This window comes from Chryseobacterium pennae, assembly GCF_003385515.1.
Classification (GTDB): Bacteria; Bacteroidota; Bacteroidia; order Flavobacteriales; family Weeksellaceae; genus Chryseobacterium; species Chryseobacterium pennae.
Genome location: NZ_QNVT01000005.1, coordinates 1 through 57,671 on the forward strand (window position 1 = coordinate 1; position 57,671 = coordinate 57,671).

At 33.9% G+C, this 57,671-nt stretch carries 54 protein-coding genes, 1 tRNA gene and 1 pseudogene (1 of these 56 running past the window's edge); 42 read left to right on the plus strand and 14 right to left on the minus strand.

Translation table 11 applies throughout. From position 1 onward, the window contains the following. Nucleotides 1–502: 502 nt before the first annotated feature. The 3 genes from DRF65_RS06870 to DRF65_RS06880 all read left to right on the plus strand — a co-directional run bounded on the left by DRF65_RS06870 (nucleotide 503) and on the right by DRF65_RS06880 (nucleotide 4,024). Nucleotides 503–1,813: a phage integrase SAM-like domain-containing protein gene (locus DRF65_RS06870; protein WP_115970032.1), complete on the plus strand. Its 1,311-nt coding sequence runs from the start codon at nucleotides 503–505 to the stop codon at nucleotides 1,811–1,813. Between the two features lie 837 nt (nucleotides 1,814–2,650). After that, nucleotides 2,651–2,917, plus strand: coding sequence for a helix-turn-helix domain-containing protein (locus tag DRF65_RS06875; protein ID WP_165852184.1), 267 nt, complete (start codon nucleotides 2,651–2,653; stop codon nucleotides 2,915–2,917). Nucleotides 2,918–3,127: 210 nt separating this feature from the next. Further along, nucleotides 3,128–4,024 carry a hypothetical protein gene (locus tag DRF65_RS06880; protein WP_123947291.1) on the plus strand — a complete coding sequence of 299 codons (897 nt, stop codon included), beginning with the start codon at nucleotides 3,128–3,130 and terminating at the stop codon, nucleotides 4,022–4,024. A gap of 151 nt (nucleotides 4,025–4,175) precedes the next feature. Here the strand turns inward: DRF65_RS06880 and DRF65_RS06885 are convergent, their stop codons facing one another. Further along, the gene (locus DRF65_RS06885) at nucleotides 4,176–5,354 is read right to left on the minus strand and encodes a T9SS type A sorting domain-containing protein (RefSeq protein ID WP_115970035.1); all 1,179 of its coding nucleotides are present in this window, start codon (nucleotides 5,352–5,354) and stop codon (nucleotides 4,176–4,178) included. Nucleotides 5,355–5,453: 99 nt separating this feature from the next. Here DRF65_RS06885 and DRF65_RS06890 point away from each other — a divergent pair, with 99 nt between their 5' ends. The 8 genes from DRF65_RS06890 to DRF65_RS06920 all read left to right on the plus strand — a co-directional run bounded on the left by DRF65_RS06890 (nucleotide 5,454) and on the right by DRF65_RS06920 (nucleotide 13,796). Next, nucleotides 5,454–5,831, plus strand: a complete 378-nt coding sequence (locus DRF65_RS06890) for a helix-turn-helix domain-containing protein (RefSeq protein ID WP_228438563.1) — start codon at nucleotides 5,454–5,456, stop codon at nucleotides 5,829–5,831. Between the two features lie 140 nt (nucleotides 5,832–5,971). Continuing rightward, nucleotides 5,972–6,760 (plus strand): hypothetical protein, encoded by a 789-nt coding sequence (locus tag DRF65_RS06895; protein WP_115970037.1) that lies wholly within the window; start codon nucleotides 5,972–5,974, stop codon nucleotides 6,758–6,760. Nucleotides 6,761–6,881: 121 nt separating this feature from the next. Continuing rightward, the gene (locus DRF65_RS28395) at nucleotides 6,882–7,043 is read left to right on the plus strand and encodes a bacteriocin-like protein (protein ID WP_165852185.1); all 162 of its coding nucleotides are present in this window, start codon (nucleotides 6,882–6,884) and stop codon (nucleotides 7,041–7,043) included. 69 nt (nucleotides 7,044–7,112) lie between these two features. Beyond that, entirely contained in the window at nucleotides 7,113–8,195 is a 1,083-nt protein-coding gene (locus DRF65_RS06900) for a hypothetical protein (protein WP_115970038.1), read from the plus strand. Between the two features lie 9 nt (nucleotides 8,196–8,204). Continuing rightward, nucleotides 8,205–9,761, plus strand: a complete 1,557-nt coding sequence (locus DRF65_RS06905) for a vitamin K epoxide reductase family protein (protein WP_115970039.1) — start codon at nucleotides 8,205–8,207, stop codon at nucleotides 9,759–9,761. Then, a complete protein-coding gene (locus DRF65_RS06910; protein ID WP_115970040.1) occupies nucleotides 9,761–11,950 on the plus strand; it encodes a peptidase domain-containing ABC transporter in 2,190 nt (729 codons plus the stop codon). The genes DRF65_RS06905 and DRF65_RS06910 overlap by 1 nt, the downstream gene beginning before the upstream one ends. Before the next feature lie 3 nt (nucleotides 11,951–11,953). After that, complete coding sequence (locus DRF65_RS06915; protein ID WP_115970041.1) at nucleotides 11,954–12,472, plus strand: HlyD family efflux transporter periplasmic adaptor subunit; 519 nt, start codon at nucleotides 11,954–11,956, stop codon at nucleotides 12,470–12,472. A 796-nt stretch (nucleotides 12,473–13,268) separates the two neighbouring features. Then, on the plus strand, nucleotides 13,269–13,796 hold the full coding sequence (locus DRF65_RS06920; protein ID WP_115970042.1) for an antirestriction protein ArdA: 528 nt from the start codon (nucleotides 13,269–13,271) through the stop codon (nucleotides 13,794–13,796). A gap of 113 nt (nucleotides 13,797–13,909) precedes the next feature. Here the strand turns inward: DRF65_RS06920 and DRF65_RS06925 are convergent. Further along, nucleotides 13,910–13,980 (minus strand) — tRNA-Gln (locus DRF65_RS06925). A gap of 370 nt (nucleotides 13,981–14,350) precedes the next feature. Between DRF65_RS06925 and der the strand changes: the two genes are divergently transcribed. Beyond that, nucleotides 14,351–15,661, plus strand: a complete 1,311-nt coding sequence (der, locus tag DRF65_RS06930; RefSeq protein ID WP_115970043.1) for a ribosome biogenesis GTPase Der — start codon at nucleotides 14,351–14,353, stop codon at nucleotides 15,659–15,661. Nucleotides 15,662–15,915: 254 nt separating this feature from the next. Continuing rightward, nucleotides 15,916–16,566 (plus strand): uracil phosphoribosyltransferase, encoded by a 651-nt coding sequence (upp, locus tag DRF65_RS06935; RefSeq protein WP_115970044.1) that lies wholly within the window; start codon nucleotides 15,916–15,918, stop codon nucleotides 16,564–16,566. Between the two features lie 2 nt (nucleotides 16,567–16,568). On the opposite strand, the gene DRF65_RS06940 is transcribed toward upp, so the two are convergent. From DRF65_RS06940 to DRF65_RS06950, 3 genes are all read right to left on the minus strand, one after another. Further along, nucleotides 16,569–17,255, minus strand: coding sequence for an alpha/beta fold hydrolase (locus DRF65_RS06940; RefSeq protein WP_115970045.1), 687 nt, complete (start codon nucleotides 17,253–17,255; stop codon nucleotides 16,569–16,571). A gap of 122 nt (nucleotides 17,256–17,377) precedes the next feature. After that, complete coding sequence (locus tag DRF65_RS06945; protein ID WP_115970046.1) at nucleotides 17,378–18,034, minus strand: ComF family protein; 657 nt, start codon at nucleotides 18,032–18,034, stop codon at nucleotides 17,378–17,380. A gap of 58 nt (nucleotides 18,035–18,092) precedes the next feature. Next, nucleotides 18,093–19,565 carry a helix-turn-helix domain-containing protein gene (locus tag DRF65_RS06950; protein ID WP_115970047.1) on the minus strand — a complete coding sequence of 491 codons (1,473 nt, stop codon included), beginning with the start codon at nucleotides 19,563–19,565 and terminating at the stop codon, nucleotides 18,093–18,095. 126 nt (nucleotides 19,566–19,691) lie between these two features. Between DRF65_RS06950 and aceB the strand changes: the two genes are divergently transcribed. The 12 genes and pseudogenes from aceB to DRF65_RS29230 form a co-directional block, all read left to right on the plus strand. Beyond that, nucleotides 19,692–21,266: a malate synthase A gene (gene aceB, locus DRF65_RS06955; RefSeq protein ID WP_115970048.1), complete on the plus strand. Its 1,575-nt coding sequence runs from the start codon at nucleotides 19,692–19,694 to the stop codon at nucleotides 21,264–21,266. A gap of 117 nt (nucleotides 21,267–21,383) precedes the next feature. Further along, nucleotides 21,384–22,664: an isocitrate lyase gene (aceA, locus tag DRF65_RS06960; protein WP_115970049.1), complete on the plus strand. Its 1,281-nt coding sequence runs from the start codon at nucleotides 21,384–21,386 to the stop codon at nucleotides 22,662–22,664. Between the two features lie 229 nt (nucleotides 22,665–22,893). Further along, nucleotides 22,894–23,466, plus strand: coding sequence for an OmpH family outer membrane protein (locus DRF65_RS06965; RefSeq protein WP_115970222.1), 573 nt, complete (start codon nucleotides 22,894–22,896; stop codon nucleotides 23,464–23,466). A gap of 78 nt (nucleotides 23,467–23,544) precedes the next feature. After that, nucleotides 23,545–23,955 (plus strand): acyl-CoA thioesterase, encoded by a 411-nt coding sequence (locus tag DRF65_RS06970; RefSeq protein WP_228438565.1) that lies wholly within the window; start codon nucleotides 23,545–23,547, stop codon nucleotides 23,953–23,955. A gap of 39 nt (nucleotides 23,956–23,994) precedes the next feature. Beyond that, nucleotides 23,995–24,660, plus strand: coding sequence for a DUF6624 domain-containing protein (locus DRF65_RS06975; RefSeq protein ID WP_115970051.1), 666 nt, complete (start codon nucleotides 23,995–23,997; stop codon nucleotides 24,658–24,660). A gap of 96 nt (nucleotides 24,661–24,756) precedes the next feature. After that, nucleotides 24,757–26,199, plus strand: a complete 1,443-nt coding sequence (locus DRF65_RS06980) for a serine hydrolase (RefSeq protein ID WP_165852186.1) — start codon at nucleotides 24,757–24,759, stop codon at nucleotides 26,197–26,199. A gap of 72 nt (nucleotides 26,200–26,271) precedes the next feature. After that, nucleotides 26,272–26,718, plus strand: coding sequence for a 6-pyruvoyl trahydropterin synthase family protein (locus DRF65_RS06985; protein ID WP_115970053.1), 447 nt, complete (start codon nucleotides 26,272–26,274; stop codon nucleotides 26,716–26,718). Nucleotides 26,719–26,742: 24 nt separating this feature from the next. Continuing rightward, on the plus strand, nucleotides 26,743–27,513 hold the full coding sequence (locus DRF65_RS06990) for a UDP-2,3-diacylglucosamine diphosphatase (RefSeq protein ID WP_115970054.1): 771 nt from the start codon (nucleotides 26,743–26,745) through the stop codon (nucleotides 27,511–27,513). 194 nt (nucleotides 27,514–27,707) lie between these two features. Further along, entirely contained in the window at nucleotides 27,708–28,700 is a 993-nt protein-coding gene (locus DRF65_RS06995) for a LuxE/PaaK family acyltransferase (RefSeq protein ID WP_115970055.1), read from the plus strand. A 52-nt stretch (nucleotides 28,701–28,752) separates the two neighbouring features. Then, nucleotides 28,753–29,298, plus strand: a complete 546-nt coding sequence (locus DRF65_RS07000; protein WP_115970056.1) for a hypothetical protein — start codon at nucleotides 28,753–28,755, stop codon at nucleotides 29,296–29,298. Between the two features lie 156 nt (nucleotides 29,299–29,454). Beyond that, nucleotides 29,455–30,123 carry a hypothetical protein gene (locus DRF65_RS07005; RefSeq protein ID WP_115970057.1) on the plus strand — a complete coding sequence of 223 codons (669 nt, stop codon included), beginning with the start codon at nucleotides 29,455–29,457 and terminating at the stop codon, nucleotides 30,121–30,123. A gap of 127 nt (nucleotides 30,124–30,250) precedes the next feature. Beyond that, a pseudogene (locus DRF65_RS29230) lies at nucleotides 30,251–30,399 on the plus strand (penicillin-binding transpeptidase domain-containing protein); the annotation flags it as partial. A 180-nt stretch (nucleotides 30,400–30,579) separates the two neighbouring features. On the opposite strand, the gene aqpZ reads toward DRF65_RS29230, so the two are convergent. After that, nucleotides 30,580–31,296: an aquaporin Z gene (gene aqpZ / locus DRF65_RS07010; RefSeq protein WP_115970223.1), complete on the minus strand. Its 717-nt coding sequence runs from the start codon at nucleotides 31,294–31,296 to the stop codon at nucleotides 30,580–30,582. A gap of 220 nt (nucleotides 31,297–31,516) precedes the next feature. On the opposite strand from aqpZ, the gene DRF65_RS28400 reads away from it, so the two are divergent. The 15 genes from DRF65_RS28400 (at nucleotide 31,517) to DRF65_RS07085 (ending at nucleotide 49,542) form a co-directional block, all read left to right on the plus strand. Next, a complete protein-coding gene (locus DRF65_RS28400) occupies nucleotides 31,517–32,137 on the plus strand; it encodes a DUF5715 family protein (protein ID WP_165852187.1) in 621 nt (206 codons plus the stop codon). Between the two features lie 66 nt (nucleotides 32,138–32,203). Further along, complete coding sequence (locus DRF65_RS07020; protein WP_228438567.1) at nucleotides 32,204–32,974, plus strand: hypothetical protein; 771 nt, start codon at nucleotides 32,204–32,206, stop codon at nucleotides 32,972–32,974. Between the two features lie 16 nt (nucleotides 32,975–32,990). Further along, nucleotides 32,991–33,614, plus strand: coding sequence for a hypothetical protein (locus tag DRF65_RS07025; RefSeq protein ID WP_115970059.1), 624 nt, complete (start codon nucleotides 32,991–32,993; stop codon nucleotides 33,612–33,614). Nucleotides 33,615–33,709: 95 nt separating this feature from the next. After that, on the plus strand, nucleotides 33,710–34,396 hold the full coding sequence (locus DRF65_RS07030) for a sensor histidine kinase (RefSeq protein WP_115970060.1): 687 nt from the start codon (nucleotides 33,710–33,712) through the stop codon (nucleotides 34,394–34,396). Next, a complete protein-coding gene (locus tag DRF65_RS07035) occupies nucleotides 34,365–35,042 on the plus strand; it encodes a response regulator transcription factor (protein WP_115970061.1) in 678 nt (225 codons plus the stop codon). The genes DRF65_RS07030 and DRF65_RS07035 overlap by 32 nt, the downstream gene beginning before the upstream one ends. A 153-nt stretch (nucleotides 35,043–35,195) precedes the next feature. Beyond that, entirely contained in the window at nucleotides 35,196–36,539 is a 1,344-nt protein-coding gene (locus DRF65_RS07040) for a T6SS phospholipase effector Tle1-like catalytic domain-containing protein (RefSeq protein WP_115970062.1), read from the plus strand. Nucleotides 36,540–36,801: 262 nt separating this feature from the next. Further along, nucleotides 36,802–37,533 carry a hypothetical protein gene (locus DRF65_RS07045; RefSeq protein ID WP_115970063.1) on the plus strand — a complete coding sequence of 244 codons (732 nt, stop codon included), beginning with the start codon at nucleotides 36,802–36,804 and terminating at the stop codon, nucleotides 37,531–37,533. Nucleotides 37,534–37,560: 27 nt separating this feature from the next. Then, complete coding sequence (locus DRF65_RS07050; RefSeq protein ID WP_115970064.1) at nucleotides 37,561–37,809, plus strand: hypothetical protein; 249 nt, start codon at nucleotides 37,561–37,563, stop codon at nucleotides 37,807–37,809. 138 nt (nucleotides 37,810–37,947) lie between these two features. Further along, nucleotides 37,948–39,876: an ABC-F family ATP-binding cassette domain-containing protein gene (locus DRF65_RS07055; protein ID WP_115970065.1), complete on the plus strand. Its 1,929-nt coding sequence runs from the start codon at nucleotides 37,948–37,950 to the stop codon at nucleotides 39,874–39,876. 439 nt (nucleotides 39,877–40,315) lie between these two features. Further along, a complete protein-coding gene (locus DRF65_RS07060) occupies nucleotides 40,316–40,669 on the plus strand; it encodes a hypothetical protein (RefSeq protein ID WP_115970066.1) in 354 nt (117 codons plus the stop codon). 271 nt (nucleotides 40,670–40,940) lie between these two features. Beyond that, nucleotides 40,941–43,325: a TonB-dependent receptor gene (locus DRF65_RS07065; RefSeq protein ID WP_185148456.1), complete on the plus strand. Its 2,385-nt coding sequence runs from the start codon at nucleotides 40,941–40,943 to the stop codon at nucleotides 43,323–43,325. A gap of 20 nt (nucleotides 43,326–43,345) precedes the next feature. Then, the gene (locus DRF65_RS07070) at nucleotides 43,346–43,900 is read left to right on the plus strand and encodes a hypothetical protein (RefSeq protein WP_115970067.1); all 555 of its coding nucleotides are present in this window, start codon (nucleotides 43,346–43,348) and stop codon (nucleotides 43,898–43,900) included. A 176-nt stretch (nucleotides 43,901–44,076) separates the two neighbouring features. Then, nucleotides 44,077–45,411, plus strand: coding sequence for a trigger factor (locus DRF65_RS07075; RefSeq protein ID WP_115970068.1), 1,335 nt, complete (start codon nucleotides 44,077–44,079; stop codon nucleotides 45,409–45,411). Nucleotides 45,412–45,618: 207 nt separating this feature from the next. Continuing rightward, nucleotides 45,619–46,305: a hypothetical protein gene (locus tag DRF65_RS07080; RefSeq protein ID WP_115970069.1), complete on the plus strand. Its 687-nt coding sequence runs from the start codon at nucleotides 45,619–45,621 to the stop codon at nucleotides 46,303–46,305. A gap of 393 nt (nucleotides 46,306–46,698) precedes the next feature. Beyond that, a complete protein-coding gene (locus tag DRF65_RS07085) occupies nucleotides 46,699–49,542 on the plus strand; it encodes a M16 family metallopeptidase (RefSeq protein ID WP_115970226.1) in 2,844 nt (947 codons plus the stop codon). 81 nt (nucleotides 49,543–49,623) lie between these two features. Here the strand turns inward: DRF65_RS07085 and DRF65_RS07090 are convergent, their stop codons facing one another. Both DRF65_RS07090 and DRF65_RS07095 read right to left on the minus strand, forming a co-directional pair. Beyond that, a complete protein-coding gene (locus tag DRF65_RS07090) occupies nucleotides 49,624–50,208 on the minus strand; it encodes a DUF3109 family protein (RefSeq protein WP_115970070.1) in 585 nt (194 codons plus the stop codon). Nucleotides 50,209–50,214: 6 nt separating this feature from the next. Further along, entirely contained in the window at nucleotides 50,215–51,120 is a 906-nt protein-coding gene (locus DRF65_RS07095; protein WP_115970071.1) for a DUF6427 family protein, read from the minus strand. Nucleotides 51,121–51,162: 42 nt separating this feature from the next. On the opposite strand from DRF65_RS07095, the gene DRF65_RS07100 reads away from it, so the two are divergent. Continuing rightward, nucleotides 51,163–51,396 carry a DUF6341 family protein gene (locus tag DRF65_RS07100; protein ID WP_115970072.1) on the plus strand — a complete coding sequence of 78 codons (234 nt, stop codon included), beginning with the start codon at nucleotides 51,163–51,165 and terminating at the stop codon, nucleotides 51,394–51,396. Nucleotides 51,397–51,478: 82 nt separating this feature from the next. On the opposite strand, the gene DRF65_RS07105 is transcribed toward DRF65_RS07100, so the two are convergent. The 6 genes from DRF65_RS07105 to DRF65_RS07130 all read right to left on the minus strand — a co-directional run bounded on the left by DRF65_RS07105 (nucleotide 51,479) and on the right by DRF65_RS07130 (nucleotide 57,179). Next, a complete protein-coding gene (locus DRF65_RS07105) occupies nucleotides 51,479–51,916 on the minus strand; it encodes a universal stress protein (protein WP_115970073.1) in 438 nt (145 codons plus the stop codon). A 120-nt stretch (nucleotides 51,917–52,036) separates the two neighbouring features. Then, nucleotides 52,037–54,202, minus strand: coding sequence for a UvrD-helicase domain-containing protein (locus DRF65_RS07110; protein ID WP_228438569.1), 2,166 nt, complete (start codon nucleotides 54,200–54,202; stop codon nucleotides 52,037–52,039). Between the two features lie 354 nt (nucleotides 54,203–54,556). Further along, entirely contained in the window at nucleotides 54,557–55,162 is a 606-nt protein-coding gene (locus tag DRF65_RS07115) for a fumarylacetoacetate hydrolase family protein (protein ID WP_115970074.1), read from the minus strand. A 77-nt stretch (nucleotides 55,163–55,239) separates the two neighbouring features. Further along, a complete protein-coding gene (locus DRF65_RS07120) occupies nucleotides 55,240–55,641 on the minus strand; it encodes a putative signal transducing protein (RefSeq protein ID WP_115970075.1) in 402 nt (133 codons plus the stop codon). Nucleotides 55,642–55,643: 2 nt separating this feature from the next. Next, nucleotides 55,644–56,408 carry a 3'-5' exonuclease gene (locus DRF65_RS07125; protein ID WP_115970076.1) on the minus strand — a complete coding sequence of 255 codons (765 nt, stop codon included), beginning with the start codon at nucleotides 56,406–56,408 and terminating at the stop codon, nucleotides 55,644–55,646. Nucleotides 56,409–56,465: 57 nt separating this feature from the next. Further along, on the minus strand, nucleotides 56,466–57,179 hold the full coding sequence (locus DRF65_RS07130) for a CDP-alcohol phosphatidyltransferase family protein (protein ID WP_115970077.1): 714 nt from the start codon (nucleotides 57,177–57,179) through the stop codon (nucleotides 56,466–56,468). Nucleotides 57,180–57,268: 89 nt separating this feature from the next. Here DRF65_RS07130 and DRF65_RS07135 point away from each other — a divergent pair, with 89 nt between their 5' ends. Next, nucleotides 57,269–57,671: the start of an LTA synthase family protein gene (locus DRF65_RS07135; protein ID WP_115970078.1), read on the plus strand. Its footprint extends 1,526 nt past the window's final position; only the first 403 of its 1,929 coding nucleotides appear in the window; its start codon is at nucleotides 57,269–57,271; its stop codon lies off the right edge, out of view.

Consider the following 57,671-nt stretch of genomic DNA (forward strand, 5'->3'; position numbering starts at 1 on the left):
AAAATCAAAAACTTTAGATTACAGCTCAGAGGAGTAAAAGATAAATCTTTTTTTCTTTTTAGATTAACCAAACTTTTTGCGTAATCCACAACTTTTGGTACTGATCCGTTTTTACCTCTTCATTAAAATTTTATTTTGAATAGGATATTATCTTTCTGTGGAATCTGATGACAGGAATTTTTTGAATTTAAAACTGGAACGATATCATTAGCTTTACAGTTTGTTAATTAGATATTGTAGAAAGTGAATCTAATGCTTGATTGCTTTGAATGAAAATAAAAAAGCCTTGTAAATCAAATGATTAACAAGGCTTTTTGTAGACCCACAGGGTTTAACCGTTGAATTTAGCTGTATTTGAATGAATCTTTAAAAGCCCTAATAATGGGCTTTTTTACTGATTTGAATTAAAATGAATACAACTGAATTTAATATGATAAAGTATAAATTCGGGAGTAGGTCGGGAAAATTAATTATCTTTGTATAACCCTAAAACAGGCGATTTATGGCAAATATAGAATTCGGAGTTTACAGTAAAAAAATACCTGTAAATCTCAATATAAGGTTTTATCACAATAAAATCGATATTAACGCAAAAACTAACATCTTTGTTTTTGATACGGATTTCAAATATAAGAAAATTGCGAAAGGCAAGAAAAGTTCACGGAGCGTAGATATTACCAACGATTCTGTAAAAGCGAAAACGGATAAACTAAAAAAGCTAGTGTATGAAAGGTTTATCGAAGATTTTCCGAAAGGTCATCCCATCACTCCGATTTGGTTACTCAAAATTATTAATGAGTTCCACGAGCGACCAGACGGAGAAAACGACCCTAAATTTTTTGTTATCCCACTTTTCGACCAATACATTGCCAATCAAAAAAAACAAATCAATACTGTAACAGGTGAGCCGTTGGCAGAAGGGACAATAACGAGGTTTGAGTACACTAAAACACATATTCAGCAGGTCGAAAAGCACCTGGGCAAAAAAATAAGAATCTCGGAGGTAGATTTGGTTTTCTGTAATGAGTTCATCCGTTATCATAAGGAAGTCAGTAAATACAGCAATACCACCATCTATAAGTCTATCAGTCAGATAAAGCAGGTTTTGAATGCTTCCGTAGCAAAGGGCGTTAAAATAAATCCTGAATTGAACAGTGACAAATTTACCATTAAAAAAGATGAAACCATTGATACCTACCTGAATGAGAGTGAAATTGAAAGAATCTTTAACTACGACCTTTCGGATAATGACAGACTAGATAAAGTCAGAGACTTGTTCATTACGGGGCTGTGGACGGGACTCAGAATCTCGGATTTGAAACGTATTAACAGTTTTGATATTTCCAATAACAGAATCAAAATTGTAGAAACAGAGAAAACAAACAGTTTTATTGAAATTCCCATCCATCCACAGTTAAAACAGATTATCGAAAAAAGGGAGGGGGTATTACCAGAAATAAGCGACCAAAAGTTCAATCTGTATGTCAAGGAGTTATGCGAATTGGTTGGAATTGATGAAGTGATTTTAGGCGGTTTGAGAAACCCTGAAACAAACCGAAAGGAGAAAGGGTATTATCCAAAACATAAGTTAATAGCATCTCATACCTGCCGTAGGTCTTTCGTATCAAACCATTACGGTAAGCTGGACGATAAAACCATTATGGCAATTACGGGGCATAAGTCACATAGTCAGTTCCTAGATTATGTCAAAACATCCAAAAGGGAACATGCGGAAAAATTAGAGCAATATTGGGCACAGCAGGAAGAAACAAAGAAAACAAAAAGAATTCAGGTAAAACCAAAGAAAAAATAATTTTCGGCACAGTATTTGAATATGATTTAAAAGTTTCAATTCTGAAAAATAAGATATATCACCTAATAGTGATTAGCGTGTAAGTAAGAATCGAAACGAGCGAAAAAGTTCTTTAAGATTATTTCAAGTAATTATACAAGTCTTCATTGGAGCGACCATACCGAGCATAATGCTAAATATTGGGGGAGCAGGAATTTTTAATTCAGAGGGATAATTACGCCAAAAATTGTGTAAATATAGTTTTTGAAGGTTGCGGGAATCACTCCGAACTAAAATAAGAGGCGAAGTTGTATTTTTCAATGGAGAAATTATATCTGGTCTTGAAATAATCAACAATTTTTAACGAAGCTAATTAATTTAGCAAGAAGTCGGGAACGGTCGTAAAAAATCGTGAGAAGGGGTCGCACCTTGTAAAAAACGTGTCCTGCACATATCTAAAGGATAATTATATCCTAATAATAAGTCGGAAGCAGTTCGCACAGACTGCACAAGGGGTCGCACCTTATAAAAAACGTGTTCTGCAAGTTTTAGGGGAATAATTATGTCTTTAAAATAAGTCAGAGACGGTCACACAAACCGTAACAAGGGGCTACACCTTATAAAACACGTACTCTGCGCCTAGTTCGGGAATAATTATGCCCAAACAACAAAAATTTAACAACTATTAACAAAAAATATACAGACTCAATTTTATAAGTTGGGTCTTTTTTTATGTCTAAACATCAACGAGGCTGTCCAAAAAGGGCAGTCTTTTTTTATGCCTGTATGTCAGGTAATTGAATTTTATAACAACAAAAAATATACATTATGAGTAATAACAACACATTACTAGTCCAAATGACAAAAGATGAGCTAATGCAGGATTTTGAGCAGGTAGTTCGTAAAGTAGTTAATCAAATGCAGGTTGACAGGCAAACCTCAAAAGATGAGAAACTAGCTTTGACCCGTGATGAAACGGCAGAGTTACTAGATGTAAGCCTAACAACACTCCATAACTGGAATAAGCAAGGGATTTTAAAACCCTCTGCAAAGGTCGGCAAAAGAGTGTATTATTCTAAAGATGAGGTATTAGCAAGGCTGAGAGGGGGACAGGTGAGCGCATAAGAAACATCTTTTTATTATTATGCCGCAAAAACTCTTCAAACGGCTTAAATTTCCTGTTTTACAGTTCAAATGATAGTTTCTATATCTGGGTTGTAATAATCTCTTAAATACCCCTTAAATCAATTTTTAACGATAAAGACAATGCCTAACCTTAGTACAATTACATAGGGGGGAGCTATTGGTATGTCTAAAATTAACACAGTAAATATTATGATAGATTTTATTAAAACATATACAAAAACAAAAGAATCTTTAGAAAATAAGATAAAAAGCTATGAAGATAGTGAGACTATATGTAACCTTGACTTTGGTACAGGGGAAATAGTATATCCGTGTAGGAGGTATTTTGAAAATATTGAGGTACGGATTACAAATGTTTCAGGATTTGTCCGTAACTCCATGCACAAATACTTTAATCTTAAAAATGGCTTTGGTGACAATAATTACACAGATTTTTATTACCCCGATATTATGACTTCTTTTGAGCAGCTTCAAGCTGACCTGGACGAAGATATTTCGGACTACAATGTTACTAATCTGGAGTTTGGGTTGAATATACAGACCTCTTTAAGCCCTAAATATATGTTGGATAATAATATTCTGATGTTCAATTTTGATGAATTTAACCAAAAAGATACTTTTAAGGGCAAAGGAATGTATAAACAGTACAACCGTAGTGAGTATTACGTTAAAATTTACGACAAAGGTTTGCAGTATAAGCTGGATTATAACCTGTTGCGTGTGGAAATTAAGGTTACGGACAGTAAATTACTGAAAAAACGGTTTGGAATCCATACGGTTCAGGATATTTACGATAAAAATAAGCTGGAATTGATGTTTAACTTCTTGTTAGAGTGCTTTGATGAGGTTAATATCATTGATAGTCTCGCTACTCAGGAAATCCGCGGGGAAGAAAAAACAGTTATTGAACTTGGCAAAAGCCCTCATTATTGGCGGGAAATAAAAAACAGTAAATCATCTAGCCATTATTATGACCTAAGAACAAGGTTTAATAACCTACTAAGAAAGTATAACCTTGATACCATAAAATTAGAGTTACGGGATTTACTTGTGGCTAAGTTTAGAACTTTGATAGGGGATAGGTAGGTTTGGGTTTGGGAGTTTAGGGGGAGGTTAAAAAGGACAAAATCGGACTATATATTAAGAGTAATTTGTACTGTAAATAAAAAAGATTGGCTATACCTTGATATTTCGATAGAACCAATCATATTATGTGTAATACAGGAATTCTAATTTATCAGTTTTTTATAATTTTCTTTGTTATAAAATCTGTTCCGTTAAATAATTTTAAAAAGTAAATCCCGTTAATCAATAATGAAGTATCAATTTTAAATTGCTGTAAATTGCCTGATTGAATAATTCTGCCCTCTGAATTGATAATTTCATACTTTGTAAAATCTGAATCGGAAACTATATTAAGTGAATATTTGAAAGGATTAGGATAAATATTAAACTGTTTTTTAGTTGTTGTTTCTGCGGTTGCTAGTACAGAATTACATTCAGTAGCAGTCTCTACATAAGTTGCAGTGTAAGGTTTTATCCAAAAGTTTGTGAGAGTAGAACTATCTTTCCAATCAACAAAAATACATCTCAATAATGGAGATTGCGTTACGTTTCCAAATAGGACGTTTAACATATTGCTGTTATTGCCATTGCGTACATCAACACTAGTTAAATTACTGCCTTGTGTATATAATTCCTGTAAGCTGGTATTTTGAGCGACATTTAAAGTTGTTAAATTAGAGCTAGTTGTTAGTTTTTTAAGATTTATATTGGAACTAAGATTTATATTTGAAATAGGGGTTACAGAAAAATTTAGTTCCTCTAAATTAATATTGGCATTTAAAGAAAGATTTGCAATAGGGTTGCTTTCAATTCGCAAAACTTTTAAACCGCTATTATTAGATGTGTTTAATGCTGAAATTTGATTATTGGTACAATATAATTTCTGAAAAGAATTTGAATTTGGTAAATTAATGGTTGACAAATTATTCCACGAACATGATAAGTATTCTAAAAGTAAATTTTGATTTACAGTAAGACTTGCAAGATTATTATTATCACAAAATACTGTTTTCAATTGACTATTTTGGCTTAAATCAAGATTTGTCAGATTGTTACTACCAATCTCTAAGACTTTTAAATTTGAGAAATGTTGAATACCATTCAAAGACGAAATATTATTGCCTAATAGCCACAGTTCGGCTACTTGTTGTGCTTCACTGACTTGTATTTCCATATCATTATTAGTGTCAACCTTAATCCAATTACCCGCAGAATTTTTTGCTATATGTGCAGAGGGAGTTGAAAACACCAGTTTTGATTTAAATGTATTATCGGTAAAATTTACAATAGCTTGGGAAAATATATTCGCAGTAAGAGCGACAGTAAACACAAGAGATAATTTTGTTCTCATTTTTTTAATTTTTGAAAACAAAAATGCAGACTTATATCTTATTTGTTATATTTGTATCATTGTATAATATAACCAAAATGGTTATAATTCATAACCGTTATGATAGGAAACAAGATAAAAAATATACGAGAGTTAAAGAATTTTACTCAGGAATATATGGCTGAAAAATTAGATATTTCTCAGGCTGCATATAGTAAATTAGAAAAAGGAGATATAAAGGTTTCATCTGAGAAACTATGTCAAATTGCTAAAATATTAGATGTTAATCCAGAAGATATAACATCTTTTGATAGTCAAAAATATTTTAACAGTTTCAATAACGTTAAAGGAAGCAATAACGGAAGCATTATCATTGGAGCGGATGAGACTGAATTGATAAAGAAATTGTATGAAGATAAGATTTCACTACTCGAAAAATTATTAAATAATACAGAAAAAGAGTTGAAAAATTATAAAACAAGATACGGAGAGCTTTAATAGCTCTCTTTTTAGTTAGTAAGAATATTGTTTAAGAAAATAAGCATAATAATCTTAATTCATGACCAAATGAAATGGTTAAAAGTTGTTAAGGAGTTATTTTTGCTATATTTGGCAAGTAATATGCTATGTTGTCTCTTATGAGATTTATTTTTTTTCTTTTATTCAGCACTTTCAGTTATGCCCAGAGTAGTGTTTCTGGGAATACCGTTTCGGAGCAAGGGTATATAATACAAAAAGTGTTAGTTATTAATGTACGAACCAATGAACAAAAATTCTCTGATACAAAAGGGTTTTTCAATATAAAAGCTAATATTAATGATGAATTGAGATTTGTAAAAGAAAATTATGAGAGGAGTTCAAGAAAAATTTTCAGTCAGGATTTTTCCAATTTAATTTCTGTTACACTTATACAAAAACCAACCGAAATTGAGGAAGTAACATTAGCTTTTAATTCTTCGGGAGACATTAAAAAGGACATGAATTTTAATTCATCTAAGAAAACAGCTAAACTTAATAATGACATTAGTGAGTATTTGAAAAAACCTATGGCAGAAACTCAACCTAAAAATAATATTCCGTCTTCTTTTGCTCCACGTAACCCCTATGAGGGACAATTAAATTTATTAAGTATTAGTTCAGGAGGAACATCTGGAGGATTAGTTGGTTTTTTGTTGAAACAAAGTATTAAAAAAAATGTAAAACCTACATATGCACAGATACAAGAGTTTTATAAGAAAATTAAAAACTCTCTTTATGGTGATTATTTTGTAAATAATGGATTGAATGAATTTGAATTTGAGGAATATGTTATACATATAGATAGAAAATATAATTTATCTGAAAAATATTGGAATAATTTTAAAAAAAATGAAATTGACAATTTGTTAAAAAAATCAATTAAAGATTATCTGAAAAATAAAAAATAGTATTAAAAAATTATAAATGTTAGAGAAATGGATGTTTTATTTATCAATTTGAAAATAAAATTTGGTAATTACAAAAAAAACATTTAGATTTGTCTTACTATTAATTATAAAATTATACAAAATGAAAAAAATGAACAATTTCAAGAAAATGTCAAGAACTGAATTGAAAAGTTTTAAAGGAGGATATAGCTGGTTCAGATGTATGACGAGAGCTCTTCAGTGGCCGTGGCAAAGTGAATCTACTGACAGACCTCAAGATTGGGATGCTTGTAGAGCAGCATAAACTAAATCTTGAAAAATTCAAAACAATTTAGAGGCTGATAACAGCCTCTTTTTTTATAATAATGTGTATATGTTAAAATTAAATACTTATATATTAATTCTTTTTTTATTTCCAATTATCATCTTAAGCCAGTCAGTAACAACAAAGGTAGTAGATTCAGGTAATGAAAAACCTATATCAGAAATCCAGGTGCTTTCAGATTCTGGAAGCCAGATTGGATTTACAGATGAAAATGGAATTTTTACACTTAATCTAAGTGAAGTCAAAAAGAATGGAATTAATGATGTTACATTTTATCATCGAAATTATGCTTCACAACAATATTCAATCGATAAAATCCCAATTACAATTTCCTTAGATAAGGTTCACGATATAGAGCCAGTAGTAATATCTGGTAACAAAAAAGGAGACTATTTCGTATTGCATGGCTATTTTAGAAGTTGGAAAGTGATAAATAATGAACTTGTTAAATATAATGATGGACTAATTTCATATTATATTCCTTATTCTTCCAAAAAGACTATTGAAACAAATATAGAAAATTATAGAACTTTAAAAAAAGATAATTATAAAGATAAGGTAAAAGGAATAATTTCTTTAGGTGATGGATATTTGTATTATAAAATACCTAAAAATGATAAAGCTAATATTTATGACAACAATAAATATTTTAAGCTCGAAAAATTAAATGACAGTACCTCAATATTATACTCTAAAAATAAAAATGATGTTTTTATTAAAAGAGGGAAAATATTATATGATAAAAACCATTTAATCAAAGAAGTGCAAAAAAATATATCTTTTGAAAAAGATGAAGCATTTAAAGTTCTTTTATGGAAAGCAACAGGACAATTTTATAATTTAGAAAAATGGGAAGGTGAAGGAAATTCAAGACATGTTTCTTATGTTTTTGATAGGCAAAAGTCTCTAGTTAAGGATAGTATTGAGGAAACAATTAATGAAATATTTATTGATAATGTTAATTTCAACAATGTTACGGTTCCGCAAAAAACAAATACTAAAGTAGATAAGGATAAAAGTTACTATGATACTTTATTTTGGAATGAAAATATTAAAATTCATCCCTTGCCACTCAATATTCAAAATCAAATAGAAAATCTCAAAATAGCACCTAATAACTTAAAAAAATAATTCCTATATATGTTTACTCCAAAAGATGTTCAAAATATTTTATCTTATTTACAAAACATCAATAGTAACGTAAAAATTAATACTTCTGAATTAAACGAACGTTTAAAAAGCCACTCAAGCTATCCTTCTTTGTTATCTATTGTTGATGTTATTAGTGATTTAGGATTTAAAAGCACAGGATATGAATTAAATTCGAGTAATTTTGAGTCTTTACCACATCTTTTTTTAGCTCAAGTTAAAAATAGTGAATATGGTACTAATGAAATGGTATTAGTTAAAAAAGAACATAATTTGCTCTTTTTTGATAGTGAACAAATAAATTCAGAGGAATTCTTACAATTATCAACTGGTGTTTTTATTCTTGTAGAATTGAAGAATACTACATTAAGAAATAATTTTATTTTATGCGGAGTAATTTTATTATTGGGGGTATCATTGTTTTTATATGATTTTACATTTTTTTCATATTTTATATTACTAAGTCTTCCACTAATAGGACTCTTCATGTCTTTTTATTTTTTTGAGTCACTTTTCAATATAAGAATTGATATTTTAAATAAAATATGCTATAAAAATGAAATTAGTAATTGTAAAACTATTTCATCTTCGAAAAAATGGAAAGTTTTTAACTACATTAATTTTTCAGATTTGGGATTGGTCTTTTTTTTTACTCAAATTTTGACTTTTCTATGCCTATTTCTAAATGTTACTTTAGGTTTTATAGTTGAAATCTACCTTATGTGTGGTTTTGTTATAATTCCAATATTAGCTTTATCAATATTCTATCAATTATTTGTTGAGAAAAAGTGGTGCAGGATATGTTTATTAATCGCTTTAAACTTGGTTATTCAGTTGGTCGTTGCCTTTTATTTGTATAGTTTCTTGGGTTATCCTGATTTTAAATATTACCCCTTCATTACATTTAGTATAATTTATGTGATAGTTTTTACTTTATGGTCTCCACTATTAAAAAAAACTTTACAAAAAAATCAAAAATTAACAGGCCAAAATGAGTATTTAAATGATATTGTGAATGATTATGATACTTTTAAAGCTATTTTACTGTTAAATAAACAAAAAGATAAAAATATTTGTAATAATGAATATTTATTTTCATTCGGTTCTAATGATGATGCTTTGAATATTACAGTTATTACAGACCCATTTTGTAAATATTGTAAATCAACTAATAAAATGATAAGAACTATTTTAGAAAATTATTCTCAAAATTTGAATATTAATTTTTTATTTAATGTTGATTTAGCAGATAAGAATATTAATTATTATAGGTTAATTACATATTCATATTTAATGAATAAAAAAGAATCTTTTTTCGATTTCATTTGCAATAAACATAACACAGATATTATAAATGATAATATTAATTTTTCAGATTTGGTTAAAATTGATGAGTTTTTATTAAACCAAAGCAAATTATGTGACAATAACGAAATATCGTATTTTCCTACTATCCTAATTAAAGGCTATGAGTATCCTTTGAAATATGACATAAAAATGTTAGAAAACTTTATTCCTCAATTAATTTTAGATAAAAACAATCTTTGATGTCAAAATTTCCATTTTATAAACAACATGATGCTAAAGATTGTGGGCCAACCTGTCTTCGGATGATAGCAAAATATTACGGGAAAGATATTTCTATACAATATATTAGACAGATTTCAGAAACGACAAGGGAAGGAAGTAGCTTGCTAGGACTAAGTGAAGCTGCTGAAAATTTAGGATTTGAATCTTTTGGTACAATAACTAATTTTTCTTCTTTGTCAAAAGAAGCTCCATTTCCTTGTATTGTTCATTGGATGAAAGCTCATTTTGTTATTGTGCATGAAATAAAAGGAAATACTGTTTATGTTTCAGACCCCGCCTATGGCTTAATTAGCTATTCTAAGGAAGAATTTATAAAACATTGGATTAATGAGAATTCGGATGAAGATACTGAAGAAGGAGTAGCATTAATGTTGGAGCCTACTCAAAATTTTTTTCAGAATAAGTTTGAGCATGAGCAGAGCAAAGCTAGTTTTTCATTTCTTTTTAAGTATTTATTAAAGTACAAAAGATTAGTTGTTCAATTACTATTCGGGCTATTTATAGGAAGTTTGCTAACTCTAGTTTTTCCTTTTCTTACTCAAAGTATCGTTGATGTTGGAATAAAAAATCAAGACCTTAACATAATCTATTTGATTTTATTAGCCCAAATTATGTTGTTTGCTGGGAAAATGGGATTTGATGTGATTAGGAGTTGGGTAATGTTGCATCTTTCAACAAGAATTAATATATCTATCGTGTCAGATTTCTTCATTAAGTTGATGAAACTACCTATTAGTTTTTTTGATACCAGAATGACAGGTGATATTTTACAACGAATAGATGACCATCGTAGGATTGAACAATTATTAACAAATACTTCACTTAATGTTTTATTCTCTTTAGTGAATTTGGTTGTTTTCAGTATCGTTTTGCTATTTTATGATTATAGATTGTTTTTAGTTTATCTGTTCGGAGCAGCTTTATATATGATTTGGGTCTTATTTTTTGTAGGAAAAAGAAGGCAATTAGATTATGAAAAGTTTAGTAAGACTGCACAAGAAAGAAGTAAGGTCATTGAGCTTATAAATGGTATGCAGGACATTAAAATGTATAATGCAGAAAAGTATAAAAGATATAGCTGGGAGTCAATACAGGTAGAATTGTTTAAATTGAAAATTAAATCTCTTTCATTAGAACAATGGCAATCTGTTGGAGGTAATTTTATAAACCAAATTAAAGATGTATTAATAACTTTTCTTTCTGCAAAACTGGTTTTAAGTGGGGATTTGACTTTAGGAATGATGCTTTCTGTTCAGTATATAATGGGACAATTAAATACCCCATTGTATCAGTTCATTGATTTTATAAAACAGTCACAAGATGCAAAGATTTCATTAGAAAGATTAAGTGAGATTCATGATAAAGATGATGAAGAAAGTCATCAGGATAAAAGTAGTATTAATATTCCTAATGAAGATATTCAAATAAATGGTTTATCCTTTAGATATATTGGTACGGATAACTATGTTTTTGAGAATCTTAATTTAAGAATTCCATATCAAAAGACTACTGCTATTGTTGGAGCAAGTGGAAGTGGCAAAACAACCCTTTTAAAACTGCTAATGAAATTCTACGAGCCTGAAAATGGGGGAATTACCATTGGGAGTACTGACTTAATTAATATTTCCCCAAAAAAGTGGAGAGAAAATTGTGGTGTTGTAATGCAAGAAGGATATATTTTTAATGAAAGTATTGCTGAAAATATTACAATTGGTGATGAGAATATTGATGAATTTAAATTAAAAAAAGCTGTTGAAATTGCTAATATTAGGGAATTTATAGAGGATTTGCCTTTAAAATATAATACTAAAATTGGAAATGAGGGATTAGGTATTAGTGGGGGGCAGAAACAAAGAATTTTCATAGCAAGAGCAGTTTATAAATCTCCTAAATATATTTTCTTTGATGAAGCAACCAGTGCCTTAGATGCTAGCAATGAAAAAATTATTATGGAGAATCTGGAGCAATTTTTTAATGGTAAAACTGCAATTGTTATAGCTCATAGGCTTTCTACTGTCAAAAATGCAGATAAAATTATTGTTATGGACAAAGGAAAATTAGTAGAGGAAGGTAATCATGCAGAGCTGGTAGCTTTAAAAGGTGAATATTACAGATTAGTAAAGAATCAATTAGAACTTGGAAATTAAGAAATGAAAAATAGTTTAAATGATACTGAATCACGTTCTGTTGATATGCGAAATTTACTGAATAAACACCCTCACTGGGTAATTTTAAAGGGAAATCTTTTCATTTCAATAGTGTTATTGTTTTCTTTATTAGTTGTGTGTTATTGTGTAAAATATCCAAATCTTGTAAACTCTAAAGTAATTATAAATCCTTCCAAAAAACAAAATCATAATGAAATTGTAGTTGGGAAACTTATTGTGGCTCAAGACGATTTAATTAAAGTAAAAAAAGGACAGAAAGTTATAGTTAAACTTTATGATTTTCCTTATCAGGAATATGGAGTTTTAAATGCAAAAGTTCAGCAGGTATCAACTAACAGCAAAAACTCTTATATAGATATTATGTTTCCAAATGGCTTGAGAACGTCTTATGATAAAAGCATCTTTGCAAATAAAGAATTAAAAGGAAATGCAGAGATTGTTGTACAAGATACCCGACTTATAGAAAAAATATTCTATCGAATAAAGAACTTATTGAGGTGAATAAGATTTGCCTCTAGAAAGTATTTTGACATTTAATTTCAAATACATATTCTTAAAGGGTGTGGTAAGGAATGTTTACGGTTTGGTCTGGGCGTAAAAAAATAGATTTTTTGTAGCTGTGATTTTGTCAATATATTATCTGCCGATTTACCCCAAAACCAAACTACACAATCTTACCAGACAATCTTTGCAAACTGCTATAAAAAGAGGTGTTTTCAGAGTTTCTTCTACGTAGTACCAATATATTCTACAATTTATATCAATATTTATCGACTCTCTAACTCACTTTTAACCATCATAAACCTACATTTCGGTTAACTCTGGTAGACGGATTGTGATGTTGTGTGTGGAGTGGTGGTTTTGTCTGTGGAGTTTCGGGAAAGTGTATAATACTTGGTCTACTATTTACCCCACTATCAATTTTCATGTAAAAATGCAGCCCCTATACCAAATCTCAAAATTTTGAATATGTATCGGGTGTGTACCTACTATAACGGTTTGGGTGTGGGTTGTAGTAGTTTTTTCGTGGTGTCCCCTATGCTCGGATTTTGTTTTTCTCAGACTTGTTTTACTTTTCCTGTGCTCGGAGTGGTTAAAAAGATTTTAACAACGGTTGATATTTTGGTTAAAAAGTGTTGTAAGTGCTTGTATTTATGGGCTTTTTGTTGTATATTTATACTGCTTTCGCGAGCGACTTACTACTAAAATATATCTCAATATTTACATAAAAAAGCCTTGAAGCACTGCAATGCGACAAGGCGTATCAATAAATTTTAACTATTCTAAAATTACTGACATGACAAATTTACGAAATTGTCTTGATACTGCTAGTATCTATGTAGGAACGTACGCAAAGTACAACAATGGCTCATTATTTGGAAAATGGCTAAACCTTTCGGACTATTCTGATTTTGAAGAATTACAACAGGCAATGTATGAACTGCATTCTGATGAACAAAATCCTGAATTTATGTTTCAGGACTATGAATGTCCGATTCTTGAAAAACTAGGTTTATTGAGCGAGTGCCATATATCAAAAGATATTTACGAAGTACTTGAACAAATTAATGATTCAGAGCATGAAGTAGAAGTGTACGAAGCGTGTTTGGATAATTTCGGTAAAATGGATTTTCTAAGCATTTATGAATATGTAAATAATTTTTATTACGGCGAATATTCGAGTGATGAAGACTTTGTACAGGAATTATACGAAAATGATATTCCTTTTGGTCTTCCTAATTTCGTGGTGATAGATTGGGAAGCCACAGCACGTAACATTATGTATGATTATTTTGAGATTAACGGGCATTATTTCCGTGCTTAGAGTCACTTAGATTAAAATACGTTCAGATAGATTAAAATATTTCAAGTCGGGAACAAAGTCGGGAGTGAAAAATCAAAAAGCCTTGAAAATCAATTGATTAACAAGGCTTTATGTAGACCCACAGGGATTCGAACCCCGACTGACGGTACCAAAAACCGGAGTGCTACCGTTACACTATAGGTCTGTTTCGATGCTGCGAAATTATAGAATTTATTTTAAATATGAAAATCAAAATCGAAGATTAATTAACATAATAGAGCGGGAATAGCTTTACTTATTGATAGCCAAATAATTATTTTTTTTATTTTTTTCGATAAATCTGTTTTTAAAGTTATATTGTAGAGTCAGAAGGCTTTTTGATGACATCATTTTCTGAGATTAACTGTAGGATAGTAACTCCCATCGTCATTTTTTCATCTTTCATCCTTCCAATCTTAGCCTTCTTTATGTTAAATAATAAAAACTTATCTTTGCAAAAAATTGGGCTCCAAAAGTTGGAGTAACCCATTAATAACGTATCCTTAGCATAGCAAAAGGATTATTAAACATTTTTTATGTCAAATATTGTTGCAATCGTTGGACGCCCCAATGTAGGGAAATCCACGCTTTTTAACCGTTTATTAGAGAGAAGAGAGGCTATTGTAGATTCTACAGCCGGTGTTACCAGAGACCGTCATTACGGAAAATCTGACTGGAATGGGGTAGACTTTACCGTAATTGATACCGGAGGATATGATGTAGGTACTGATGATATCTTTGAAGAAGAAATCCGTAAGCAGGTACAGTTAGCAATAGATGAAGCGACTTCCATTATCTTTATGATGAATGTGGAAGAAGGTCTTACCGATACCGATCAGGAAATTTACAGACTCCTTAGAAGATCAAATAAACCTATTTATATTGTTATCAATAAGGTAGACTCTTCAAAAGAAGAACTTCCTGCAACAGAATTTTATCAGTTAGGAATCGATAAATATTTCACTCTTTCTTCTGCTACTGGTTCAGGAACCGGAGATCTATTGGATGATATTGTAAATGATTTCCCAACAACAGAGTACAAAGATCCTTTTGAAGGATTGCCTAAAATTACAATCGCAGGTCGTCCGAATGTAGGAAAATCTACAATGACCAATGCCTTATTGGATGTTGAAAGAAACATTGTAACTGATATTGCAGGAACTACAAGAGACAGTATTCAAACGTTATACAACAAATTCGGACACGAATTTGTATTGGTAGATACGGCTGGAATGAGAAGAAAGTCTAAAGTAAATGAGGATCTTGAATTTTATTCCGTAATGAGATCCATCCGTTCTATTGAATATTCTGATGTAGTCATTATCATGGTAGATGCTACACAGGGATGGGAATCTCAGGATATGAATATCTTCGGATTAGCTCAGAAAAACAGAAAGGGAATCGTTATCCTTGTTAATAAATGGGATTTGATCGAAGATAAACAGACCAATACAATGCGTGACTTCGAACAATCGATCAAAGATAAAATCGGTCAGTTCCAGGATATTCCAATTCTTTTCGTTTCTGCATTGACGAAACAAAGAATTCTGAAAGCAGTAGAAGTAGCAATGGAAGTGTATGAGGATCGTAAAAAGAAGATCAAAACTTCAAAATTGAACGAAGTAATGCTTCCTATTTTCGAAAGAACTCCACCACCGGCGCTTAAAGGAAAATATATTAAAATCAAATATTGTGTTCAGCTTCCTACACCGTCACCGCAGTTTGTATTTTTCTGCAACCTGCCACAGTATGTGAAGGAGCCATATAAAAGATTTACTGAAAATCAGCTGAGAAAAGAATTCGGATTTACCGGAATTCCGATTGAAGTATATTTCAGACAAAAATAAAAGAACAGGTGTTCATATAAAGATCTGGTAAGGAAACTTACCAGATTTTTTATTTTGAAGAATTCCATCTCAAATGACAGTATTTTTAGAACAAAATAGAAATCTTCAGTTTCCATTGTTGTCACTAAGGTTTTCCTAAAATAGGGATTTTTGTTATTCAATAAGTTCATGCCCTAATCTTCAAATTCGTTTTTTAGTTGTAATTTTGCAGCAATTAATGTTTTACTAACTGTAATTAAAAAACCTAAATCTTCATGCTTACTATTTTATCGCAAAATTTTTCTCTTGTTAATGAATGGATTAATGAACTTCGAAACGTTGATGTTCAGCATGACCGAATGAGATTCCGGAGAAATATGGAAAGAATCGGAGAAATTGCGGCCTTTGAAATCAGTAAAGGATTGGAAGTAAGAGATGTTGAAATCCAAACTCCTTTAGATACTATTAAAAGTAGGGAAATTGCAGTACAACCGGTGATTACAACCATTTTAAGAGCAGGAGTTCCGTTATTTGAAGGAATTCTTAATTACCTTGACAGAGCAGATTGTGGTTTCGTGGCTGCTTACAGAAAGCACGATGCCAATGATTATTTCTCTATCAAACAGGATTACCTTACTTGTCCGAATATTGAAGGAAGACCTTTAATCGTAGCAGATCCTATGCTGGCAACAGGTGCATCCCTGATTGAAGCAATCAAAGACTTGTTGACCAACGGGAACCCAACTCAGCTTCACATTGTAGCAGCCATTGCTTCAAGACAAGGGGTAGAAACTGTACAAAATGCCTATCCTGACGCTCACATCTGGGTAGGGGCCATTGATGAAGAGTTGACCTCAAAAGGATATATTACACCAGGATTGGGTGATGCCGGAGATTTAAGCTACGGAGAAAAACTTCAACGATAATTTTAAGAAAGATTCCAGAAATCTTTCATTAAATTCAACAATAAATTAGGTCGTACTTTATCCAGTGGATGCTTTGTATCCGGGAGTACGGCCAATTTTGCATTTGGAAGCTCTCTGTATACAGCTGTACTTTCGTCAATAGTTACCATATTGTCCTGATCTCCTACCATAATCTGAACCGGAATATTAATTGTAGCCAGATTATTTTTTAATGGTGGATTTTTGCCCAGAGCAATCATTAAATCAGCAATAGCCGGAAGTAACTGTTTCCATTTCGAGCCATGCTGTTTCTCTAAAGTTTGTGCATATTTTGGGATTTTTTCAAGAATAACATCAGGATTAAGCATTTTACTTTCCTTTAAAGCCTGTTCCTCTGTCCAGTCGAATTTTGTTCCCAAAGTCATAATAGAATTTATGTTTTCAGGATGTTTTACAGCATAGCAAAGGGCAACATAGCCACCCATGCTGTGTCCTAGGATGTGTACATCCGTTAGATTATTTTCTGTACAGTATTCTGTCAACTCCTGAGTATATTTTTCTATAGTGATTCCATCCGCAGGAAGATCATTACTTCCATGTCCTGAAAATAAAGGAGTGTGAATTGTAAAATAGGATGAGAGACTATCCAGATAAGGGGTAAATATTTCAGAGTGACCTAAAGCTCCGTGTAGTAAAACCAGGTTCGGCATGATTATTTTGTTTCCGGAAAATTAAGCAAAAGAATCGGAACACAAAAACAGGAGAATTATACTGAAGTCCTTCTATAGAAAGAACGGTGCTTGTAAATCACAATCTAAAACTTTAAACCTCTTTACACATCCATTGCCATTACCAGCACACTTACCTTGTTATGCTCACCGGCATTTAAAATCTCCCATGCAATAGATGAAACGGTGGTTCCTGTTGTAAAGACATCATCAATTAGTAATATGTGTTTTCCGTTTACAGGTTGAGTAACAGAAAAGGTATTGATGGTTTCCAGACGATGCTGCTTATCTTTTAAGGCTTGTGCTTTGGAATAATAATTTCGTTTGACTAATTGATGGTCAAAGGGAATTCTATAATATTTTGAAAGGGTTTCCGTGTATAAATGAAGCTGGTTATAGCCTCTTTCCCTTATTTTTTTAGGATGAAGGGGAACACTTACCAGAAGATCCGGTTTTTGGTTTTTGAAATCAAGTCGGTCGGTTGTCCATTCACCAAGAATTCTTCCGGTTATCTCTCTGCTTCTGTATTTCAGTTCATGAATAATTTTCCGGCTTAAACTTTCTTCTTCAAACTGTATAAGAGCATAAGTATTCTCAACAGGAAAAAGAAGCCTGCATTTTTCTTTCACAGGATTGTTTTCGAAATAGTCATAATGGGTAAAATGAATCTGGTTGAAACAGATATCACAAACCAAAAGATTAGACTCAATAATTCTGTTACAATGAAGACATCGGTTGGGGAAGAGTAGGTCCAATATCATAAGTGTGTTTTTACTAAGATATGAAATAGTTTTTAGCTCCCACTCTAAAATTTCAGGTTCAGAACTCTTTCCTTATCTTCTCAATCGAGTTCTTCATACTGAGATTGAAATGCTCCTTCTCCAACCGAACTGGGGGAGCCTGTCTTACTTCACAATCCGGGATACTGCAGGATTCACAGGTTACTCCTACATTGATGGTTTTTAGTGATGGAGATTTTATAAAGCCTATTTTTTTTATTGTTTGTGAATTCAGTAAAATACCCAGACAATAACTTCTGTTGCTGCCATCAGAAAAAGGGTTTTTCTGAGAGGTGGAAATAACAAGATAGCTTATTCCCTGATCTTTATAATGGGAGATCTGAGCATCTGTCAGAGTTTCATTTTCCTTTAAATAATGCAGGTTTTTCACAGCGATCCATTTTCTGCAATAGTGCTCATTGGTTGCATTGGCATGGGGAGCCTGTTGGTGATTAAGGTGGAGCTCTTTTAGAATTTGAATCTTTTCAGATCCTTTCTTTTTTACCAGACATAAATAGAAAAGATCTTTAATACCCATTTCGGCAGAAAGGATATTAGTAAGGCGATAATAAAAAGTTTCAGGTGAGTTTGTAAAGCTGTTGATAAGACTGGCGAAGTTCTCAGGTTCCCAGGTGTTTTGCTGAAAAAATTCTGAGGTCTTTTCAATTGTAGGCTCCTTTGAAATCAATAAAGCACCTGCAAAATAAGAAGCATAAAAATTGTTCAGAATTTCTTCAAAACTTCCGAAGTCAAGCCATGAATAGGTGGTTGGACGGACCTTTAGCTCCAGTACATTGAATCCTATTTCCTTAGCCAGAATAAATGTTTTCTGATCCTTTTCCAGTTTTTTATTCAGAAGCAGCAATTTTTTTTCAGGAATAAACAGGGATCTTAGATTGTCTAATGTTCCATATCTTTCAAAATCTTCAGACTGAATAGTATAGCTGAATTTTTCCGTAAGGATATTCTCCAGAATGTCAGACTTTAAATTCTTATCAATCTGAAGATGGTTTTCTTCAGTGAACAGGTCTACTTTATCTTCAATTTCAGGGAAATAATTGTCATACAATTCCTGGAAGGATCGTAAAACTGCAAAATAAAACCTTTCCTTCCCGAGATTATAGTTCTGAGAAATCTCTATTAGTGCATTAATAAAAGCAGTTACTTTTTTAGGAGCGTCACTGATAATACTGATGAGATTGTTTTTATTAATCCCGAACAATTCCAAAGGAACTTCCTTGAAGAAATCAGATTGGAGGATTTCATTAAACGGAGCAAGGCTTTTGTCCAGCTTTGTGGATACCAGATCATCAAAAGTGCAGTTCAGGGCTTCAGAAAGCTGGATGATCTTGTCATGTTTCGGGTATTTTTTTCCGTTTTCAATTTCGTTAAGGTAAGATTTTGATAATCCGGTTTTTACGGCAAGATCCTGCAGAGACCAATTTTTCTTTTGTCTCAGCTGTTTCAGTTTTAGCCCGAAAACGGTCTTGATAAAGTCGCTGTCTGAATTCATTACTCAAATATAAATAAATAGATGCGATTATTCGCATAATAATTTTTAAATAAATTTAGCGAACGTTCGCTGTTTGTGAAAATTTTTATTTATCTTTGTAACATCAAATCACAAAATCAATATGTTATGGAAACTAAGACTCAATTAAAAATAACAGCTCAGAAGCAGTTTGAAGAAATTTTCACTCCGGATTTGATCGATTTCTTAATCGCCCTTCATCAGAATTTCAATCATAAAAGAGCAGAACTTTTAGAAGAAAGGAAAAAAAATCAGAAAGAATTCGATCAGGGGATTCTTCCGAAATTTTTAAAAGAAACAGAAGAGATCAGAAATGGAAATTGGGTGTGTGCCCCATTGCCGGAAGATTTGCTGGACAGAAGAGTTGAAATTACAGGACCTGTTGACCGTAAAATGATCATCAATGCTTTGAATTCAGGAGCTTTTACTTTCATGGCAGATTTTGAAGACAGCAGTTCGCCAACTTGGGAAAACTGTATAGAAGGACAGATTAATCTTACGGATGCTGTTAACAGAACTATTGATTTTGTCAACGAAAAAGGGAAAGCTTATCAACTGAATGAAAAAACAGCTGTTTTATTGGTTCGTCCAAGAGGATTGCATCTTCCTGAAAAACATATTCAGATTAATAATGAAGAAGCATCAGGATCATTAACTGATTTTGGAATTTACTTTTTCAGAAATGCAAAAAACCTTTTGGAAAAAGGAAGCGGACCCTATTTTTATCTTCCAAAATTAGAACATTATAAAGAAGCAGGATGGTGGAATGAAGTTTTTGTCTTCGCACAGAATTATCTGGGGATTCCTCAGGGAAGTATTAAAGCAACTGTTTTAATAGAAACCATTACCGCTTCATTTCAGATTGATGAGATTTTATATGAATTAAAAGAACATAGTTCAGGGCTTAACTGTGGCCGGTGGGATTATATTTTCTCATATATCAAAAAATTCAGAAACCTTCCGGAATTCATTGTTCCGGATAGAGATCAGGTTACTATGACTTCACCTTTTATGAGTGCCTATTCAAAAAGTGTAATTGAAGGCTGTCACAAAAGAAACGTTCATGCTATGGGTGGAATGGCTGCACAGATTCCGGTAAAGGATGATGATGAAGCTAATACTATTGCTTTTGAAAAAGTAAGAAGTGATAAAGAAAGAGAAGTGAAAAACGGTCATGATGGAACTTGGGTAGCCCACCCTGCATTGGTTTCGGTAGCTAAAGATATTTTTGATCAGTATATGCCTTCCAAAAACCAGATCGATAAGAAATTTGAATACAGCATACAGGAAAGTGACCTGCTGGAAATCCCTAAAGGAGAAATTACAGAAAAAGGAGTAAGAAAAAATATCAATGTAGGGATTCTGTACCTGGAGAGCTGGCTGATGGGAGTAGGGGCAGCAGCTATTTACAATCTGATGGAAGATGCTGCTACAGCAGAAATTTCAAGAACACAGATCTGGCAATGGCTGAAAAATGAAGCTGTATTAAGCGGTGACAGAACATTAACCAGAAATATGGTTCTTCAGTGGGAGTCCGAAGAAATGGACAATATTGAAAAATATGTTGGTGAAACCCGCTTTAAAAATGGAAAGTTCAATCTTGCCAAAGAACTTTTCAATGAGCTGGTGTTCTCAGAAAACTTCGAAGAATTTTTAACTCTTAAAGCATATCCTTTTATTTAACCTGAGAGTAGGGGTTTTGAGTGTTTTACAGCTTGAATTTTACATCTGTAGATCATTATTCTAAACCTCAGATCTCGTATCTCGAACCCGTAATTCAACAAACAAAATCCAAATATTATGAAAACAAGACAAGAACAAATCCAGACTCTGGAGCAAGATTGGCTGACAAACCCACGTTGGAAAGGTGTAAAAAGACCATATACAGCAGCAGAAGTTTTAAAACTTCGTGGTTCTTACACAATTGATTATACCATTGCGACAGAAATGTCTAAAAAATTCTGGGAGAAATTAAATACCCAGGATTATGTGGCAGGACTTGGAGCCTTAACGGGTAATCAGGCAGTACAGGAAGTAGATGCAGGACTGGAAGCCATTTACCTTTCAGGGTGGCAGGTAGCTGCAGATGCTAACCTGTCTGGAGAAATGTATCCGGACCAGTCTTTATATCCAGCGAATTCAGTGCCTTCTGTGGTGAAAAAAATTAATAATGCTTTATTAAGAGCAGATCAGGTACAGTCTGTAAGCGGAACCGGAGATAAAGAATATCTTGTGCCCATCATTGCAGATGCTGAAGCAGGTTTCGGTGGAAATCTGAATGCTTTTGAACTGATGAAGCAGATGATTGAGGCTGGAGCTGCCGGTGTACACTTTGAAGATCAGCTTTCTTCTGCAAAGAAATGCGGGCATTTGGGCGGGAAAGTATTGGTTCCTACTCAGGAGGCTATCAATAAATTAATTGCAGCACGTCTGGCAGCTGATGTATTGGGAGTTCCAAGTCTCATCATTGCAAGAACAGATGCCGATGCGGCAGACTTACTGACCTCAGATATTGATGACAGAGATAAAAAATTCGTAACAGGAGAAAGAACTTCTGAAGGTTTTTATGTAGTAAGAAACGGGGTAGAGCAGGGGATAGACCGTGGTTTATCTTATGCGCCTTACGCAGATCTGATCTGGATGGAAACTTCAAACCCGGATTTAGAGCAGGCAAAAAGATTTGCCGATGGAATTCATGCGCAGTTTCCGGGAAAAATGCTAGCTTATAACTGTTCACCTTCTTTCAACTGGGCTGCTAAACTGAGTGTCGAGGAAATGTCTACTTTCCGCGAAGAGTTGGCTAAAATGGGATACAAATTCCAGTTTATTACACTGGCTGGTTTCCATGCGTTGAATACAGCGATGTTTGAATTGGCTTTAGCATATAAAGAAAGAGGGATGGCTGGATATTCAGAATTGCAGGAACGTGAATTTGCTTTACAGGAAAAAGGATTCAGAGCAGTAAAACATCAGTCTTTTGTAGGTACAGGATATTTTGATGAAGTTCAGAATGTTGTTACCAATGGATCCTCTGCTACCGTAGCGATGAAAGATTCTACAGAAACAGCACAGTTTCATTAAATAGTCAGTTTTTTACATTATACATATTTTCGAAGCTCTCCCCAGTTTTTGGGGAGAACTTTATTTTTTATTCAGTTTTTATGAAAAACTCTTTGCAGGATCTGAAGGATTTATAATGATATTGATGACTTAATTAAGTCTAAAAAACAGGATGACAGCAAATGAAAAATTATATTATATTTGGACACGGAAAAAAAAAGTAAATTTTTCGAAAAAAGTATATATTATAATGAAACTAATTAAATTATTTTTTATTGCAGCAGGATTAACTTTAACGGCTAATGCTGTAAATGCTCAACAGAAGATCGGGAATATAAGCACTGATGAGGTTTTTGCTAATTTACCTGATGTAAAAATGGCCAGTGAAACGGTTGATAATCTGACAAAAGTTAAAAAAGCAGAAATTGATAAAGTTATTGCTGAATATCAAACTAAATTAAAAACAGCACAGGATAAAGAGAAGACTTTAACTGAGGCTAATAAGGCTGTTTTAACCAAAGAATTAGAAGCAGCACAAGTGGAATTGGATAATCTGGCTAAAAAGATAGAAGATACAAGAGCACAGGCGGCTAAAGAAATTTCAGCTAAGCAGGCTGAGCTGTACAATCCTTTACAACAGAAAGTAAAAGATGCTGTTGCTGCAGTAGCCAAGGAAAAAGGGCTGAACTATATATTTGACGTTTCAACACGTGGTTCCAACCTTGTTTATACTGAGGGAGGTGAGGATATTACGGATCTGGTAAAAGCAAAACTGGGAGCTTCTGCAACAGCTACAAAGCCGGCAGGAAAAGCTAAAAAATAAATTCAGAATATTGAATATTGTAAAAACGGAATCAGATCAACATCTGGTTCCGTTTTTCTTTAATTTAAAACCATACATTTGAGTAAATATTTCATTGGAATGAATTTAGTCTATGAAAAGCAGATCAGAGTTACAGAAGATCATATAGACCAGAACAACCACGTTAATAATGTTCAGTATGTGCATTGGGTAGAAGAAGTGGCAGCGGAGCATTGGAATCTCTTAAAGCAAAAAACAGAATATGTAAACGATGCGTGGATGCTTCTGGATCATCACATCCGGTACAAAAAGCAGGTGTACCTGAATGATATGATTACAGTAAAAACTTATCCACAAACTCCTGAAGGCGCAAAGCAGCCAAGAAAAGTAGAATTTTATTGTAATAATGAGCTGGTTGTGGATTCTTCTACACTTTGGGTTCTGTTTGATACAGAAGCGAAGAAGATAAAGCGGCTGGAAACTAATTGGCTGGAGAAACTGAAAATTTAGTTGAGAATGTTGGTATTCGAAGTATTATAAATAATTAATATGAAAAAAATATTACTATCATGGGCTGCGATAACTTTTATCAGCTGTAATTCTAATAAAAATATATCTGCTTCCGAACGTGAAAAAATTATTTCCGAATTAAATTATATCGGAAAAATAGATCAGAAATTTGCAGGAATTCCCCCGGCAGATATGACAGAAAAATACGGGAAAAATGTTTGGAAAATATTTGAGGCAAAAAGAGACAGTGTAGGAAAAGATAACCAAAACAGAATTAAAAAGCTTTACTCTCAGTATGGTTATTTAGGTTTTAAACAGGTTGGAAAAGAAAATTCAACACAATTTTGGTTGCCCATTCAGCATGCGGATCATGATATTGAATTTCAGAAAACAATGCTTGTGGCTATGCAAAAAGAAGTCAATAGGAATAATGCTTCTAAAAATGAATATGCATTACTGGAAGATCGAATAGCTGTTAATACTCATCAAAAACAGAGGTTTGGTACACAGGTAACTTATAATAATTTTGAACAGGCTGTTCCTAAAAATGGATTAATAGACAGTGCAAATGTTGAAAAACTGCGTGCTAAATATGATTTGCCTACGCTTAAAGAATACTATAACGGAATGACCGAGAGGCATTTTAAAATGAATGAAAAAGTCTTTTTACAGAGGGGAATTACAGAGCCAAAACTTTATAAATAAAAGATGAAAGCTTTTGCAATGATCAAAAAAATGTTATTCGGTGTAACATAATAAAGCTAGTATTTGTCTTATAAGAAATAAATGAATAGATACACAATGAAACAGACTGTTTTAGCAGCCTTATTTTTTAATATATCCATTTTAGGATTCAGCCAGACGGCAGAACAGTCAAAAATAATTGACAGTTATATAAAAAATGTTATCCAGATTAATGAAATCCCTGGAATGGCTGTAGGAATTGTAAAAGATGATAAAGTAACATTCCAGCAATACTATGGACGTGAAAATCTTGAAAGTGATAAAAAAGTGGATTCCAAGTCCATGTTCAGAGTTTACTCTACTACAAAATTAATTGCTAATGTTGGGCTTTTTAAACTTGTTGAAGAAGGAAAACTGTCGGTGGATGATAAGATTTCAAAATATATAGAGAATTTACCAAAAGACTGGCAAAACATACAGGTGAAAAACCTTCTTTCCCATTCTTCAGGATTAACGGATATGGCTGATATTAAAGATTTTGCCGAGAAAGCAACGCATAATGAAGTCATTGATCGCCTGTCAAAAGAAAAAATAGAGTTTGAAGCCGGAGATCATTACCGGTATAATCAGACCAATTATCTTTTGATTATGATGATCATTGAAGAAATAACAGGCAAAACCTTTGAAGAATATATTCTGGAAAATCAATTCTCTGATTCCAGAAACCAGGTCGTGTTCTCTTCCAACTCAGTTGAAAAAATTCCTAATAGAGTAAGGAAGTATAATTATAATCCGGAAAAAAGACAGTATGAGAAATTGATGACTATTGATGGAGTGAGATCTCATTCAGCAAATGGTTTGGCGATTACGCTTCCTGCTTTTCTACAGTGGAGTATCCATTTCAGCAAAAACGATTTTCTAAAACCGGAAACAAAAAAGATGATGTGGAAACCGTTTAATTATAAAAATAATGACTGGGAATTCGCGCATGGCTGGGAAATTACAGACTCTAATAATATAAGATCATACGGTTTTTCCGGTGGAAATGTAAGTGCATACAGCATCTTCCCGGATAATAATATGGCGATTGTTGTGATGTATAACGGAAATAAAGGATTTCCTGTGATGTATCAGATGGTGAATCATATTGCGGGAATTATAGATAAAAAACTGATGAATCCTTATATGCTGGCTGAAGAAATCACGATTGCAGAACCTTTTGCTCATCCAAATCTGAAGAAGGAAGTATATGGATATAGGATAGAAAATGATAAAGTGATTTTTTCCTATCAATATCCTGAAAATTCAAATACAGAATTTATTAAGAATGTTTCTGTAGCAGGTGCATTTAATAGCTGGAATATGAATGATGTATCTTATCAGCTGACTCTAAAAAAGAATAATGTCTTTGAGGTTGCAGTACCCAAATCCCAGTTCGAAAAAGGAAAAACTTATGGTTTTAAGTTTGTGATGAATAAAAGCGGATGGCTCACCATTCCTTACAATACAGCTAATACAGACGGAACTCCGGATAATAATTTCGCCCTGAAAATTGATTAGAACTTTATTTGAAAATCATTGTAATAGAGACAGTCTTTTCTTTGTTAAGTGGTTTTGTCATATCTTTGCAATATGATACGTATTACAAAAATTTTTACATTCGAAACAGCCCACGTACTGTACAACTACGATGGGAAATGTAAAAATATGCATGGACATTCCTATAAGCTGTTTGTAACAGTGAAAGGAAAACCGATTAATGACATTGAAAACCCTAAAAACGGGATGGTAGTTGATTTCGGAGATATCAAAAGTATCGTAAAATCTGAGATCGTAGACGTTTGGGATCATTCAGTGCTTTTAAATGCCTTGACTCCCCATAAAGAATTGGGAGATGATCTTGAACAGAAAGGACACAAGGTAATCTATTGCAGTTTCCAGCCAACCTGTGAAAATATGCTCTATGCTATCGCAGCTAAAATAAAATCAAGACTTCCTGAAGGAATTTCTCTGGCTTATCTTAAACTTCATGAGACTGAAAACTCTTATGGAGAATGGTTTGCAGAAGACAATCAATAAATATTATCCCATAAAGTTCAGACGGTGTTAAAAACAACAATTAATTTAGAACCTGGAAAAAAAGTATACTTTGCTTCAGATCAGCATTTCGGTGCCCCTACTCCTAAAGAAAGTAAGGTTCGTGAAGAAAGGTTTATACGATGGATGGATCAGATCAAGGAAGATGCACAGGTTTTATTTTTAATGGGTGATCTTTTTGACTTCTGGCATGAATGGAAACATGTGGTACCTAAAGGATACATCCGTGTTTTAGGGAAAATTGCAGAACTGAAAGACAGAGGAATCCATATTTATTTCTTTGTAGGAAACCATGATCTTTGGATGAAAGATTATCTTGAAGAAGAGATCGGATGTACGGTTTTTTACCAGAAACAATATTTTGAAATGGGTGGAAAACAGTTTTTGCTGGCCCATGGAGATGGATTGGGGCCTGGTGATAAAGGTTATAAGAGAATGAAAAAACTTTTTACCAATCCGGTGGCACAATGGTTTTTTAAATGGCTTCATCCCGATATTGCCATGAAAGTGGCATTGTATCTTTCTCAGAAGAATAAAATGATCTCAGGAGAAGAAGACAAAGCATTCTTAGGGGAGGATAAAGAATTTTTAATTATCTATTCTAAGGAGAAGCTGAAGACAGAGAATATAGATTATTTCGTATATGGACATCGCCATCTTCCCATGGTATTGGATTTGGGGAAAAACTCAAAATATATCAATCTGGGAGACTGGATTTCCTATTTTACCTATGGCGTTTTTGAAAAAGACATTGAATTGAAGACTTTTGAAAAATAAAACAAAAAAATTACCCCTAAAAAGAGGTAATTTGAGAATGAGTGGGGGACTCATTCTGTTTTTAATCCATATTCCGATTAAGTAATTGCAAGAAGTTTACCAAAGTCAGATTCATATATTAAAAAAACATTAAATAAAAATATTTTATCAAGATAATTGCTTTATACAGAGGTAATAAGAAGATCGAAAAAATTATGGAGCCGAAGAATATATTCAACATACAGACCGAGCAGGATTTCCTGAATGTAACATTGAAAACATTTCGTTATCAGTATGAAAATGTTGAGATATATAAGAAGTTTGTAGATTTTTTAAATATCAATCCTGATGAGGTTGACGATCTGTCTAAAATTCCTTTTCTACCGATTGAAATGTTTAAAAATCATCAGATTCTTGATAAAAATGTGAGTACAGATCTCTTTTTTCAAAGTTCCGGAACCACGCAGATGAATCTTTCAAAACACTTCATAGCCAATACAGGTTTGTATGAAGAAAGTATTTATAAAAGCTTTGATCAGTTTATTGGAAAACCTGAAGACTTTATTTTCCTTGGGCTGCTTCCAAGTTATCTGGAAAAACAGAATTCATCCCTAATTTACATGGTGGATTATCTGATGAAAAAATCTGACAAGTCAGAAAACGGTTATTTCCTTTACAATCATTCCGATCTTTTTGATCTTTTAAATCAGTTGCGTGATAAAAAAGTAATTCTTTTCGGGGTTTCTTTTGCCCTGTTAGATTTCTTAGATTACTGCCATTCCGAGCGAAGCGGGGAATCTATAAATGTTCTTGAAAACCTAATCGTTATCGAAACCGGAGGAATGAAAGGGCGAAAAGAAGAAATGACGAAAGATGAGCTTTTGAAAATATTGCAGGAGGGCTTTAAAACCGATACGATTTATTCAGAATATTCAATGACAGAATTGCTATCCCAGGCTTATTCTCTTGGAAATAATGAATATCAATGTCCCAATTGGATGCGGATTAAGATCAGAAACGCAGAAGATCCTTTCTCTTACGAAAAAGAAGGAAGAACAGGAGCGATCAATATCATTGATTTAGCCAATATCCATTCCTGTGCCTTTATTGCAACTCAGGATCTGGGTAAAATAACAGGTGATAAATTTCAGGTGCTGGGAAGAATAGATCACTCTGACATCAGGGGTTGCAGCCTGTTGGTTAGTTAACAAAGAACATTCTTTGTATGAGGTTTCAGGTCTCCGGTCTAAATTCTAAATTATGCTTAAAATAGAAGAACTTGTTCACGCATACATCCATACCCACTGCGATTTTGAAAAAGAACTCGTCTTGACGAATTATTTTCAGGCGGATTGGGAGGCCGATATTCTTATTGTTGATGCAGAAGGAATAAGTCATGAAATAGAGATCAAACTTTCAAAAAGCGATTTTAAAAATGATTTTAAAAAATCATATATCAATAAAGATACCGGAGAAAAATTTCTTAAACACGATAAAATTTCCTGTGGAGATTATGTATGCAACGCTTTCAGTTTCTTATTGCCGATGGGAATGGTAGACTCCAGTCTTATTCCTGAGCATTGTGGAATTATTGAGTTTTATCATAATGAAGATACCTGGAATACGGAATTCTATCTTATCCGTCCTCCAAAAAGACTTCACGAAGATTCTTACTGGAAACTTAATGATAAAGATCTTTTTATTAGAAAAATAGCTTTAAACTTACTTCAGCGTAAAATGGAAATCAAAGGAAAACAGGAAGAACTCATTTTTAAAAATCCTTTTGATCTTAAAAAAAGAAAATAGAGGTCCTGTCGGAAAGACAGGATTTTTTGTTGCTCTCTTTTTGTATATTAGCAGGATAACGATGCTATTTAAGAGTTAGATATAAATCATATTGTCCGTAAATAGTTATTGTTTTATATAATTTTCATTGAGATGATTTACTATTGAAAAAGGAATATGGAAGATATTATTTGTCCTTACCCTTGGGATTGTGGAAAAACAATTGAACCCAAGAAGCTAAGCAAACATGATTATGATTTTCTAAGCTCAGCATCCGAAAAAAAAATGATTTTTATGATCATACATTGCCCGGAGTGCTCAAGAGAGTTTAAGTTTAATACAGTACAATGGAAATCAGATAAGTTTGGGTATTCTGATCCCAATATCACTATTGAAAAAAAAGGAAAAACAATAAAACAACTGACAGCTATTCTGGATAGAGCAAAAGTTGATATCCCATTAGCCTATTTTGATTACTTGATCAGTGGTGAATTCGATTCTCAAATTTCAATCTTTTCAAATGAAGAGAACTTTAATCTGTATGATCTTAACCAGCTTTGTGAAAAAATAAATGTAGACGGAACGTCTTATCTTACCATTAGCCAATTAAAAGGGTTTGTACATTCATTATTGGAGATTACTGATAGAATCTCTCCAAAAGGACAAGATTTGAACTATAAAGATATTTCGAATTGCTTAACAATCGGTTCAGAAAATACAAAGCTCTTATGTATTGATTACCGAGATCAAAATTCTTTATGGATTTTTCATCCTGATGGTGGGGATATTGAACGTATATCAGTAACATTAGAAAATATTATTAAGAGGCAGAATCTCAATAAATAATAACTTTTTAAGGTGTCTTTATTTACATAGTCTTTTATTTTTAGAACTTATATTAATACCATGAGAGTAGGACAAATTATTCAATTGATTAGTATCGTTGGATTCAGTAAATAAAGATTTTAATCACTTTACTATTAGATCAAAGACAGGCCGGACAAGAGATAATGGAATAAGCACTGGCTTGTAGAAAATAGGGATGGAACTTATTTTTTTGCAACCAGACTCCTGCAGAATAGAAAGGTAAACAGCTCAAATTTTGGTGCCTGTAGAAAATAAATTACAAAAGCAGCCTTTAAGGATCTGGGTATTCTAAAATAAAATTGTATATCAGTTTTCTACCTAATATTGGAATTTTATATTGATTATTATAAATTTCCGACTTTACAATTGTTATAAAAAAAATAAACTATCTCGATCGAGATAGTTTATTTTGATTAAAATTTATCTTTAATTTAATTAATCCGTTACTTCCTCAGAATCTCTCTGAAGTAAGAATTTGTAGATCAATCCACCTACAATTCCACCAAGAATAGGAGCTACCCAGAACAACCAAAGTTGTGACATAGCCAATCCGCCTGTGAAAACTGCCTGCGAAAGGGATCTTGCAGGGTTTACAGAAGTATTCGTAATAGGGATAGAGATCAGGTGGATCAAAGTAAGGGCAAGTCCAATCGCAATACCGGCAAATTTACCATTAGCCCATTTATCTGTAGCACCCATAATCACGATAAGGAAAAAGGCAGTTAATAAAAACTCCGCCAGAAATGCAGCACCCATACTGAATGCTTTCCCGTTGTAGACTGCTTCCCCATAGAAATTGGTAGCAAAATCTCCAGGTGCTGAGAAATCTACAACCCCGGCTCCGTTAAGAATCGTGTATAGACATCCTGCAGCTACAATAGCACCAAGACACTGCGCTACAATATAAGGGATAAGGTCTTTAGCAGAGAATCTACCCCCAGCTAAAAGCCCGAAAGAAACTGCAGGATTGAAGTGACCGCCGGAAATATGACCTACAGCATATGCCATTGTAAGAACAGTAAGACCGAAGGCTAGCGCAACTCCTAAAAGTCCGATCCCGATATCAGGAACACCCGCTGCAAAAACAGCGCTCCCGCAACCTCCGAAAACAAGCCAAAATGTGCCGAAAAATTCAGCAAAAAGTTTTTTTATCATGTTGTTTATTTTAAAAATGTAACTCAAATGTAGAATTTATATCTTAAAGTAAAAAGTTAAAACTGAAAAAATATTTCAAAATTAAAGGAATAAATATTATAAATTAAACAAATTGGTTTAATGTTTGTTTGGGATTTGTCGGAATACGATTATAGCTGCTGATGAAAGAGCTAACATAATCGTTTTATTGTTCGGTACTAATTTAAAGTGGTGGTTAATGAGAAAGTTTCTTTGTGTGGTCTTTGTACCTTTTATGTATAGTTTACATTATTCGCAGGCAGTAAAAAAAACGCTTCCCTGTTATGATCTTACAACTGTTTTAAAGGTGGAACCTACAGCACTTTATAAATCCCATCTGGATGCCTCCAAAAGTTTTGGAGTACATTTATTGAAAGACTCCAAAACCATACAGAAATATATCAGCAAAGGAAAGTTTCATAAAATAAAGAAATCCGGAAAAGGATACCAGATTCAGAGGCTTGATTATAGCAGAGCTTATATGGTTTCTAAAGGAAAGACTACGTTGGAAAATATTGGGTCTAAATTTAGTAAGGCAACAAAAGGGGGAACCTTTACGGTTTCATCTATTACCAGAACATTGGAAGATCAATGCAGGCTGAGAAGGGTGAATTCCAATGCTTCACTGGGAATAAGTTCTCACAACTATGGCAACTCCTTCGATATTTCTTATGTAAGGTTCAATAATGTTCTCAAAAATAACCCTAAAATGGAAGTTGCTTTGGAGAAAGTTTTAAAGCATTATGCTGATGCTGGTAGAATTTATTACATAAAAGAAAGACAGCAAAGTTGTTATCATATTACAGTGCGGAATTATTAATTAAATTCCTACTTGCACAGCATGTTTAGTTTGTATAATTTTATACAACTAAAAACCACCATGCTTATGACAACATTAAACATCGTAGATTATTTACTTCCTGTAGAAGAATGCAAAATTGCTGCAGATGAATGGAGTTTTTGCCGTTCTAATTTCTTAAAAATAAAGGATCTTATTCCTACCACGTATGTCTTTACTATTTCTGATGCTCCGCTCGAGTGGATGAAAAGCTATAAGGACTATCCTGAATTCTGTGCCACAATGGGAATATGGAAAGACCAGTTGATTCTGATCTTTTATCCTATGAATGAAAAAGGAGACAGAATAGATCAGAAAGAATATCCCTATTGTGCTCTTGCCGAGCTGACTAGTGATGTGAAGCTACAGGAGATACAAGAGTATACCATTGTTAAAAATACGATCCTTTCCAAAGGGCTTGAAAAAATAGAGAAAAATGCAAATATGGCTTTTCCTATATCCGATAAACCTATTCTTGAGCAGGATATAGCTATTGAAGCCATTGAAAGCTGGAGAGAATCCGGAATGGATTGGTTTTACAAAGAGTGTAACGAATCTCAAGGAATGGGAATATTTAAAAGGTTTTATGTTCCTACAGCAGATTTATGCCTTTCGGATGAAGGGTTGATGGAAATGAAATGTTCTTTCGGACTTAAATATAATGATGTGTACGGAAAAATGTTGGTAACACTTATTTTTATCTCTTTCCATGAGAATCTACAAAATGCACAACGTGCAGAAAAAATATCTAATACCTATGACTGGGCAAAACCATGTCCGCCTATATGCCGTATACCGGGAATGGAAGGTGAATTTTAAAATAATAATTTAAGGAATGGCAGATCTTTATAAGACGATTTTATTCCTAAACTATGGATTGCTTCTTGCCGTTATAGTGTTGGGAGCTGCTAAATACCGTATATTAAATTATAAAGAAAGGCAGTATTTTTATTGTATTGCTTTTCTTTTTTTTATTGAACTGTTGAATCTTGTTTTGCCTTATATTTTCAGGCTCAATGATACCTCATTTCTTTATCCGTTCTATATTGGCGGAGAATTCTTTTTACTGACGGGCTTGTTTATCAGAAAACTGGATTGGCCCAAATACCTCTTGGGATTGAGTGCTGCGATTGCAGTTGGTTTTATGATCTCAAAATACGGTTTTGATTATCCTGCCAATGCAGATATAGCAAAGGTAGTTTCCAATATCATGATCATCTGTCTTTCGGGAATAGCCTTGATTAATGAGATTAAAAAGACTTCAGATCAGAATCGGTTTCTTTGGGTAGATGCCAGTATTTTTTTCTATTACTCTGTTTCAGTATTTATTTTTATCATCCAGCATCAGATTGCTAATCTTTCAGAAAACAATTATTATATTCTTTTCAGTGCCAATAATATCTTTTCAAGTATTTTATACTGTTCACTTATATATACCTTTATCCGATTAAAGAAGTAACCTTAAATATCAACCTTTTGATCCTTATAGTTGTTACCATAGCAGTTATAGTATCCTTTATTATGCTTGCCTACAGAGCTTTTATAAGCAGGATTATGAAGGAAAAAAATGTACAGCATGAAGCAGAAGTTCTTCATCAGAAAAAACTGGCATTGGAAAACATCAAAGCTCAGGAAGAAGAAAGGAAAAGAATGGCTGTGATGATTCATGATGATATAGGAAACAGGCTCAATATTCTTTCTTTATGGCTTAATAATCTTGATACCAAGGGCGATGAGCTGATCAAAAAAAATATCCACAGCCAGATGTCTTCGCTGATTGATGCAGCCAGAAGCATTTCCCATTCATTATATCCGGTGAATCTTGAATCGGTGGGACTCGTATTGTATGCGGAAGAACTCATTGCGAATCTTTCCCATAAAATTAATATTTCCTTACAGGTAATGCCCGGATATGAAAAGAAAGATCTCTTTGTGGAAGTACAGCTGTACCGGATTATTCAGGAATTTACCACCAATGTAATCAAGCATTCTAATGCCACAGACCTGTGGATTTATATAAAAGATTATCCGCAAAATATGGCTGTCATTATTTCAGATAACGGACAGGGTTTCGAGTATGAAGAGGTGAAAAAAGGGATGGGAATCAAAAATATTGAATCCAGAATCAAATCGATGAATGCCGTTCACAAATGGAAAAAATCTTTTTTAAATAAAGGAAGTCGTTTAATCATTAAAATTCCGAAACATTATGAGTTCCCAAATCAAAATAGCATTGATTGATGATGAACAGCTAATCCTTGAAGGGGTGAAAATGCTGCTGTCCAATGAGAAAAATATATCTGTATGCCTTACTGCAGATAACGGACCCGATTTTATAGAGTCTCTGGGAAATCTCTCAGAAAAAGAATTTCCTGATATTGCACTCGTAGATGTCCAGATGAAGCCCATGAATGGTTTTGAGCTGGTAGAAATTCTTAAAGACAGGTATCCGGATCTTAAAGTCATCATCCTTTCTTCTCATTATAAAACATCTATACTAGGATATATGGTGAAACTGGGCGTTTCTGCTTTTCTTCCTAAAAACTCGGATAAGAAAACATTTATTGACGCGATTACTATGGTAGATAAAAATGGAGTTTTCTTTACAGCTGAAGATCATCAGATGTTATTTACCTATATGAATAGTTCAGCTAAGAAAAATTCACTCTTTGAAACCGAGGATGAGCTTTCTGAAAGAGAAAAAGATGTGGTAAAGCTCATTTGTCAGGAATTTACCAACAATGAAATAGGAGAAAAACTTTTTATAAGTCCCAGAACCGTTGAAAGTCACAGGCAGCGTATTCTGGAAAAAATAGGCGCTAAAAACACTGTGGGAATAGTCATTTATGCCATTGTCAACAATATTTACTCACTCGAAAAAATTTGATTAGATTCCGTAGAAATACGGAATTTTTTATTTGGTACTTTTCACTCTAGCCAGACTGCTCTTTCTTCCGTTATTTTGAAATGTCTCTTTTAGGGATTTTAAATAAAAACATAAATGTACAGAGAAGATCTGTAATAAAAAATTAACAAAAGAATGAATGGCAGTAGAGTGATTTCCGTCGGAATTTTCTTTGACGGTACGGGAAATAATGGAGTAAATGCACTTTCATCAGATAAACCACTGAATAACAATGAAAGCTATCATGGTGCATTCACCAATATCTATAAATTATACAAACTATTTATCGGTAACGAAAAAATATATATTGAAGGAATAGGAACAGTTTCAGGTGGGGAAGACAGTAATTTCGCCATGACAACATGTGCCAATCCACCTTATGGAAAAGGATATTCTTCAGATGATAAGCTTCAGAAAGCAGAAAAATTTGTACAAAGGATTATTCATGATGAAGACTGTGAGTATCACTTTTACTTATATGGCTTCGGAAGAGGGGCAATGCTGGCCAGAACCTTTTGTCACTGGCTTTTCTCAAACTATTCTTTTGCTAAGATGAAAGTGAAATTTTTGGGCGCTTTTGATACTGTAGAATCGAAACCATTTAATACCTACGATCTGAGTATTCCTCATCAGGTGGAAAATGTATTTCATATCTGCGCACTCAATGAATGCAGATTCTTTTTTCCACTGACTGGTTTTTTTGAAAACTCAAAAATGATGCAGGATTACCAGTTTCGGAATCATATTTCTGTTTGGAAAGAAATTTTTGTTCCGGGAGCTCATGCTGATATTGGAGGAGGCTATCTGGAAGGACCGCAATCGGTTTATATTTCTACAGATTTTGCTAATACGGATGATCTGAAAAATTATGTTCAAAACATCAGAAACACAAAAACAGATACCGAAGGAAATAAAATCTGGGATGCTTTACTTTCCGGATTTGGAGTGGAAAAAAAAGATGCTTTTGCTAAAGCCTACATGAGTAGAGATAAAGTTTACAATGAACTTTCAAAATTATATGGAAAACTCATGCTGCAGGAAACCAATAGAATATCGCAGGTGTTTATCTCAGGAAAAGATTTGGAGACAGATTATAACAGGCATCCTTTATTACAAAACTTATATGAAAAAATGAAAGTTTATGTACAAGATCTTTCCATAGATAAAAAACCAATATACAATTACGGTAAATTGGCTGATTATATCCATATTGCTGCCAATTTCGGGCTCTATCAAGACGGTTTATCGAAACGGTCCGAATATGAAGTAAATGTTGAACTTCTCAACAACGGAATGAGTGTTTCAAGCAGTACAATTGTAGATCAGAAAAGTCATGCAAGACTTTCTGCTGAGCTTCACCTTCCTGAAGATAGCTTTGTAGCCGATTTTCTTTATGGAACCAGTGTTCCTAATAATGATATCTGGACCCGTTCAATTATCAAAACTCCGGCAACAAGGCTGGATAAAATAGATAATTAATGTCAGTCCTTTTTTAGTTTTAAATTTTAGGTTAGGGAGCGTCATTTCAGATGTTCCCTTTTATTTTATAATATGTCTTTTTGAATTCAATGGGTATAATTACTGAACTGTAAATTTGGTACATTATACTGTAGTTTTTGGATTCTCATTCCCGTTAATTTGAAATTGTTCATTTCAATAGGCTTTACAATGGAAATATGAACAAAGGCGTATTCTGAAAAGCCTGATATCAAAAAGAGTAAGAACACCAAAAATTAAAACAATGGAAAAGACACTCATGCAAAAAGCAACAATATTTTCAACCGAGTTTGATTTTACCTCTGGGGAACAAAAAGAAATCTTGCACTATCTACAGGTTAATAATTACAGACTATTAGGATATAAAGGAGCATCTGGGCCCAACCAAGTTTCTTCAGGAGTACCTACTTGGTTTTCTATGCCTTATGTTAATATGTTTGGACGATTTGAAATTTACTATGAACCCAGATACAAAGTATATGTTTTTAATAAAGGAGATATTACGATCAATACAACGATTACAATGCATGCATTATCGGATGAAGTTTCTTTGGGAACAAAGGTCGTGTTTAATACGGATGGTTCTTTTCATTCAGATTCAGTTGGTTCCGAAGAAGTAATTACTGTTTATAATAGCAGACCTGCAGGCACATCACCTATAACAATAGGGCTGGCTGTAAAAGTAAATGGACAGTTTTTACCTTTCTGCGCCTTTACGTGTGCCGCACAAGGAACTGTAAGTATACAGCCTGACGCAAAAATAGCTCTATTTGCAGCACAATCAAATATGACCTCAGGATCAGTTGCTGATCATATCATTAATCCAGGTTGTAGTTTTATGTGGAATGCTAAAAATACTATGTTTGATTTACAGATGATCCCAGAAACTTACGGGATTGAAAATGTGCCTGGGAGATTATCCGTAGAGCCTGTATCCCCTGGGTCATCATTACTACAACTTTTCAATATTTTTTAAAATTATTATCAGATAAAATAGAATGAGATGACAGTTTCAGAATGGCTTGATAAAGCTAAACAGCTTTTAAATATTTGTAATTACGAGATTAGTGTTAGAAACGGGAATAAAATAATGATAAATACCCATATGATGACATTAACAGAATTGGAAGATGAAATACATTATCGCCACGGAATTGCTCCGGTTAGTTATAAGGAAGCTTCAGATATCCTTAGCAATATGATTGGATTGGTACTGTCAGGACAGAAAACACCGCCACTTATTCCGGGATAAATCTTGTTCAGAAATCAATTTATGATAAAGCAAAAGCTGCCTGTTTAGGGCAGCTTTTTTTTATTTCTGGGCTATTCATTTCTTTTTCCGTATTTTTGCCCCCGAAAATTCATTATTCATTACTAATTATCAATTAAAATGCTTTCGGTTCAAAGTTTAGGATTACATCATTCAGGAAATTATTTATTTCAAAACGTAAATTTCACCATTAAAAAGGATGATAAAGTAGGGCTCGTAGGAAAAAATGGAGCAGGGAAATCTACTTTATTGAAAATGCTGTCCAAAGAAATTAATTTCTACGAAGGAGAAGTTGTAACAGAAGGAAGCATTACCATTGGTTTCCTGAAGCAAGATCTTGATTTCGTAAAAGGAAGAACAGTTTGGGATGAAACAATGCAGGCTTTCGAGCAAATCAATGCTTGGAAAAATGAGCTTGAAGAGGTTAATCACCAAATGGCTACAAGAACAGACTACGAAAGTGATTCTTACACGGATTTGATTAATAAAATGACCGAGTTGAATGACCTTTTAATGAACCATGATGCCTACAATCTTGAAGGTGATATGGAAAAAGTGTTGTTTGGTTTAGGATTTAGAGCCGATGATTTCCAAAAAATCACTGATGAATTTTCCGGAGGATGGAGAATGAGAATTGAATTGGCAAAACTGCTGCTTCAAAAGAATGACATCATGCTTCTCGATGAGCCTACCAACCACCTGGATATGGAATCCATCATCTGGCTGGAAAACTTCTTAAAAGATTATCCGGGAGCAATTGTTCTGGTAAGTCACGATAAGCAGTTCATGACCGCTGTTTGTAACCGTACTTTTGATATCAACAATAAGAAGGTTGATGATTATAAAGCCAACTATACCAAATATCTTGTGATGCGTGAAGACCGCCGTGAAAAACTGATTCAGGCTAAAAAGAATCAGGATGCGGAGATCAAACAAATGGAAGATAATATTAATAAGTTCCGTGCAAGTGCTACCAAAGCATCTTTCGCTCAGTCGCTTATTAAGAAACTGGATAAAATAGAACGTATTGAAGTTGATAATGAAGACGTTTCAAAATTCAATATCCGTTTCGTACAGTCTATGGTTCCTGGAAAAGTGATTTTCGAAGCAGAAACCCTTGGAAAAGCTTATGGTCAGAAACAGATTTTTGACGATGTAGATTTTATCGTTCAGAGAGGAGACAGAATTGCACTATTAGGGCAAAACGGACAGGGAAAAACAACATTAGCTAAAATTTTAGCAGGAGATATTAAAGATTATTCAGGAGTCTGGAACCTTGGGCACAATGTAAACATCGGATACTTTGCTCAGAATCAGGAAGAGGTTTTAACACCGAACAAAACGGTTCTTGAAGAAGCAGAAGATGCTGCTACAGAAGAAACCAGACCAAGAGTAAGAGACTTGTTAGGATCTTTCCTGTTCCAGGGAGATGCCGTTTCCAAGAAAACAAAAGTACTTTCCGGAGGGGAAAGAAACCGTCTGGCACTTTGTAAACTGTTGCTTCGTCCTTTCAATACGTTGATTATGGATGAACCTACCAACCACTTGGATATTCAGTCTAAGGAAATCATTAAGCTGGCTTTACAGAATTTTGAAGGTACATTGATCGTAATTTCTCACGACAGGGAATTCCTTCAGGGACTTTGTGATAAAATCTATGAATTCCGTGACGGAAAGATGAAAGAATTCCTTGGGGATATCAATGAATATCTTGAGTACAGGCAAAAGGAAACCATCAGAGAGATTTCTGCAGAAAAAGCAAAACTTCATAGTGATGTGAAGGAAGAACCTAAGAAAGTGGAAGAAAAACCTGTTGTTAGCAACAGCCAGGCATCTAATATTGTCAGCAAAGAACAAAAAAATATTCAGAATAAAATCAAAAAGGTAGAAGAAAAAATTTCTGAGCTTGAAGCTAAAGTAGAGGAAATGGAAGCTTCTTTCGCTAAAGAAAACCCATCAGATGAAACTTTAGAAAAATACAATAAAGCTAAAGAAGAGCTGGATAACGCTCTGCAGGAATGGGAATATTTAGGAACCCAACTTGATTAATATAAAGGACTAAGGTTCGGGGCTCGGGATATGAGTCCCGAATTTTTTTATCTGATGTTTTGATGTGGTTAAAGCTGACCCCATAATTACCCATCTATATCTTAGAGTATTGATTATATATCAATTAAATATACGCTAAGATAGCTTATGATTTAAATATGTATATTATCTAAACGCAGAGATTAGCAAAGATATTTTTAAATGTAAAATTTTTCGTTCGCAAAGGCGTTCACACTCAGCAAATGAAAAATAATAATGTACATAGCTGAATGAAATGCCTTTGCGGACGGAAATATCCAGCATAACTTTCATTTTTCCTTTGCGATTCTTCGCGTTAAAAAATCAGGAAAATGTTCTAAAATTGAACTTAAATTAAATAATAGTAAGAGACTATCCAAAATTAACACGAAGTATTAAATTATTTTCATAATTTTGACTCATGATTAAAGAAAGCAGAAACTTAAAAGTATTTATCTCCAGACTATTGTTTGGGGTATACTTCATCGCGCTGCTTTCTCAAAGCTTTCACCATCATGAATCTGTAGATTATTTTAAGGCGTTTAATCTTAAAAAAGTCGAAAATTCTATAACGAAAGCCATTACTAAAGAGAAAGCGGGTGACTGTCTGGCCTGCCACTTTTTGGTGACCGGACACACATTAGCTCCTGAAGAATTCAGCTTTAGCTTCGAGCATTACACGCACGAAGTAAAGCAGATTATCGCGATTCAGGAAAAAATCTGGTCTCAGACCAAATTTACCTTTCAGCTTCGGGGACCGCCCACAATTTCCTAATCAATACATTCTTATTGGGTTTTTGGCTCTATACTGTAGAGTTGAATGTTCAAGGTTTGAAGTTTAATGTTTAAAGTTGTTGAAAAACAGCTGTAGTTCGTTATAGATAAGTACTTGTGACTTATTTCTGTAATCTTACATTTTGGCTTCTTATCATTAATTCATTTTACGTGATACATCATGCATTGTATCATGAACCTAAACCCATTCAATAAATTTTAACGAAAATGTACCCCTCATTAAAAGGGTACATCAATCAATCTATTTTACAATGAAATTGATATATTGCCTGTTGCTGATCTTTTGTGGATCGGTATTTACGAGTGCACAGAAAACGTATACTGTACAAGGAACGGTTCAGGATTTTCATGATAAAACTATGCTGGAAAATGCAGTGGTGAAAATTGGGAACCTTACAGCAAAAACAGATAAAAAAGGAGCATTTTCCTTTGATAAAGTCCCTGCAGGGAAGTATACACTCATTGCAAAACATCCTGATTGCAATGATTATACTGAAAATATAGGAGTTGATCAGGATCTTCATCTTACCATTATTTTAGAACATCACTCGGGTGATATAGAAACCATTACATTACATGGAAGCCATAAAAATAAAGGTTCTGTAGTAATGAAAACACTGGATAAAGCCGAAATTGAAAGAAACTCTACGGAAAATCTGGGGAATATTCTTTCGAGAATTTCAGGAGTTTCAGCGTTGAAAACAGGAAATAATATTACCAAACCTGTGATTCATGGTCTCTATGGAAGCCGTATTTCTATCATGAATAATGGAGTGAAGCTCGCAGAACAGGAATGGGGCGCAGAACATGCACCCAATGTGGATGTGAATGACTTTGAACATATAGATGTCATCAAAGGAGCATCCGCTTTGAAATATGGAAATGACGGAGTGGCAGGAGTTGTTCTTTTAGAACCTGCAATCCCGCCAAAGAAGGATACAATCATGGGAAATGTGAAACTTTCGGGGATTTCCAATGGAAAAGGAGGCGAAATTTCTGCCAACGTGCTTAAATCCTGGGAAAACGAATGGTTTGTAAAAGCAGGAGGAAGTTATAAGAAGCTGGGAGATTTATACACTCCGCATCATACGCTTCAAAATACCGGAGCAGAGACGAATTCTTTCAATTTTTCATTCGGGAATCATGGTTTTATGCAGGGATTTGATGTTTCCTATAGCGGGACCAACCAGGATTTTGGAATTTATAGAGGCGCACACCTTGGAAATGGGTATGATATCTATAAAGCAATGACGTTGGGACAACCTTATTTTCTGGATGATTTTGGCTATAATATTGGCTATCCGAAACAGACTGTGGAACATCATATTGCGAAGATTTCTGCTTATAAACGTTTTGCTGATTTTGGTAAAATTACTTTTCAATATAGCTTTCAATTGAACAGACGTAAGGAATATGATATCAGAAAAGGAGACCTGAAAGATACTCCTTCTATGGATTTAAGACTGATTACGCACTCCGCAAGTCTTATTCATCTTATAGAGCGTTCAAAATGGAGTCTGGAAAGTGGAATTTCAGCAGGTTTTCAGGATAATTATCCTAATCCGGCGACAGAAGTCAGACGTCTGATTCCCGATTATTACCGCTATGATGCAGGAGCATTTTCTGTTTTTAAATACCGTTTTACTCCAAAACTGAATGCAGAAGCCGGAGTAAGATACGATTTCAGCAGATATGATTCCTATAAATATTATGATACTAAAGAATGGAACGATAAGTATGCAAACGTTTTTCCGCAATTTTATGTGAAAGAAAGTGGAAGCAGAACACTGTCTCGACCAATTATTGACAATCATAACTTCTCAGCGAATGTAGGGTTGAATTATAATCCTTCTAAAAACTTTGATATCAGATTTAATTTCTCAAGAATGAGCAGAACACCAAACCCGGCAGAATTATTTGCAGACGGGCTTCACCATTCTGCTGCCATTATTGAAAAAGGAGATTTAAGAATTAAAAAAGAGGAGATTTATAATGCCAATCTCTCATTAACAGGTCGTTTCAACGTTTTGAAAGGCTTGCAGGTAGAAGCAAATCCATATATTATTTTCTCTGATAGTTTCATTAATCAAATGCCGGTGGAAATCCAGAATACAAGCAGAGGAACCTTTGCCGTTTGGGCTTATCAGCAGGTAAAAGCCAGAATGTATGGAATAGATGCTGATGCACAGCTTAATATTCTGGATAATCTTAAATGGACAACCAGCTTCAGTGCACTGAGAGGAGATGATTTGACTAACAATGAACCTCTTATTCTCATGATGCCTATGAATCTTAGAAATTCATTGGAATTGAAACTGAACAAACCAACCAATTTCTATATCAGACTGGAAAACGAAAATGTATTTAAACAAAATCGTTTCCCTATCAGAGATCAATCTGTACAGTTTATTGAGGATGGAGAAATGGTAACTAAAATAATAGATTACAGTACTCCTCCTGCCGGATTTTCGATATTTCACGCATCTATTGGTGCGGATCTATTCAAAAACATGAATCTGAATTTCAGAATCAACAATATTTTTAACAAAGAGTACAAGGAATATCTTAACCGATTGAGATATTATATGCCGGAACCAGGAAGAAACTTTGTGGTTACTCTTAAATACAATTTTTAACTCTTAAAATTTAAATTACAATGAAAAAATTATTCAACATATCACTTTTATTATTCGCTGCTGTTTTATTGTTTTCCTGCCGTGACGGGAATAATGATATTCCTGAAGATATTCATGAGCATGAAGAGGTGGGGCAGGTGATTGTGACAGCTATTAATAAAGCTGATGGAGCCAAGCAGACTGTAACCGTTACTAACGGCCAGACAAAAGACCACTTTCATCTTACTCAGGGAGCAACATATGCTATAGATGTTAATTTCCAGATTAAACACGGAGATCATTACCATGATGCAGAAGAAATTATAGAAGAAAAAGATATGCACTTTGTTACTTACAAATTCTCTGGAGCAGATATCAAAGTAAAAAGAACGGCTGATGATGTGGTAAGAACTGATGGTAAGAAATTGGGACTTAAAACTGAATGGACTGTAGCTACGGCTGCTGCAGGTAAAGCAAACATTACTCTTGTACACGGAGCAACGGCCGTGAATGACAACTCGCCTTCAGCAGATAACCAGCAAGGAAGTACTGTAGGAGGGGAAAGTGATGTAGATATCTTTATTGATTTTCATTAATTAAGAAGTAAGCTCTTCAAAGAAAAAGGGCATACATATCGTCATATTAATTTGGGAGAACCACTGATTTTTTCAGTGGTTTTTTTATTTAACAATATTTGGCTGTATTAGTTGATTTTAAATGAGTGATTTTCATAAAAAATTCATATTTTTGCAACCTAAAATTTTAATCGATAATGAAGGTTACCGCACAAAACCATGATGATGTAAGTGCATTACTTACTGTAACATTGGAGAAATCTGACTACAAAGAAAAAGTAGAAAAGCAATTGATTAATTATGCTAAAAATGCGCAAGTTCCTGGGTTCAGAAAAGGGAAAGTGCCTTTGAGTATGGTTAAAAAACAATATGAAGCAGGAATTGCATTTGAAGAAATCAACAGACAGGTTTCTGATGCATTGAACAGCTATGTTAACGAAAACAAGTTAAGATTAGTTGGTCAGCCTATTCCTCAGCCTGTAAACGAATTAGATTACAATGCTGATCAGGTAACAGTTGCTTTCGAAGTAGGATATGAGCCTGCATTCACTATAGATTTAGCTAAATATGAAGCGCCTCACTACAAAGTAGAAGCTTCTGACAAAGAAATCAGCAAGAGTATTGAAAACATGCAGAAGCGTTTCGCTGAGCAGGTTCCTCAAGATAAAATCACTAAAGATTCTTACATCGCTTTAGAAGTTTCTCAGGTTGTAGAAGAAGGTGCTGAAGGAGAACACCCCCACCATCCAAAGAACGTTACCATTACAGGTGAAAACAAAGAAGCTTTCAAATTAGTAAAAGCTTTAAAAATGGATGGATCTGTAAAAGTAACTAAAGAAACTCTTGCAGGTGATGAAGAATTAGCTAAAGAATTAGGATTCAGCAAAGAAGAAGTAGAGCACCTACACCACAATGAAGTTGAAGTTAAAGTAAAAGACTTCTATTCATTAGACTTAGCTGAGCTTAACCAGGAGTTATTCGACAAAGTATATGGAGAAGGAAACATCACATCTGAAGACGAGCTTAAAGACAAAGTTAAGACTGAATTAGACGAGTATTTCCAACAAAATGCTGACGTTCACTTCGTGAATAAAGTATTAGAGCAGGTTACTGAAAAAGAAGAAGTAGCACTTCCTGAAACTTTCTTAGTAAAATGGTTAATATTCTCTAACCAGAATATCCAGTCTGAAGAGCAGGCAAAAGAAATTCTTGAAAACGAGAAAAACCAGTTGAGATACCAGATCATCGAAGGTAAATTGATGACTGATAACGAAATCAACCTTGACTATGCTGATGTATTGGCACAAGCTGAGCAATTAGTGAAAAACCAATTGGCTATCTACGGAATCCACCACTTAGGGGATGAAGAGATCCAAAAATATGCTGTTGAAATGTTGAAAGATCAGGAGCAGGTAAGACAAATCTCTTCTGAAGTAGCGATGGCTAAATTAAAAGATGTAATTCTTGAAAAAGCTAGCAAAAAAGAAACTAAAATTTCTCACGACGAATTTTTAGAAGAGCTTAAAAAATAATTATATACAGATATAAATATTTCAAAACCGTCAATTTTTTGACGGTTTTTTTATTTTCGACCTTTCCTGTTCTCTTTATATTCTTTACCTCAGGCTTCTGAACTAACTATTTATCTTTATATTTCTTCATTACTGATTACTCATGACCCATAATGTATTCATGTCCGTCAATATTCCTATATTTACATCATAAACTTATTACATATTATGAAAAAGATCATCATTCCATTTTTCTGTGCCGTACTTTTCTCTGTTCCGGCAGCAGCTCAGAAGAAAGATGCCGCTTCTGTAAAAACAGAGGCTGTAAAATCTACAACAACGGCTAAAGAAGTTCTGGATAATTACTTTAAGGCATTAGGAGGAAAAGAAAAATTAGAAGGGGTAAAAACTCTTTATATGGAAAATACTATGTCTGCTCAGGGAATGGAAATTACTATGACTACCAAAAAAATGGGAAACAAATTCAAGTCTGTACAGTCGCTTATGGGACAGCAGATGGTCCAGTTTTTTGATGGAGAAAAAGGATATTTTGACCAGATGGGAAGCAAAACTGCAATTCCTGCAGATAAAGTAGCAGAACTGAAAAAAGCAAAACCAGTGGATGCATTAGCATTTGACGGAGCTACTTTTCAAAATGTTGCAGTAGAAAAACTGGATGGTAAAGACTATAATGTATTGTCTTCCGATAAAGGGAAATTTTATTTTGATACTGCTACAGGGCTTTTATATAAAACGATTGCCGGAGAAGGAAATGTAACGATAAAAAGTTATATGACAGTAGACGGATTGCAATTCCCTGCTGATGTAGAAGCAGAAGGAGGAGGTCAGAAAGTGAATATTAAAACCACTAAGATTACAATTAATTCCGGAGTAACGGATGCAGATTTTAAATAATAAATTACTTTTTAAGTGATCAAAACCGGGAATTCCCGGTTTTTTAGGCTAAAAGTACTATTGCTGAATTTCAGAAATCAGGATTGCGATTTAAATTTTTTAATCAAAATTAAAAAACCGTTGTATTTTACAATGGTTTTTTTGGTTTGGATGAATAATATAATGATAGATTACCTTAATTTCAGGATAAATGAAGTAAATGGTATTATTTTTAATTAGTCTATTTTAATTAATTGATGAATATTTTTAATTAAAAACTGTTTTAAATAATATAAAAGACATTGTATATTTTCATTTTGTAATATTTAAATTTTTTAACTCGAATTTAACCCAGTAGTAAAAGGCGAATTGCAGAGAGAATCGATATTTTTGAGGCGTCAAAAAATAATGCAGATGAAAAAAATATTATCTTCGTTTTCAGTCATCTTCCTGATGTCTATCAATGTCTATGGACAAAACATCCCTGTGGATCCGTCCCTAAGAATCGGTACTCTTTCCAATGGAATGAAGTACTACATTAAAAAGAATGTTTTACCAGAAAAAAAAGTAGAGTTCCGTCTGGCAATCAATGCCGGATCTATTCTTGAAGACGAAAATCAGAGAGGATTGGCGCACTTCATGGAGCACATGAATTTCAACGGGACTAAAAATTTTCCGGACAATAAGTTAGTAGACTTTTTGCAATCTATCGGAGTAAAATTTGGGCAACACCTTAATGCTTATACCGGCTTTGATGAAACCGTTTATATGCTTCCTGTCCCATTGGATAAACCAGGAAATCTGGATGCTGGTCTGAAAGTAATAGAAGACTGGGCATTTAACGCAACGCTTTCTGACGAACAAATCAATAAAGAAAGAGGAGTGGTACTGGAAGAATTAAGATTAGGTCTTGGACCGGATAAGAGAATGATGGATAAATATCTTCCAAAACTTTTATACAAATCTCAGTATGCAGAAAGACTTCCAATCGGTAAAAAAGAAGTCCTGGAAAATTTCAAACCAGATCTTATCCGAAAATTTTATCAGGATTGGTACAGACCCGATCTGATGGCAATTGTAGTAGTAGGAGATATCAATGTAGATGAAATAGAAAAAAAAATAAAGACTAATTTCAGTAAATATAAAAACCCTTCAAACCCCAGAGAAAGAAAATCTTTTGATCTTCCGGGGCATAAAGAAGCACTGGTAGCCATCGAGACAGATCCTGATGCTACAGGTTCCGGAGTGCAGTTCATTATCAAAGATTCTGAAATGTACCAACCGGATGTAACAGTTCAGCAGTATGATAAAAGTGTTGTAGAAGGTCTTGTAAATATTATGCTGAACAGCAGATTGGCAGAATTGGTTAACTCTGCGACCCCACCTTTTACTTATGGTTCGGTTTACCATGGAGGAACTTATGCAAGAAGCAAAGAAGCATTTCAGGGATCAGCAGCTACAAAAGACGGTGATCAGCTGAATGCGCTGAAAGTTCTTTTGGAAGAAGTGGAAAGAGCCAAAAGATTCGGATTTACCCAATCTGAACTGGACAGAGCAAAAGACCAGATGCTTTCCTCTTATGAATGGGCTTACAACAACAAAGACAAAAACCAAAGTGGTGAACTTATAGATGGTTTTGTGAACCATTTCCTGAGAAAGGAACCAATACCTGGAATTACCTGGGGATACGAGCATATTAAAGAAGTTCTTCCAACTATAGCTCTGGAACAGACAAATAGAATTATCAAAAAGCTTGTAAAGGATGACAGCAGGGTAATCGTGATTACAGGGCCAGAAAAAGAAAATATTGCCATGCCAACAGAGGTTATGGTCCTGAACACATTTGATGCCGTAAAAATGGCTGATCTTAAACCTTATGAAGAAAAAACGAAAACGGAGAGCTTAGTAAAGCCTTTTAAATCAGAAGGGAAAATTACTAAAGTAGAAGCGGACAACAAATTAGGAACTACCACCTGGACTTTGAACAACGGAGCTAAAGTGACTTTCAAAAAAACAGATTTTAAAGATGATGAGATTGTTTTTGCAGGAATAAGCCTGGGAGGAGTGTCTGTCATTCCGGATGCCGATTACAATAAAACAAAATTCGCATTTGATGCTTTGCTGGAAGCTGGATTAGGCGGGCTTTCAAAGACAGATCTTACACACTATCTTGCAGGAAAACAGATGAGTGCAAGCTCTTATGTAGGTGGACTTACAGATGGTATTTCAGGAACAAGTTCGAAAAAAGATCTGAAGACAGCTATGGAGCTGATCTATGCTTGCTTTACAGACTTAAATTATAACCCTGAAGCATTCAACACTTATAAAATAAAGAAATCCGCAATGCTGACGAATGTGGATTCAGATCCGCAATACTACTTTTCTAATGAATACTCTAAATTTATCAATCAGAAAAATCCAAGATTTACCGGACTTGAGCCTACCGAAAAAGATTGGGTGAATACAGATTATAAGAAAGCCTACGATATCTACAAACAGAAATTTGCCAATGCTGGTAATTTTCACTTCTATTTTGTGGGGAATATAGATGAAGGGCAGCTTAAAAACGAAGTCCTGCAGTATATTGCTTCACTTCCTGCAACAGGAAAATCATCAACATTTAAAGATACGGGTTACAGACCAGTGAAAGGAGGATATACAAAGGTTTATAAAAAAGGAAAAGAGCCGAAGAGTCTTGTAACAATTTCTTACAGCGGAGAAGCTCCTTATAATGAGAAGGAAGCTATGGCACTTTCAGCTCTTGGAGAAGTAGCTACGATTAAAGTTCTTGAAAAACTAAGAGAAGATGAAAGCGGTATTTACGGCGGAGGTGCAAGTGGAAGCTTCAGTAAAATCCCGTACAGTGCTTATGATTTTAGTGTTAATTTCCCATGTGGTCCTGAAAATGCAGATAGGCTTACAAAAAGTGCAATGGCCGAATTACAAAAATTTATAGATAAAGGTCCTGAGCAAAAAGATCTGGATAAATATAAAGAAGGTGAATACAACGAATATAAAACTAGCCTTAAAGACAATGGATTCTGGTTACAGGGAATTGCCCAAAATCAATTGGACGGAAGTGATAAATACGATATTCTGAATTATCCGGATAAAGTAAAAGCACTTACTGTAAAAGACCTTCAGGATGTTGCTAAAAAATACCTTACAAAAGAAAAAAGTGTAGCAATACTAATGCCGGAAGATGGTTGGGGAAAGGCTAAAAAAGATGAAACCAAGAAAGCAGAAACAGTGCACTAATTCATTCTTTATTTACAGGAAGAAATAAGAAAACCGCAGATCTCTCTGCGGTTTTTATTATTGTATTCAAATATGGATCGGTTAAGAACCATATTCCTTCTTCCATTCGTCAGCAGCTCCGCTCAGAACTGTGTAGAATTCTTCACCATACTTTCTGATCAATGGGGTCTTCAGGAATTTATAAACAGGAACCTGAAGCTCTTTTCCAAGCGTACAGGCGTCGCTGCATACATTCCATTCATGATAATTTAGAGCAGTGAATGCAGAGTATTCTGTAACCCGGATAGGGTAAAGGTGGCATGAAATAGGTTTTTGCCAGTCTACTGCTCCATCTTCGTACGCTTTTTCAATACCACATTTAGTGATTCCTTTATCATCAAAAGTTACATAAGCACATTCACGGTTTTCCACCATGGGAGTAACATACATTCCGTCGTGCGGATCAGTAGTCCATGTACCTTGCTCTTCAAGGGCTTTGATGCCTTCCTGAGTAAGATAAGGTTTGATTTTGTCAAAAATACCGTCCAGTATTTCAAGCTCACCTTTGTCCAATGGAGCTCCTACATCACCTTCCACACAACATGCACCCTTGCATTTGCTAAGGTTGCACACAAATTCTTCGGAAAAGATTTCCTCAGAAATCAATTTATTGTCTATCTGAATCATAATTTTCTAAAATAAATCAAAAACTGTACCTGCTTTAAAGGTAAGTAAACTCAAAATAATAAGCCATAAGCTCACCTCCTGCATCCAGTATTTCGGTAAAAATCTCATCATCCTGCTCAGAATAATGCTTGACGGAAATGCCAGCAACAGTAAATATTCATAGCTTTTATTCATATATAAGATGATGGTGACAAGTTGAGCGAGGGAAAAAACCAGCAGAAAAGTATATTTATATCTGCTTATCGGACTTTTCTTATTATAATTTTGAAAATGGTCATATACTGCATAAATAAGCATTATGGCAACCGGAATCAAAGGCAATAATTCCATATAATCTGTTACCGGCTTCATCTTTCCAAACGGAAAATAATCAATATTCCATGAAGTGAACTGCACAAAGTACATCACTGAAAAATAACTGAATGCAATCAGAATAACCCCTAAAAGGAATCTGAACAGATTTAAACCTACTTTGGCAGAGGTAGCTACCACGTGAATAATAACAAAAACAGCCATTGGCCAGGTGGTGGGCAGGAAAATGAAATTCAGTGCAACAATGGCACCTACCAATACATATGATTTCTTCCTTATATCTTCATCAGCACTTGTTAAGAGCAAGATCAGGAATGAATTGGTAAGCAGCGAAACTGCAATTCCTATGTCTAAATTACCCGGGTACAGGCCAAAAATAAAAAATGTATATAAGAATAAGGGAAGATGGGTCTGATAATTAAGAGCAATACTGTGAAAACAAAAATATCCCAAGGCAATTCCTAAAAATGTAATTCCGGCTATAATTGCTTCATAAGTGTTGAAATTCAATATGTTAAATATTACAACGACTAAAAGAAGACAACCAATATAAACAGGAATTGAAAAAATATTGCTTTCTTTTGAAAGTAATTTAAACATTTTTTATAAATTTGTACAAAGTTAATTTAAAAAAGGAAAATAATGACGTCTTTCTTTCTATTCTTAAGCAAAGTTTTCAAATCGAGTTTCGCATTCTTTGATACTTTCGGAAATGTTTTAAACTGGATTTTATTTACAGTTTGCTGTGTATTATTCATTTACTGGTGTTACGTATTGGTTGTAACATTAGGTGGTGACAAAGATAAAGACTATTATTCTCCAACGGAAGGTAAGCACCCTTACTACGATCCGAATATCTACAAAAAAGAAGGTTAATTAATTGGTTATATAGTAAAAAACCGATCAAATAATTTATTTGATCGGTTTTTTTATACTAACGATTAAAATTTTCTTTTACTTAGTCGTGGATCGGAAGTACCAAAACCGGAACATTTGAACTTTTTGTGAGTCCTTTGGTAAGACTTCCTACAAATACATCATAGATTCCGCTTCTTCCATGTGATCCCATTACAATATAATCTGCATTTTTTTCTTTGGCATATTCGAGGATAATATCTTTTGCCAGCCCTTGTTTTAAAAGGTGCTCACAATCGATATCATGGGCAATGATTCTTTGTTCTATTTTATTAAGCTGAACCAGCTCTTCCCTGATTTCGTTTGCTTCCACTTCCGGAAAATATTGAAATCCCATATCTCCAATGGCAAAGCCGATATCTGATGGAGCAACATGGATCAGGTAAATTCTACCATTAAGTTGTTTTGCAAATTTTATGGCACCGTCCACCAATTGGTCAGTTTTGTCCCCAAAATCTACGGGTAAAATAATATTTATCATAACCTTTCATTTTGTTATCTAAAGATATGAAAAATTTACCAAACTTTTATGTTAAATACTTATAATATTTAACATTGATGCATCTCACAGAGCTTATCCTTTAAAAAATATTGAACATTTTCAGGATGAGACTCCTTCTATTTTTTGGCAGCAATAAGGACAATAGATAAACAGCTTTTCCAATTGACTGAAACAATTGCCACATAGGATTACTTTATCCACTACAGACTTTACAGAGGCTGTGGTCCGGACAGTGAAAATTTCCGGAATTTCTTTCAGAAAACTGGATTCGTTTCCTTTTTCAGTGACAAGGAAGAGTTTGTCTTTTGCCCGTGTAATGGCAACATAAAACAATCTTCTTTCTTCTTCCATCAGGAGATCATAATCGGCTTTTTTTATCACCTGATAGATTCTGTCTTCGAGCCAGATGTCAGGGAACCCTCCGCTACCTTCTGTTAATCCAATAATGAATACAACTTTTGCCTCAAGCCCTTTAGAGGCATGAATCGTTTTACCAGAAATCTTTTCATTTTTTAGTTTTCTGTCATACGGTAAAAACATATTATTTCTTCTGTAAAGAAACAGAATTTCATCATTACTGATCCCTTCATTCATGAGTTCCTTTACCCTGTTGAGGCAGAACTGTATATTTTCTTTTTCATTATTACCTGAATAGATTACAATTTTATGTTCAGATTTTTTTGAAGCCTGAATGTCCTTGTCTACTTTAAACTTATTATGCTTAATTACCTCATTACTTGCTCCAACGATATTTTGTGTGCTTCTGTAATTCAGATTAAACTTGATGACCTCTGCATTTTTAAAATACTTTTCAAATTCAACGATATAGCTGAGGTTAGAGCCCTTAAATCCATAAATACTCTGCCAGTCATCACCAACACAGAACAACTGGGTATTATCTGTAAGCAGCAGCCTGATAAGTTCAATCTGTAAATTATCAACATCCTGAAATTCATCTACAAGAATATACTGGAGGGTATTTCTGTATTTATTTGCAATATCACTGTGATTCTTAAATAATGAAATACTGCGTGAAATTAGATCATTAAAGTCGAGATAAGACTTATCTGTACAATAATTGTTATATTTTTTTACGATAGGAATTGTTAATTCATAAAAATGACGTACCCGCTCATGCTGATCCTGTTCTGCGTTTTCCAAAACGGTATCAAGACCTATATTCTCTACCTTGATCATGTTTGTCACCCGAATGATTTGCCGTATAAAATCTTTCACATTTTCATGATAATGATTAAATTCTTCCCTGAAATTGACTGTGAAACTTTTGTTGTAGTCAGCAGGTAAGCGATTCTTCAAGAGCTTATCAAGTGTTTGATTAATGAGTGCAGAATCTGTTGTCATTGATTCCGGAGTTTTTGCATACAGGATATTTCCTATTTTGAATTGCTGCTCCTTAGCCTCCATAGGATAGCTTTTGTTGCTGACATGCTCAATGTATAAATTGGCTGCAGGAATATAAAAATCAGGATTGAAGCTGAACTCTTTTACATTAATCTTTGGTTCGTATTCAAAGTTGATGTTATGACGATACAACCAATCCGAGATAGACTGTTCAGATTTAGAGGTAACTCTGGTACCGTTGAGGGTTGTGTAATATTTATTATCCCTGGGAATACGATCGTTTTCTTTTAAATGAATTTTATCAATAAGGTAATCCAGAATATAACGTTTAAGTTTTAAAAGATATTCTACATCCTCACATTGCTCAATCAGGAGTTTATGGATGACTTCAAAAGCCGTTTCTGGTGCTTTATTTTTAATAAATTCTCCTTCTTCAGTATTCTCGTTTCCAATAATTTTAAACTTATTGTCAAACTCATTCACTCCATAATGACGGAGGGTATTGTAACAAAAACTGTGAAACGTTTTGATGGTAAGTGCATCGATCCATTTGTATCTTTTCTGATATTCATTTCTGAAACGGTCCTTTTCAGACTTACTGAGGTTTTTATCACCGGATAATTTTTCATATTCACCACTTTCATCGGCAGAAATGATAAGCCTGTCGATCATTTCGTTGGTTGCATTCTTTGTAAAGGTGACCGCAATGATGTTGGAAGGGCTTACTCCTTTTTCTTCAATCAGATAGATCAGTTTCTGCAGAAGGGTCTTGGTTTTACCAGAACCTGCTCCTGCAAGAACCAGAAGGCGCTTACTGTTACTGATGACTGCATTCCGTTGTTGATCATTTAATCCCGATAAATCAGTTGTTGTTTCCATCAGCTTTCTGTATTTGATATTCATATAGTAATCTTTCCCCGTTAGCTCTTATGGAATCTTTTCCCCTTTGGAAGCACACAGAAAGTAAACCAAGATTATTGGTGTATTATTTGAGATGAATCTGCAATACAATTTGATTTCATTTTGTATCAGACAGTTATCTCTTAAACTAAAATACAAAAAAATGTAAAATACAAAAAATATTAATTCTTTATTGTGGGAGTTAATATTTTTTCTGATAAGTATTCATGGTGCTTTAGTCCCAGTCCAACATTTAAAGTGTTGTATGAAAAAAGCCCCATTCAGGATTGAATGAGGCTGATTCCAGAAAACTTTTCTGTACTGTATTTTAATATGGATTATTAATGATCCTTTGTTTTACAATATTCTGATATCAAGGATTTTTTCTTCACCAAGGTAAGCTTCCAGAATATCATTTTCATCTACTTTTCCAACTCCTTTCGGGGTCCCTGTGTAGATAAGGTCACCTACTCTTAAAGTAAAATATTGAGAGGCAAAAGCAATGATGTCATCAAAATGGAAGAGCATATCTTTTGTATTTCCATCCTGAACTTTGTCTTTATTTTTTAGCAATGAAAAAGAAAGATCATTGAGATTAAAATTGTCTTTTTTGAAGAAGTTTCCTACTGCTGCGGAACCATCAAATCCTTTAGCAAGTTCCCAAGGAAGGCCTTTGGATTTTAATTCACTCTGAAGATCTCTGGCTGTAAAATCAATCCCTAAGCTCAATTCTTCATAATGTTTGTGAGCCGTTTCCTTCATAATGTATTTTCCTCCTTTAGATACTTTTATCACCACTTCAAGCTCATAGTGGATATCATTGGAGAATTCAGGGATATAAAAATCATTTCCCTTTAAAATGGCTGTATCCGGCTTCATGAAAATAACAGGATTCTCCGGAATTTCGTTTCCTAATTCTTTAGCGTGTTCGCTGTAGTTTCTTCCAATGCAAATGATTTTCATAATTCTTTATTTATTTCAGACTGCGTCATACAAGGAACGAAGCAATCTTTTTATTAATGTAAATATTTATCTTGTACTTATTCATGGGTAAATTCATTGCCACAATAATAACACACAAACTTATGGCTCGTCAGAAAAGAAATTCCGAAAAAGCTGGTCGCTCTGTCATCTCTGTAAATATGATTGGAGCCACATTTAGGACATACAAAATCAAATTCCGGGTTTTCAATAGTGTGTTCTACCTCCAATGAATATTGCTCATTGTCTTTATAGTCCTGAAGAACCTTACCTGCTTTTTCTAGATCTTCTTCAAAAACCTGAAGCTGGATTCCGCCTACAGCCTGAGAAAGCAGCCAATCCGACTGGATAAGCTGTTCATTCGCAATGAAACTATTGATTCCGTTTTCAGCCAGAATCTGTTTGTCCCTGTTAGCTTCAAGGGCAGTTTCATAAAATTTAAAGCGAACCAGATCAGACATATTTAAAATTTGCTTGAAAGTTGAATTTTTGTGAAAACTTTCTTGGTGTACAATGGAAAGTCAGCATTCTGCAGCCATCCGAAATATCCAAGATCCTTCTGGAAGACAGCTTTTACTCCCTGTCCCTTATATTTTCCGAAGTTGAAAACTTCTTCCTGTTTATCATTATAACCTATGAATCCTGCAAGATCGGCATTCTTATTATGGAATGTAAACTCGCTTAATGGCGCTATTTCATTTGGTATATCGTCATATTTTCCAACCTGAGCGTCCAAAACTTCAAAAGTAGCCCATACATCAGCTTCTGCAGAGTGGGCATTTTCTAAAGTTTTTCCACAATAGAACTGATAGGCAGCTCCAAGGTTTCTAGGTTCTTTTTTATGGAAAATAGTCTGTGCATCTACCAGTCTGAATTTGCTAAGGTCAAAATCCATTCCCACTCTTAGCAATTCTTCAGCTAGAAGAGGAACATCAAACCTGTTGGAATTGAATCCGCCAAGATCAGTGCCGGTAATCATTTCCATCACTTTAGAAGCAATGTCTCTGAATGTTGGAGCATCTTTTACATCCTCATCATAGATTCCGTGAATCTCACTGCTTTCTTTTGGAATCAGCATTTCAGGATTCACACGCCATGTTTTGCTTTCTCTGGAAGCATCAGGATTTACTTTTAAAATACAGATTTCAACAATTCTGTCTTTTCCGATGTTGGTTCCTGTAGTTTCCAGGTCAAAAATACAAAGTGGTTTATGGAGTTTTAAGTTCATGTTAATCAATAATAATTTGAATATGTATTTATTTAAAAATAAAAGGTTGTTTGGCTTCTATTTTAATTGTCTTTGAAAAATAAGCGATACCAGTATATAATAGATGACCAGCATTGGAATTCCTACAATCTGGAAGATCACAAGAATCGCAATTCCACCCAGCAATAATACTACTTTTGGATAGTTGTCCTTTAGAGTTTTGGATTTAAACTTCATTGCCATCATTTTGATAGGACTGATCAGAAGCCATGAAGTAAGGAACGAAAGTATGATAAGCAGTAATGCATTGTCAAACAGGAAACTGAAAGTCCCGGTTTCTTTAAAAGCATAATACAAACCGAACAAGAGAACAGTATTGGTAGGTGTATTTAAACCTTTGAAATAATATCTCTGTTCCTCATCCAGATTGAAAATAGCAAGCCTTAAACAAGAGAAAACGGTTACTACTAATCCTATATATTTAATTTCAAAAGGAAAATGTATTCCAAGAAGTTCTGCTCCAAATGGTTCAAGAGCTTTATACATTGTTAATCCAGGAATAACCCCAAAACTCACCATATCGGCAAGAGAATCGAGTTGAAGTCCCAGGTTGGAATTTGATTTTACGGCTCTGGCTACAAATCCGTCAAAGAAATCGAAAATAGAGGAGAGGATAAGGCATATTGCCGTGGTTTGATAGTCTCCTAAAATAAGATGTATTGCACCCACACAGCCAGCAAACAGATTGGCCAGGGTCAAGGCGTTAGCCAGATTATTTTTTATAAAATCCATAAGTACAAAATTACAGTTTTTAAAAATTCTAACTCAAAATAATATGCACTAAAAAACGCCATAAAGTGATTTTGATGTAAATTTGCCCCATGAAATTTTTAAAAGGATTTAGAAAACAGGAAGTTCTGGCACTGCTTTACAGAATTTTTTTAGCCTATGTTTTTTATCAGATCGCAAGACTTTTATTCTGGTACTTTAATAAAGACCTCATTAAGGTAGACTCTGTTTCAGAGTATCTTAAACTGGCATATCATGGTACAGCCTTCGATACCACAGCTATTTTGTATGTGAATGCCTTATTTATACTGTTAAGTCTCCTTCCATTAGTCATCAATACAAAGAAAGGATTTCAGAAACTCCTTTTCTGGGTTTATTTTCTGACGAACGGAGTAGCATATGGAATGAATTTCGGGGATTTTATTTATTATAAATTCTCCCAATCAAGGCTTACTTCAGCAGTATTTCAGGTAGCAGAGCATGAGTCTAATGTTT

Coding starts and splice junctions, on each gene's coding strand:
- DRF65_RS06945 (WP_115970046.1), bottom strand. CDS start 18,034: ATGATATTGGACCTACTCTTCCCCAACCGATGTCTTCATTGTAACAGA.
- DRF65_RS06915 (WP_115970041.1), top strand. CDS start 11,954: ATGAAAAATAGTTTAAATGATACTGAATCACGTTCTGTTGATATGCGA.
- DRF65_RS07030 (WP_115970060.1), top strand. CDS start 33,710: ATGAAGGAAAAAAATGTACAGCATGAAGCAGAAGTTCTTCATCAGAAA.
- DRF65_RS07110 (WP_228438569.1), bottom strand. CDS start 54,202: ATGAATATCAAATACAGAAAGCTGATGGAAACAACAACTGATTTATCG.
- DRF65_RS07050 (WP_115970064.1), top strand. CDS start 37,561: ATGACAGTTTCAGAATGGCTTGATAAAGCTAAACAGCTTTTAAATATT.
- DRF65_RS06900 (WP_115970038.1), top strand. CDS start 7,113: ATGTTAAAATTAAATACTTATATATTAATTCTTTTTTTATTTCCAATT.
- DRF65_RS07125 (WP_115970076.1), bottom strand. CDS start 56,408: ATGAACTTAAAACTCCATAAACCACTTTGTATTTTTGACCTGGAAACT.
- DRF65_RS07085 (WP_115970226.1), top strand. CDS start 46,699: ATGAAAAAAATATTATCTTCGTTTTCAGTCATCTTCCTGATGTCTATC.
- DRF65_RS07070 (WP_115970067.1), top strand. CDS start 43,346: ATGAAAAAATTATTCAACATATCACTTTTATTATTCGCTGCTGTTTTA.
- upp (WP_115970044.1), top strand. CDS start 15,916: ATGCTTACTATTTTATCGCAAAATTTTTCTCTTGTTAATGAATGGATT.
- DRF65_RS28400 (WP_165852187.1), top strand. CDS start 31,517: ATGAGAAAGTTTCTTTGTGTGGTCTTTGTACCTTTTATGTATAGTTTA.
- DRF65_RS06890 (WP_228438563.1), top strand. CDS start 5,454: ATGATAGGAAACAAGATAAAAAATATACGAGAGTTAAAGAATTTTACT.
- DRF65_RS06920 (WP_115970042.1), top strand. CDS start 13,269: ATGACAAATTTACGAAATTGTCTTGATACTGCTAGTATCTATGTAGGA.
- DRF65_RS07045 (WP_115970063.1), top strand. CDS start 36,802: ATGGAAAAGACACTCATGCAAAAAGCAACAATATTTTCAACCGAGTTT.
- DRF65_RS07120 (WP_115970075.1), bottom strand. CDS start 55,641: ATGTCTGATCTGGTTCGCTTTAAATTTTATGAAACTGCCCTTGAAGCT.
- DRF65_RS06870 (WP_115970032.1), top strand. CDS start 503: ATGGCAAATATAGAATTCGGAGTTTACAGTAAAAAAATACCTGTAAAT.
- DRF65_RS06910 (WP_115970040.1), top strand. CDS start 9,761: ATGTCAAAATTTCCATTTTATAAACAACATGATGCTAAAGATTGTGGG.
- DRF65_RS07075 (WP_115970068.1), top strand. CDS start 44,077: ATGAAGGTTACCGCACAAAACCATGATGATGTAAGTGCATTACTTACT.
- DRF65_RS07080 (WP_115970069.1), top strand. CDS start 45,619: ATGAAAAAGATCATCATTCCATTTTTCTGTGCCGTACTTTTCTCTGTT.
- DRF65_RS07000 (WP_115970056.1), top strand. CDS start 28,753: ATGCTTAAAATAGAAGAACTTGTTCACGCATACATCCATACCCACTGC.
- DRF65_RS06880 (WP_123947291.1), top strand. CDS start 3,128: ATGATAGATTTTATTAAAACATATACAAAAACAAAAGAATCTTTAGAA.
- DRF65_RS28395 (WP_165852185.1), top strand. CDS start 6,882: ATGAAAAAAATGAACAATTTCAAGAAAATGTCAAGAACTGAATTGAAA.
- DRF65_RS07100 (WP_115970072.1), top strand. CDS start 51,163: ATGACGTCTTTCTTTCTATTCTTAAGCAAAGTTTTCAAATCGAGTTTC.
- DRF65_RS06940 (WP_115970045.1), bottom strand. CDS start 17,255: ATGCCGAACCTGGTTTTACTACACGGAGCTTTAGGTCACTCTGAAATA.
- DRF65_RS06985 (WP_115970053.1), top strand. CDS start 26,272: ATGATACGTATTACAAAAATTTTTACATTCGAAACAGCCCACGTACTG.
- DRF65_RS07095 (WP_115970071.1), bottom strand. CDS start 51,120: ATGTTTAAATTACTTTCAAAAGAAAGCAATATTTTTTCAATTCCTGTT.
- DRF65_RS06965 (WP_115970222.1), top strand. CDS start 22,894: ATGAAACTAATTAAATTATTTTTTATTGCAGCAGGATTAACTTTAACG.
- DRF65_RS06895 (WP_115970037.1), top strand. CDS start 5,972: ATGAGATTTATTTTTTTTCTTTTATTCAGCACTTTCAGTTATGCCCAG.
- der (WP_115970043.1), top strand. CDS start 14,351: ATGTCAAATATTGTTGCAATCGTTGGACGCCCCAATGTAGGGAAATCC.
- aceB (WP_115970048.1), top strand. CDS start 19,692: ATGGAAACTAAGACTCAATTAAAAATAACAGCTCAGAAGCAGTTTGAA.
- DRF65_RS07065 (WP_185148456.1), top strand. CDS start 40,941: ATGAAATTGATATATTGCCTGTTGCTGATCTTTTGTGGATCGGTATTT.
- DRF65_RS07130 (WP_115970077.1), bottom strand. CDS start 57,179: ATGGATTTTATAAAAAATAATCTGGCTAACGCCTTGACCCTGGCCAAT.
- DRF65_RS06975 (WP_115970051.1), top strand. CDS start 23,995: ATGAAAAAAATATTACTATCATGGGCTGCGATAACTTTTATCAGCTGT.
- DRF65_RS07035 (WP_115970061.1), top strand. CDS start 34,365: ATGAGTTCCCAAATCAAAATAGCATTGATTGATGATGAACAGCTAATC.
- DRF65_RS06980 (WP_165852186.1), top strand. CDS start 24,757: ATGAAACAGACTGTTTTAGCAGCCTTATTTTTTAATATATCCATTTTA.
- DRF65_RS06995 (WP_115970055.1), top strand. CDS start 27,708: ATGGAGCCGAAGAATATATTCAACATACAGACCGAGCAGGATTTCCTG.
- DRF65_RS07020 (WP_228438567.1), top strand. CDS start 32,204: ATGACAACATTAAACATCGTAGATTATTTACTTCCTGTAGAAGAATGC.
- DRF65_RS06950 (WP_115970047.1), bottom strand. CDS start 19,565: ATGAATTCAGACAGCGACTTTATCAAGACCGTTTTCGGGCTAAAACTG.
- DRF65_RS07105 (WP_115970073.1), bottom strand. CDS start 51,916: ATGATAAATATTATTTTACCCGTAGATTTTGGGGACAAAACTGACCAA.
- DRF65_RS07005 (WP_115970057.1), top strand. CDS start 29,455: ATGGAAGATATTATTTGTCCTTACCCTTGGGATTGTGGAAAAACAATT.
- DRF65_RS06885 (WP_115970035.1), bottom strand. CDS start 5,354: ATGAGAACAAAATTATCTCTTGTGTTTACTGTCGCTCTTACTGCGAAT.
- DRF65_RS06875 (WP_165852184.1), top strand. CDS start 2,651: ATGACAAAAGATGAGCTAATGCAGGATTTTGAGCAGGTAGTTCGTAAA.
- DRF65_RS07040 (WP_115970062.1), top strand. CDS start 35,196: ATGAATGGCAGTAGAGTGATTTCCGTCGGAATTTTCTTTGACGGTACG.
- DRF65_RS07055 (WP_115970065.1), top strand. CDS start 37,948: ATGCTTTCGGTTCAAAGTTTAGGATTACATCATTCAGGAAATTATTTA.
- DRF65_RS07090 (WP_115970070.1), bottom strand. CDS start 50,208: ATGATTCAGATAGACAATAAATTGATTTCTGAGGAAATCTTTTCCGAA.
- DRF65_RS07025 (WP_115970059.1), top strand. CDS start 32,991: ATGGCAGATCTTTATAAGACGATTTTATTCCTAAACTATGGATTGCTT.
- DRF65_RS07060 (WP_115970066.1), top strand. CDS start 40,316: ATGATTAAAGAAAGCAGAAACTTAAAAGTATTTATCTCCAGACTATTG.
- DRF65_RS07115 (WP_115970074.1), bottom strand. CDS start 55,162: ATGAAAATCATTTGCATTGGAAGAAACTACAGCGAACACGCTAAAGAA.
- DRF65_RS06905 (WP_115970039.1), top strand. CDS start 8,205: ATGTTTACTCCAAAAGATGTTCAAAATATTTTATCTTATTTACAAAAC.
- aceA (WP_115970049.1), top strand. CDS start 21,384: ATGAAAACAAGACAAGAACAAATCCAGACTCTGGAGCAAGATTGGCTG.